Annotated in this window: 60 protein-coding genes and 1 tRNA gene; 29 read left to right on the plus strand and 32 right to left on the minus strand. The window is 62.0% G+C overall.

All coding sequences use genetic code 11. The features are described 5' to 3' along the window. Window positions 1-202: 202 nt before the first annotated feature. On the plus strand, window positions 203-457 hold the full coding sequence (locus GGD57_RS23445) for a hypothetical protein (RefSeq protein ID WP_246713725.1): 255 nt from the start codon (window positions 203-205) through the stop codon (window positions 455-457). A gap of 71 nt (window positions 458-528) precedes the next feature. Here GGD57_RS23445 and GGD57_RS23450 read toward each other — a convergent pair whose 3' ends face one another. Then, window positions 529-1,752, minus strand: coding sequence for an argininosuccinate synthase (locus GGD57_RS23450; RefSeq protein WP_184472642.1), 1,224 nt, complete (start codon window positions 1,750-1,752; stop codon window positions 529-531). Between the two features lie 179 nt (window positions 1,753-1,931). Between GGD57_RS23450 and GGD57_RS23455 the strand changes: the two genes are divergently transcribed. Next, on the plus strand, window positions 1,932-2,783 hold the full coding sequence (locus GGD57_RS23455) for an SDR family NAD(P)-dependent oxidoreductase (RefSeq protein ID WP_184472643.1): 852 nt from the start codon (window positions 1,932-1,934) through the stop codon (window positions 2,781-2,783). A gap of 84 nt (window positions 2,784-2,867) precedes the next feature. Then, a complete protein-coding gene (locus GGD57_RS23460) occupies window positions 2,868-3,509 on the plus strand; it encodes a LysE family translocator (RefSeq protein ID WP_184472644.1) in 642 nt (213 codons plus the stop codon). Between the two features lie 42 nt (window positions 3,510-3,551). Here the strand turns inward: GGD57_RS23460 and GGD57_RS23465 are convergent, their stop codons facing one another. The 5 genes from GGD57_RS23465 to GGD57_RS23485 form a co-directional block, all read right to left on the minus strand. Next, on the minus strand, window positions 3,552-4,346 hold the full coding sequence (locus GGD57_RS23465; RefSeq protein WP_184472645.1) for an ATP-binding cassette domain-containing protein: 795 nt from the start codon (window positions 4,344-4,346) through the stop codon (window positions 3,552-3,554). Continuing rightward, on the minus strand, window positions 4,343-5,221 hold the full coding sequence (locus tag GGD57_RS23470) for an ABC transporter permease (RefSeq protein ID WP_184472646.1): 879 nt from the start codon (window positions 5,219-5,221) through the stop codon (window positions 4,343-4,345). The genes GGD57_RS23465 and GGD57_RS23470 overlap by 4 nt, the downstream gene beginning before the upstream one ends. A 120-nt stretch (window positions 5,222-5,341) precedes the next feature. Next, on the minus strand, window positions 5,342-6,295 hold the full coding sequence (locus GGD57_RS23475) for an ABC transporter substrate-binding protein (RefSeq protein ID WP_184472647.1): 954 nt from the start codon (window positions 6,293-6,295) through the stop codon (window positions 5,342-5,344). 93 nt (window positions 6,296-6,388) lie between these two features. Continuing rightward, window positions 6,389-7,615 (minus strand): 23S rRNA (adenine(2503)-C(2))-methyltransferase RlmN, encoded by a 1,227-nt coding sequence (gene rlmN, locus GGD57_RS23480; protein ID WP_184472648.1) that lies wholly within the window; start codon window positions 7,613-7,615, stop codon window positions 6,389-6,391. A 339-nt stretch (window positions 7,616-7,954) separates the two neighbouring features. Further along, window positions 7,955-8,464: an invasion associated locus B family protein gene (locus GGD57_RS23485; RefSeq protein WP_184472649.1), complete on the minus strand. Its 510-nt coding sequence runs from the start codon at window positions 8,462-8,464 to the stop codon at window positions 7,955-7,957. Window positions 8,465-8,799: 335 nt separating this feature from the next. Between GGD57_RS23485 and GGD57_RS23490 the strand changes: the two genes are divergently transcribed. Further along, a complete protein-coding gene (locus GGD57_RS23490; RefSeq protein WP_184472650.1) occupies window positions 8,800-9,360 on the plus strand; it encodes a sigma-70 family RNA polymerase sigma factor in 561 nt (186 codons plus the stop codon). Between the two features lie 47 nt (window positions 9,361-9,407). Here GGD57_RS23490 and GGD57_RS23495 read toward each other — a convergent pair whose 3' ends face one another. Then, window positions 9,408-9,800 (minus strand): YkvA family protein, encoded by a 393-nt coding sequence (locus GGD57_RS23495; RefSeq protein ID WP_184472651.1) that lies wholly within the window; start codon window positions 9,798-9,800, stop codon window positions 9,408-9,410. Window positions 9,801-9,866: 66 nt separating this feature from the next. Next, complete coding sequence (locus GGD57_RS23500) at window positions 9,867-10,172, minus strand: 4a-hydroxytetrahydrobiopterin dehydratase (protein WP_184472652.1); 306 nt, start codon at window positions 10,170-10,172, stop codon at window positions 9,867-9,869. A 34-nt stretch (window positions 10,173-10,206) separates the two neighbouring features. On the opposite strand from GGD57_RS23500, the gene GGD57_RS23505 reads away from it, so the two are divergent. Then, entirely contained in the window at window positions 10,207-10,707 is a 501-nt protein-coding gene (locus GGD57_RS23505) for a low molecular weight protein-tyrosine-phosphatase (RefSeq protein ID WP_184472653.1), read from the plus strand. On the opposite strand, the gene thpR is transcribed toward GGD57_RS23505, so the two are convergent. Next, window positions 10,614-11,207: an RNA 2',3'-cyclic phosphodiesterase gene (gene thpR / locus GGD57_RS23510; RefSeq protein ID WP_003567377.1), complete on the minus strand. Its 594-nt coding sequence runs from the start codon at window positions 11,205-11,207 to the stop codon at window positions 10,614-10,616. The genes GGD57_RS23505 and thpR overlap by 94 nt on opposite strands. 68 nt (window positions 11,208-11,275) lie before the next feature. After that, a complete protein-coding gene (locus tag GGD57_RS23515) occupies window positions 11,276-11,920 on the minus strand; it encodes an arylesterase (RefSeq protein ID WP_184472654.1) in 645 nt (214 codons plus the stop codon). Window positions 11,921-11,992: 72 nt separating this feature from the next. Between GGD57_RS23515 and GGD57_RS23520 the strand changes: the two genes are divergently transcribed. The 4 genes from GGD57_RS23520 (at window position 11,993) to GGD57_RS23535 (ending at window position 16,817) form a co-directional block, all read left to right on the plus strand. Then, the gene (locus GGD57_RS23520; RefSeq protein ID WP_184472655.1) at window positions 11,993-12,700 is read left to right on the plus strand and encodes an ABC transporter ATP-binding protein; all 708 of its coding nucleotides are present in this window, start codon (window positions 11,993-11,995) and stop codon (window positions 12,698-12,700) included. Further along, a complete protein-coding gene (locus GGD57_RS23525) occupies window positions 12,697-15,240 on the plus strand; it encodes an ABC transporter permease (RefSeq protein WP_184472656.1) in 2,544 nt (847 codons plus the stop codon). Before GGD57_RS23520 ends, GGD57_RS23525 begins: the two co-directional genes overlap by 4 nt. Window positions 15,241-15,420: 180 nt before the next feature. Continuing rightward, window positions 15,421-16,149, plus strand: coding sequence for a Bax inhibitor-1/YccA family protein (locus GGD57_RS23530; RefSeq protein ID WP_184472657.1), 729 nt, complete (start codon window positions 15,421-15,423; stop codon window positions 16,147-16,149). A gap of 110 nt (window positions 16,150-16,259) precedes the next feature. Further along, window positions 16,260-16,817, plus strand: a complete 558-nt coding sequence (locus GGD57_RS23535) for a GNAT family N-acetyltransferase (protein WP_184472658.1) — start codon at window positions 16,260-16,262, stop codon at window positions 16,815-16,817. Between the two features lie 107 nt (window positions 16,818-16,924). Here GGD57_RS23535 and GGD57_RS23540 read toward each other — a convergent pair whose 3' ends face one another. The 3 genes from GGD57_RS23540 to acnA form a co-directional block, all read right to left on the minus strand. Further along, a complete protein-coding gene (locus GGD57_RS23540; protein ID WP_097610327.1) occupies window positions 16,925-17,326 on the minus strand; it encodes a DUF2794 domain-containing protein in 402 nt (133 codons plus the stop codon). Window positions 17,327-17,684: 358 nt separating this feature from the next. Next, complete coding sequence (locus tag GGD57_RS23545; protein ID WP_085738657.1) at window positions 17,685-18,425, minus strand: DUF1223 domain-containing protein; 741 nt, start codon at window positions 18,423-18,425, stop codon at window positions 17,685-17,687. Between the two features lie 234 nt (window positions 18,426-18,659). Next, window positions 18,660-21,350 carry an aconitate hydratase AcnA gene (gene acnA, locus GGD57_RS23550; protein ID WP_184472659.1) on the minus strand — a complete coding sequence of 897 codons (2,691 nt, stop codon included), beginning with the start codon at window positions 21,348-21,350 and terminating at the stop codon, window positions 18,660-18,662. A 262-nt stretch (window positions 21,351-21,612) separates the two neighbouring features. Here acnA and ccmA point away from each other — a divergent pair, with 262 nt between their 5' ends. The 5 genes from ccmA (at window position 21,613) to GGD57_RS23575 (ending at window position 24,731) form a co-directional block, all read left to right on the plus strand. Beyond that, on the plus strand, window positions 21,613-22,248 hold the full coding sequence (gene ccmA, locus GGD57_RS23555; protein ID WP_184472660.1) for a heme ABC exporter ATP-binding protein CcmA: 636 nt from the start codon (window positions 21,613-21,615) through the stop codon (window positions 22,246-22,248). Between the two features lie 238 nt (window positions 22,249-22,486). Further along, window positions 22,487-23,146 carry a heme exporter protein CcmB gene (gene ccmB, locus GGD57_RS23560; RefSeq protein WP_126907310.1) on the plus strand — a complete coding sequence of 220 codons (660 nt, stop codon included), beginning with the start codon at window positions 22,487-22,489 and terminating at the stop codon, window positions 23,144-23,146. 48 nt (window positions 23,147-23,194) lie between these two features. Continuing rightward, complete coding sequence (locus GGD57_RS23565; protein ID WP_184472661.1) at window positions 23,195-23,962, plus strand: heme ABC transporter permease; 768 nt, start codon at window positions 23,195-23,197, stop codon at window positions 23,960-23,962. Then, window positions 23,959-24,126, plus strand: a complete 168-nt coding sequence (ccmD, locus tag GGD57_RS23570) for a heme exporter protein CcmD (protein WP_184472662.1) — start codon at window positions 23,959-23,961, stop codon at window positions 24,124-24,126. The genes GGD57_RS23565 and ccmD overlap by 4 nt, the downstream gene beginning before the upstream one ends. Beyond that, window positions 24,123-24,731 (plus strand): DsbE family thiol:disulfide interchange protein, encoded by a 609-nt coding sequence (locus tag GGD57_RS23575; protein ID WP_184472663.1) that lies wholly within the window; start codon window positions 24,123-24,125, stop codon window positions 24,729-24,731. The genes ccmD and GGD57_RS23575 overlap by 4 nt, the downstream gene beginning before the upstream one ends. An 8-nt stretch (window positions 24,732-24,739) precedes the next feature. On the opposite strand, the gene GGD57_RS23580 is transcribed toward GGD57_RS23575, so the two are convergent. The 6 genes from GGD57_RS23580 to GGD57_RS23605 all read right to left on the minus strand — a co-directional run bounded on the left by GGD57_RS23580 (window position 24,740) and on the right by GGD57_RS23605 (window position 30,130). Beyond that, window positions 24,740-25,327: a DUF2585 family protein gene (locus GGD57_RS23580; protein WP_184472664.1), complete on the minus strand. Its 588-nt coding sequence runs from the start codon at window positions 25,325-25,327 to the stop codon at window positions 24,740-24,742. After that, on the minus strand, window positions 25,324-25,968 hold the full coding sequence (locus GGD57_RS23585) for a septation protein A (RefSeq protein WP_184472665.1): 645 nt from the start codon (window positions 25,966-25,968) through the stop codon (window positions 25,324-25,326). Before GGD57_RS23585 ends, GGD57_RS23580 begins: the two co-directional genes overlap by 4 nt. A 78-nt stretch (window positions 25,969-26,046) precedes the next feature. Further along, on the minus strand, window positions 26,047-27,600 hold the full coding sequence (gene ftsY, locus GGD57_RS23590) for a signal recognition particle-docking protein FtsY (RefSeq protein ID WP_184472666.1): 1,554 nt from the start codon (window positions 27,598-27,600) through the stop codon (window positions 26,047-26,049). Window positions 27,601-27,616: 16 nt separating this feature from the next. Beyond that, window positions 27,617-28,891, minus strand: coding sequence for a tRNA (N(6)-L-threonylcarbamoyladenosine(37)-C(2))-methylthiotransferase MtaB (gene mtaB, locus GGD57_RS23595; RefSeq protein ID WP_184472667.1), 1,275 nt, complete (start codon window positions 28,889-28,891; stop codon window positions 27,617-27,619). Beyond that, window positions 28,888-29,793, minus strand: a complete 906-nt coding sequence (gene dapF / locus GGD57_RS23600) for a diaminopimelate epimerase (protein ID WP_184472668.1) — start codon at window positions 29,791-29,793, stop codon at window positions 28,888-28,890. Before dapF ends, mtaB begins: the two co-directional genes overlap by 4 nt. Before the next feature lie 112 nt (window positions 29,794-29,905). Continuing rightward, complete coding sequence (locus GGD57_RS23605) at window positions 29,906-30,130, minus strand: hypothetical protein (protein ID WP_184472669.1); 225 nt, start codon at window positions 30,128-30,130, stop codon at window positions 29,906-29,908. 404 nt (window positions 30,131-30,534) lie between these two features. Between GGD57_RS23605 and ffh the strand changes: the two genes are divergently transcribed. The 11 genes from ffh (at window position 30,535) to GGD57_RS23660 (ending at window position 39,036) form a co-directional block, all read left to right on the plus strand. Continuing rightward, window positions 30,535-32,109 (plus strand): signal recognition particle protein, encoded by a 1,575-nt coding sequence (gene ffh / locus GGD57_RS23610; protein ID WP_184472670.1) that lies wholly within the window; start codon window positions 30,535-30,537, stop codon window positions 32,107-32,109. Between the two features lie 16 nt (window positions 32,110-32,125). After that, window positions 32,126-32,446 carry a chorismate mutase gene (locus tag GGD57_RS23615; RefSeq protein ID WP_003543666.1) on the plus strand — a complete coding sequence of 107 codons (321 nt, stop codon included), beginning with the start codon at window positions 32,126-32,128 and terminating at the stop codon, window positions 32,444-32,446. A 47-nt stretch (window positions 32,447-32,493) separates the two neighbouring features. After that, window positions 32,494-32,865 carry a 30S ribosomal protein S16 gene (gene rpsP / locus GGD57_RS23620; protein WP_085738669.1) on the plus strand — a complete coding sequence of 124 codons (372 nt, stop codon included), beginning with the start codon at window positions 32,494-32,496 and terminating at the stop codon, window positions 32,863-32,865. Window positions 32,866-32,979: 114 nt separating this feature from the next. Further along, window positions 32,980-33,549 (plus strand): ribosome maturation factor RimM, encoded by a 570-nt coding sequence (rimM, locus tag GGD57_RS23625; RefSeq protein WP_184472671.1) that lies wholly within the window; start codon window positions 32,980-32,982, stop codon window positions 33,547-33,549. Then, a complete protein-coding gene (trmD, locus tag GGD57_RS23630; RefSeq protein WP_184472672.1) occupies window positions 33,549-34,250 on the plus strand; it encodes a tRNA (guanosine(37)-N1)-methyltransferase TrmD in 702 nt (233 codons plus the stop codon). Before rimM ends, trmD begins: the two co-directional genes overlap by 1 nt. A 212-nt stretch (window positions 34,251-34,462) precedes the next feature. After that, window positions 34,463-35,008, plus strand: coding sequence for a 50S ribosomal protein L19 (rplS, locus tag GGD57_RS23635; protein WP_085738670.1), 546 nt, complete (start codon window positions 34,463-34,465; stop codon window positions 35,006-35,008). Window positions 35,009-35,147: 139 nt separating this feature from the next. Beyond that, window positions 35,148-35,945 (plus strand): transporter substrate-binding domain-containing protein, encoded by a 798-nt coding sequence (locus tag GGD57_RS23640; protein ID WP_184472673.1) that lies wholly within the window; start codon window positions 35,148-35,150, stop codon window positions 35,943-35,945. Window positions 35,946-35,961: 16 nt separating this feature from the next. Further along, complete coding sequence (locus tag GGD57_RS23645; RefSeq protein WP_184472674.1) at window positions 35,962-36,765, plus strand: amino acid ABC transporter permease; 804 nt, start codon at window positions 35,962-35,964, stop codon at window positions 36,763-36,765. Further along, a complete protein-coding gene (locus GGD57_RS23650; protein ID WP_184472737.1) occupies window positions 36,766-36,963 on the plus strand; it encodes a hypothetical protein in 198 nt (65 codons plus the stop codon). A 72-nt stretch (window positions 36,964-37,035) separates the two neighbouring features. Next, the gene (leuC, locus tag GGD57_RS23655) at window positions 37,036-38,445 is read left to right on the plus strand and encodes a 3-isopropylmalate dehydratase large subunit (protein ID WP_085738673.1); all 1,410 of its coding nucleotides are present in this window, start codon (window positions 37,036-37,038) and stop codon (window positions 38,443-38,445) included. A gap of 240 nt (window positions 38,446-38,685) precedes the next feature. Then, a complete protein-coding gene (locus GGD57_RS23660) occupies window positions 38,686-39,036 on the plus strand; it encodes a cell surface protein (protein WP_184472675.1) in 351 nt (116 codons plus the stop codon). Window positions 39,037-39,158: 122 nt separating this feature from the next. On the opposite strand, the gene GGD57_RS23665 is transcribed toward GGD57_RS23660, so the two are convergent. Continuing rightward, entirely contained in the window at window positions 39,159-39,989 is an 831-nt protein-coding gene (locus GGD57_RS23665) for an aldo/keto reductase (RefSeq protein ID WP_184472676.1), read from the minus strand. 133 nt (window positions 39,990-40,122) lie between these two features. Further along, the gene (locus GGD57_RS23670; RefSeq protein ID WP_184472677.1) at window positions 40,123-40,644 is read right to left on the minus strand and encodes a L,D-transpeptidase family protein; all 522 of its coding nucleotides are present in this window, start codon (window positions 40,642-40,644) and stop codon (window positions 40,123-40,125) included. Window positions 40,645-40,810: 166 nt separating this feature from the next. On the opposite strand from GGD57_RS23670, the gene GGD57_RS23675 reads away from it, so the two are divergent. After that, a complete protein-coding gene (locus GGD57_RS23675; protein WP_003582964.1) occupies window positions 40,811-41,494 on the plus strand; it encodes a response regulator transcription factor in 684 nt (227 codons plus the stop codon). A 114-nt stretch (window positions 41,495-41,608) separates the two neighbouring features. Further along, window positions 41,609-42,064 (plus strand): cyclic nucleotide-binding domain-containing protein, encoded by a 456-nt coding sequence (locus GGD57_RS23680; protein ID WP_184472678.1) that lies wholly within the window; start codon window positions 41,609-41,611, stop codon window positions 42,062-42,064. 33 nt (window positions 42,065-42,097) lie between these two features. Here GGD57_RS23680 and GGD57_RS23685 read toward each other — a convergent pair whose 3' ends face one another. The 7 genes from GGD57_RS23685 to tesB form a co-directional block, all read right to left on the minus strand. Next, window positions 42,098-42,883 (minus strand): ATP-grasp domain-containing protein, encoded by a 786-nt coding sequence (locus tag GGD57_RS23685; RefSeq protein WP_184472679.1) that lies wholly within the window; start codon window positions 42,881-42,883, stop codon window positions 42,098-42,100. Further along, complete coding sequence (locus GGD57_RS23690; RefSeq protein WP_184472680.1) at window positions 42,883-43,686, minus strand: exodeoxyribonuclease III; 804 nt, start codon at window positions 43,684-43,686, stop codon at window positions 42,883-42,885. The genes GGD57_RS23685 and GGD57_RS23690 overlap by 1 nt, the downstream gene beginning before the upstream one ends. A gap of 92 nt (window positions 43,687-43,778) precedes the next feature. Further along, window positions 43,779-44,447: an outer membrane lipoprotein carrier protein LolA gene (locus tag GGD57_RS23695; RefSeq protein WP_184472681.1), complete on the minus strand. Its 669-nt coding sequence runs from the start codon at window positions 44,445-44,447 to the stop codon at window positions 43,779-43,781. Window positions 44,448-44,587: 140 nt separating this feature from the next. Next, entirely contained in the window at window positions 44,588-47,257 is a 2,670-nt protein-coding gene (locus GGD57_RS23700; protein ID WP_184472682.1) for an FtsK/SpoIIIE family DNA translocase, read from the minus strand. A gap of 281 nt (window positions 47,258-47,538) precedes the next feature. Beyond that, the gene (locus GGD57_RS23705; protein WP_184472683.1) at window positions 47,539-48,975 is read right to left on the minus strand and encodes an ammonium transporter; all 1,437 of its coding nucleotides are present in this window, start codon (window positions 48,973-48,975) and stop codon (window positions 47,539-47,541) included. A gap of 25 nt (window positions 48,976-49,000) precedes the next feature. After that, on the minus strand, window positions 49,001-49,351 hold the full coding sequence (locus tag GGD57_RS23710; protein ID WP_003543684.1) for a P-II family nitrogen regulator: 351 nt from the start codon (window positions 49,349-49,351) through the stop codon (window positions 49,001-49,003). A 210-nt stretch (window positions 49,352-49,561) separates the two neighbouring features. Then, window positions 49,562-50,446 carry an acyl-CoA thioesterase II gene (gene tesB / locus GGD57_RS23715; protein WP_184472684.1) on the minus strand — a complete coding sequence of 295 codons (885 nt, stop codon included), beginning with the start codon at window positions 50,444-50,446 and terminating at the stop codon, window positions 49,562-49,564. Window positions 50,447-50,530: 84 nt separating this feature from the next. Here tesB and GGD57_RS23720 point away from each other — a divergent pair, with 84 nt between their 5' ends. Then, window positions 50,531-51,745 carry a ubiquinone biosynthesis hydroxylase gene (locus GGD57_RS23720; RefSeq protein ID WP_184472685.1) on the plus strand — a complete coding sequence of 405 codons (1,215 nt, stop codon included), beginning with the start codon at window positions 50,531-50,533 and terminating at the stop codon, window positions 51,743-51,745. Window positions 51,746-51,761: 16 nt separating this feature from the next. Here GGD57_RS23720 and GGD57_RS23725 read toward each other — a convergent pair whose 3' ends face one another. The 4 genes from GGD57_RS23725 to GGD57_RS23740 all read right to left on the minus strand — a co-directional run bounded on the left by GGD57_RS23725 (window position 51,762) and on the right by GGD57_RS23740 (window position 54,262). Further along, window positions 51,762-51,950: a Trm112 family protein gene (locus GGD57_RS23725; protein ID WP_003567459.1), complete on the minus strand. Its 189-nt coding sequence runs from the start codon at window positions 51,948-51,950 to the stop codon at window positions 51,762-51,764. Window positions 51,951-51,959: 9 nt separating this feature from the next. Then, window positions 51,960-52,646 carry an LON peptidase substrate-binding domain-containing protein gene (locus GGD57_RS23730; RefSeq protein ID WP_184472686.1) on the minus strand — a complete coding sequence of 229 codons (687 nt, stop codon included), beginning with the start codon at window positions 52,644-52,646 and terminating at the stop codon, window positions 51,960-51,962. 76 nt (window positions 52,647-52,722) lie between these two features. Then, window positions 52,723-53,697: a thioredoxin gene (trxA, locus tag GGD57_RS23735; RefSeq protein ID WP_184472687.1), complete on the minus strand. Its 975-nt coding sequence runs from the start codon at window positions 53,695-53,697 to the stop codon at window positions 52,723-52,725. A gap of 55 nt (window positions 53,698-53,752) precedes the next feature. After that, a complete protein-coding gene (locus GGD57_RS23740) occupies window positions 53,753-54,262 on the minus strand; it encodes a prolyl-tRNA synthetase associated domain-containing protein (RefSeq protein WP_184472688.1) in 510 nt (169 codons plus the stop codon). Window positions 54,263-54,516: 254 nt separating this feature from the next. On the opposite strand from GGD57_RS23740, the gene GGD57_RS23745 reads away from it, so the two are divergent. Continuing rightward, a tRNA-Gly gene (locus GGD57_RS23745) sits at window positions 54,517-54,591 on the plus strand. Window positions 54,592-54,825: the final 234 nt, after the last annotated feature.

Here is a 54,825-nt window from a genome sequence, read left to right on the forward strand (position 1 = left end):
TCCAGATAAGGCCTCTATTCGTCGCAAGATCAAGAAGGCTGGGTGGGATGATCAGTTCCTCATCTCTATCATCGCTCATATGCGATAGCCCTGCCTCAAGGGGGAAGTTCCCGCACTGCCCGGCATCAATGTCGTCGACCCCACCAACGCTCCGAACGAGTGGCAAGGGACTCTGCGTCTCGCCCCGCTCGATCTCGACACGTTGCGCCAGGCCATTGCCCGCGACCTGGCCTTGGACCGCGGCGGCATCACAGTCAGAGCCGGGCTGGCTGTGACCTGTCTCGATCAGGCCGAAGATGCGTTTGCCATCACGGATCACGGCAAGGCAACCCGGCTTGATCCTGCCGAAGCGGCGTCTGAGATCGCCGATCTTGCCGGCCTGCCGCTCTGGGCCGAAAGCTGGGGACCGCGCCGCGGCGATGTCAGGCTGTGTATGGATGTCGCCGCCGCCGCGTGAATCGCTAAGCAATAAAAGAGCCCGCGCGGCAACGCCGGCGGGCTCCCGTTCAATTCGAAAGCGAAGCGTGATTACTTCGCGAGGTTGCGCTTGCCGAGCGTGCGCAGGCGCAGCGCATTGAGCTTGATGAAGCCGGCTGCATCCTTCTGATCATAGGCACCCTGATCGTCCTCGAAGGTGACGAGCTTGTCGGAATAGAGCGACTTTTCGCTTTCACGGCCGATGACCATGACGTTGCCCTTGTAGAGCTTCAGCGTCACTTCGCCTTCGACATGCTCCTGGCTCTTGTCGATCAGCGCCTGCAGCATCTCGCGCTCCGGCGAGAACCAGAAGCCGTAATAGATCAGCTCGGCATAACGCGGCATGATCTCGTCCTTGAGATGGGCCGCGCCACGGTCGAGCGTGATCGATTCGATGGCGCGGTGCGCCGAGAGCAGGATCGTGCCGCCGGGCGTTTCATAGACGCCGCGCGACTTCATGCCGACGAAGCGATTCTCGACGAGGTCGAGACGGCCGATGCCGTTGTCGCGGCCGTAATTGTTGAGCGTCGCGAGCAGCGTGGCCGGCGACATCTCGACGCCATTGATCGAGACGGCATCGCCCTTGCGGAAGCCGACCTTGATGGTGGTCGCCTTGTCGGGCGCAGCCTCGGGCGAGATCGTGCGCATATGCACATATTCCGGCGCTTCCTGAGCGGGATCCTCGAGAACCTTGCCCTCGGAAGAGGAGTGCAGCAGATTGGCGTCGACGGAGAACGGCGCCTCGCCCTTCTTGTCCTTGGCAACCGGGATCTGATGCTGTTCGGCAAAAGCCAGCAGGTCGGTACGGCTCTTGAACGCCCAATCGCGCCACGGTGCGATGATCTTGATGTCGGGATTCAGGGCATAGGCGGACAGCTCGAAACGAACCTGGTCGTTGCCCTTGCCGGTGGCGCCGTGGGCGATCGCATCGGCGCCCGTCTTGCGGGCGATATCGATCAGATGCTTGGAAATCAGCGGACGGGCGATCGAAGTGCCGAGCAGATAAACGCCTTCATAGACGGCGTTGGCGCGGAACATCGGGAAGACGAAATCGCGCACGAATTCCTCGCGCACATCCTCGATATAGATTTCCTTGATGCCGAGCATCTCGGCCTTCTTGCGCGCCGGCTCCAGCTCTTCGCCCTGGCCGAGATCGGCGGTGAAGGTGACGACTTCGGCGCCGAGTTCCGTCTGCAGCCACTTCAGGATGATCGAGGTGTCGAGACCGCCGGAATAGGCGAGAACGACTTTCTTCACGTCTTTATATGATGCCATGATGATGAGGTCCGTTGCATAAAAGGCCGGCGAAAACCCGGTGTCGCGGCACTTTTAGCGAGATTGGCGCGTGACGCAAGGGCAAGTGCAGCGCCACCGGCGCCGATAGGGTTTGACAGTGCGAAAGCGGAGCCCATATTCGCCAACGTCCGAACAATGATCGAGGAGAGGCTCGTCCCGTGACGAATATTCAAGACATTTTCAAGAAATCCAATGTTGCAGTCGTCACCGGCGGTGCTTCCGGCATCGGCTTTGCTGCCGCAAAACACTTTGCCAAGGCCGGCATGAGCGTCGTCATCGCCGATCTCGGCGGCGATCGGCTGGCCAAATCAGCCGAGGAGCTCAAGGCCATTTCAGGCGAGGAAGATGTGATGGCGGTCGAGACCGACGTCGCCAGCCGGGAATCCCTTGAGGCGCTCGAACGCGCCGTTCTGCAGCGTTTCGGCCGCGTGCATGTGCTGATGAACAATGCCGGCATCGGCCCGGAAACCTCGATCTTCAGCCCGCAGGCGAATTGGGACCATATCTTCGCCGTCAACCTGATGGGCGTCATCAACGGCACGCGCACCTTCGGCCCGAAGATGCTCTCGCACGGCGAGCCCGGCCTCATCATCAATACCGGCTCGAAGCAGGGCATCACCACGCCGCCCGGCAATCCCGCCTACAATATCTCCAAATCGGGCGTGAAGGTCTTTACCGAAGCGCTGGAGCACGAGCTTCGCAACGTCGAAGGCGGGAAGATCTCGGCGCATCTTCTGATCCCCGGCTTCGTCTTCACCGGCCTCACCCAGGGCGACCGCGCGGAAAAACCGGCCGCTGCCTGGACGCCGGAACAGACGGTCGACTTCATGGTCGAAAGCCTCGAGCGCGGCGACTTCTATATCCTCTGCCCCGACAACGACGTGGCGCGCCCGGTCGACGAGCGCCGCATGGCCTGGGCGGCCGGCGACATCATCGAAAACCGCCCGCCGCTGTCGCGCTGGCACAAGGACTATGCCGACGCGTTCAAGGCTTTTCTGGAACAGAAGTGATCGGCGATATTAGAAGGTTTGATTGGTAATTTTCTGAAAGCCGGGTAAAGAATCGGCCGATCTTCCCGGCTTTCAGAGCGTGCCATGGATTTCCTGCCGAGCCTCTCGACCCTTTTGGCCTTTGCCGCCGCGACGCTGCTGCTTGCGGCGACGCCCGGTCCCGACATGACGCTGTCGATCAGCCGTGCGCTCGCCCAGGGCAAGAAAGCGGCTCTTTTCGTCGTCATCGGCACCAGTCTCGGCATCGTCGTCCACACCATGCTGGTCGCCTTCGGCATTTCGGCGCTGATCACCGCCTCGCCGACCGCCTTCCTGTTTCTGAAGACCGGCGGTGCCGCCTATCTGCTCTGGCTCGCCGTGCAGGCGATCCGCTTCGGCTCGAAGCTCACCGTCGCCAAGGTCGAGGAGCAGAAGGGGACCGCACTTTCGAACATCTCGTCCGGCTTCTGGGTCAACCTTCTGAACCCGAAGGTCATCATCTTCTTCATGACCTTCCTGCCGCAATTCGTCAGCGCCGGCGATCCCGCCGTCACGCAGAAGCTGCTTTTCCTTGGGCTTTGCTTCATCCTGTTCGCCATGCCGGTCAATGCCGCCGTGGTCCTTGGCGCCGACTGGCTGGCCTCCTGGCTGCAGAACAACAGGAAGGTGCTGCGCGGCATGGATTATACCTTCGCCGGCGTCTTCTCGATCTTCGCCGCCAAGATCCTGCTCACTCAGGCCAGATGATCAGCCCGCTGTTGGCCTAGCCAATCAGCACGCTGTCGGTTTTTATCCGATCAGCAAAGCATCGTCATCGAGCGTCTGGCCGCGCATTTTGCGGAACATGGCGATCAGGTCCTCGACCTGCAGGTTCTTCCTGTTGTCGCCTGCCACGTCGAGAACGATCTCGCCGCCATGCAGCATGATCGTGCGGTGGCCATAATCCAGCGCCTGGCGCATGGAGTGCGTCACCATCATCGTCGTCAGCTTGCGCTCGGCCACGATCTTCTGCGTCAGGTTCATCACGAACTCCGCCATGCCGGGATCGAGCGCCGCCGTATGTTCGTCGAGCAGCAGAACTTCGGAACCGGCAAGCGTGGCCATGACGAGCGACACGGCCTGGCGCTGCCCGCCGGAGAGCAGATCCATGCGGTCCTTCAGCCGGTTTTCCAACCCGAGATTCAGTTCCGCGATCCGCTCCTTGAAATAGTCCCGGCGCTTGCCGCCAAGCGCCGGCGCAAGCCCGCGCCTTTCGCCGCGGCGGGCGGCCAAAGCGAGATTTTCCTCGATCGACAGCGCGCCGCAGCTTCCGGTCAGCGGATCCTGGAACACGCGGGCGACGAGACCGGCGCGCGCCGCCGTCGATTTGCGCGTCACCTCGTTCTTGCCGATCAGCACCTGCCCCTCGCTCGGCAGGACGTCGCCGGCGAGCACGCCAAGCAGCGTCGATTTGCCGGCGCCGTTGGAGCCGATGACGGTGACGAAGGAGCCTTGCTCGATTGTCAGGCTGACGCCGTTCAGCGCCTGTTTCTGCAGCGGCGTGCCGCGCCCGAAAACGACCTTAATGTCTTTGACGCTGATCACGATGCGGCACCTTTGCGAAGACGGGGAAGGATCAGCGCCACGGTCACCAGCACCGCCGTCACGAAATTGAGGTCGGAGGCCTGCAGGCCGATGACGTCGCTCGACAGCGCCAGCTGGATCGCGATGCGATAGAGGATCGAGCCGAGCACGCAGCCGATCAACGCGATCAGCAGACCCCGGCGCCCGAGCAGCGTCTCCCCGATGATGACGGCGGCAAGCCCGACGACGATCGTGCCGACGCCCGAGGTGACGTCGGCAAAGCCGTTCGTCTGGGCAAACAGCGCGCCGCCGAGCGCCACCAGTGCATTTGAGATCGCCATGCCGAGATAGATCTGCCGGCTGGTATCGACGCCCTGGGCGCGGGCCATCCGCGCATTGGCGCCGGTCGCCCGCATCGCCAGTCCCGCATCGCTTTCGAGGAAACGCCAGACCAGGATCAGCGCGACGATCACGAGCACGCCGATAAAGAGCGGCCGCACATAGAAATCCCGAAGGCCGTGGCCGAAGAACGGGCTGATCATCGTATCGGCATTGATGAGGGCGACATTGGGTTTGCCCATCACCCTGAGATTGACGGAAAAGAGCGCGATCATCGTCAGGATCGAGGCGAGCAGGTTGAGGATCTTGAAGCGCACGTTGAGCAGCGCCGTCACCATGCCGGCCGCCGCACCCGCCGCCATCGCGATCAAAGCCGCAAGCCAGGCGTTGACGCCTGATATGATCAGCACTGCGGTCACCGCCGCGCCGAGCGGAAAGGAGCCGTCGACCGTCAGGTCGGGAAAATCAAGAACGCGGAAGGCGAGATAGACGCCGAGAGCGACGAAGGAATAGACCAGGCCGAGCTCGACGGCCCCCCAGAATGCGATTTGGCTCAAGGCTTTCAGCCCCTTTTGTTTCCGTTCCGCCCGTCGCGAAACCGCAGCCTTGTAATACTTCAGCCGCCCCCGTGCAAACGGGAGCGGCTGAATGTGAATGGTCGATGCAGCAACGAGGGCTTATTCGATGACCTTGTTGGCGCGCGAAAGCACGCTCTCCGGCAGGGTGACGCCCATCTTGGCAGCCGCCGCCTTGTTGACGACCAGATCGCTGCCGGCAGCAGTCTTGACGGCGATGTCACCCGGGTTCTCGCCCTTCAGCACGCGAACGACGATTTCGCCGGTCTGCTTGCCGACATCGTAATAGTTGAAGCCGAGGGCGGCGATCGAACCGCGCGAAACCGAATCGGTATCGGCGGTGAAGAGCGGCAGCTTGCTCTCTTCGGCAACCGCGACGGCGCCCTCGAGCGCCGAGATGATCGTGTTGTCGGTCGGAACGTAGATCACATCGGCGCGGCCGACGAGGGCGCGCGCTGCACCCTGAACCTCGGCCGATTTGGTGGCGGCCGATTCAACCACCGTCAGGCCGGCCTTCTCGGCTTCGGTCTTCAAGACGGCGAGCAGCGAAACCGAATTCGCCTCACCTGAATTGTAGAGGTAACCGATGGTCTTGACCTTCGGCACGATTTCCTTGATCAGCGCCAGGTGTTCGGCGACCGGCGACATGTCGGAAAGGCCGGTGACATTGCCGCCGGGCTTGTCCATGTTCTTGACGAGCTGGGCGCCGAGCGGGTCGGAAACGGCGGTGAAGACGACGGGAATGTCGCGCGTCGCCGACACGACGGCCTGGGCCGAGGGCGTCGAGATCGGCACGATGACATTGGGCTCGTCGCCGGCGAACTGGCGAGCGATCTGGGCTGCCGTCGCCGGATTGCCCTGCGCCGATTCGAACACGAATTTCAGGTTCTCGCCTTCCTTGTAGCCGGCAGCCGTCAACACGTCGAGAACGCCCTTGCGCGCTGCATCCAGCGCCGGATGTTCGACGATCGCCGTCACGGCAACGGTCACGTTGTCAGCCTTTGCAGGCAGGGAAAGAGCCAAAGTGGCGGCGAGAGCGAGCAGAATCGGGCGCATTTATTTCCTCCTGATTGATTTTGCCGGCACTATTAGAAAAAGCGCATGCTGAAATCAATGCAGGAGAATTGTAGCGAGGATCAAACTTGCTGATCAGTCGTCGGCGCCGTGATTGGCGATCATCATCGCCTCGAAGGCCAGGCGCTCGGTCTTGCGCATGCGTTCGGATTCCGATTTCAGCTGGCCGCAGGCGGCCAGAATGTCGCGGCCGCGGGGCGTTCGGATCGGCGAGGCGTAGCCTGCCGAATTGATGAAATCGGCGAACTTCTCGATCTGCTCCCAGTCGGAACACTGGTAATTGGTGCCCGGCCAGGGATTGAACGGAATGAGGTTGATCTTCGCCGGCACGCCCTTCAGGAGCTTGATCAGCCCCTCGGCGTCTTCAAGGCTGTCGTTGACATCCTTCAGCATCACATATTCGAAGGTGATGCGCCGCGCGTTGGAAAGGCCGGGATAGGCCTTGCACGCGTCGATCAGCTCCTTCAGCGGATACTTCTTGTTGATCGGCACCAGAATGTCGCGCAGATCGTCGCGCACCGCATGCAGCGAAATCGCCAGCATGACGCCGATCTCCTCGCCGGTGCGAAAGATCTCCGGCACGACGCCCGAGGTCGAAAGCGTCACCCGGCGCTTGGAGAGCGACAGGCCGTCGCCATCCGTGGCGATCAGCAAGGCCTGCTTGACGGCATCGAAATTATAGAGCGGTTCGCCCATGCCCATCATCACGATGTTGCTGACCTTGCGGCCCTCGGCCGGCATGATCGTGCCCTGCGGCGCTTCGCGATCCGGGAAGTCGCCGAGCCGGTCGCGGGCAAGCAACAGCTGCGAGAGGATTTCTTCCGCGGTCAGGTTGCGCACCAGCCGCTGCGTGCCGGTATGACAGAAGGAACAGGTCAGCGTGCAGCCGACCTGGCTTGAGATGCAGAGCGTGCCGCGGCCCTCTTCCGGAATATAGACGGCCTCGATCTCCACCGGGCGGCCGGCGCCGCGCGGCGGAAAACGCAGCAGCCATTTGCGGGTGCCGTCATTGGAGACCTGCTCCTCGACGATCTCAGGACGTTCGATGGTGAAATGCTGCTTGAGCATCTCACGCATGTCCTTGGCGACATTGGTCATATGGTCGAAGTTGGAAACCCCGCGCACATAGATCCAGTTCCAGAGCTGCGCGACGCGCATCTTGATCTGCTTCTCGGCCACGCCCTTTTCCCGCAGCGCCGCTCCCATCTCCTCGCGCGAAAGCCCGATCAACGACGGCTTTTCGAGGCTGGCGGACGTGCGCGCCTGCGGCTGGGTGACAGTGATAGCATCCATGACGGACATAGGCATTCATCCCGAATTCGAACACGTAACCGCTCCCCAAGCCCGCGGCTTCAGGGGCAAACCGGAAGACTTGCGAGCGCATGGCGGCACATGGGCAGAAATTGAATGGCGGAGCGGCGATTGATATCGCGATCTGTCCGCTGTTGGCGCGGGCTTTAGCATCATTTTGGCCGCGCGTCACTAATGCATGTCGCCCAAAAGTGTGCAGCGGTTTTGGGACAACGACATGCATGAAGTCAAAGATCCAAGCGTATTGCGTGATGCGATACGCTTGGAGATAGAATCGGCAAGGGCCGGCGCAAGGCCGGCCCCGTCGAAACTCTGCGGTTGGGAGACCGCTTACTTACAGCTTTCGATCTGCTTCAGCGCAGCCGAGATGCCCGAGAGCGAATAGCTGTAGGATGTGCCGGTGCCCTTGCGCGAGACGGCGTTCACCGTCATCGAATGCCCCGTTTTCATGGCGGCGACGAGGGCGGGCTCCTGCGCCGCATTCTCGACCCAGCCGGCCTTGTCCTTGGTGAACATCACGAAGGTCTTGTTGTCGATGACGACATTGATCTTCGAATTTTCCTTCACCGTGTAGCCCATCATCGCCTGCGGCTCATAGGAGATGTTCTGGCCCGGGCGCTGCGAGACGATGAAGAAGTTGTCGCCGTGGTCGACGCTGGCCGGCTGCTTGGCCGTCGGAACCGACAGCACATAGCAGACGGTGCTGTTGCCCGACTTGTAGGAGTAGGCGCCCCATGCCTGGAACTGCTGGATGCGGTTCGGCGCGGCCTGCTGCGCTGCCGCAACTCCGGCCATGGCAAGGGTGAGTGCGAGAGCGGATACGATACTTTTTACAAACATGGATTCCTGCCGGTTCTTGCGATTCAAGGCCCGAAGCGATCATAGCGGGCGCCGCATAATCACGATCTGCTTTATTTTGACTTAATTCAGGTTACCAAATGGTCAACAATAGCTGCAATTTGTATTGGCCTGTGTCATTTCAGCTCGAGTGTCATTTTCGACCCTTTGACGGTATCGGCCGCGACATGGTGCCCCGATGGCACTGGCCGTCCGTTCGGCTGAATTTAAGACACAAAGATTCAGGCAAGAGTTTGACCTTGCAGAATTCCGTTGTACCTCATTAAGACTTGGAAATCCGGGACGAAATTTTCGCCGCAGGGGGCTCGTGAGAGGACATGGATGCCTGGGAAAGACAGCGTTTCGCTGCCCTCGCAGAGGCCGTCGCCAGGGATCGCGACCAGCAGGCCTTTTCCATCCTGTTCGACTATTTCGCACCCCGCCTGAAGGCCTGGCTGATGCGCCAGAAAATGACGTCGGGCGAGGCCGAGGAACTGGTTCAGGAGATCATGATCGTGCTCTGGCACAAGGCGGATCTCTACGATTCGACGCGATCTTCGCTTTCGACCTGGCTTTTCCGCATTGCCCGCAATCGCCGTATCGACCTGCAGCGCCGCATCAATACCCGCATCTTCGACGAGACCGACCCGACCCTGCAGCCGCCGGCCGAGATCGGCGCGGAAGACATCATCGCCAATGACGATCGCGACGCCCGGATACGCGCCGCCGTCGGCCAATTGCCGGAAGAGCAGCGCGACATGCTGCGCGCCGCCTTCTTCCTCGGCCAATCGCATTCGGAGATTGCCGAGGCGACCGGCCTGCCGCTCGGGACGGTCAAATCGCGCATCCGCCTTGCCTTCGGCAAATTGAGAAAGGTACTCGAACGCGAAATCGCCTGATGCATATCACCCAAAACTGTGCAGCGGTTCTGGGCGGATAGCTTTAGTTAGATCGTTTTCATCGCCTCTTCCGGCCGGTCGGCGAGAACGCGGTCGGCGGCTTCGTAGTGGCCGGGCCGGATATGACCGCGCACCATGGCGAAGGCGGCCGAGAGCACGGCGACGTCGTCGGAAAAACCGATGACGGCGAAGACATCCGGGATCATGTCGATCGGCATGACGAAATAGGCAAGGGCTGCCAGCAGCACGCCTCGTACCTTGGTCGGCGTCTGTGGGTCGAGCGCGCAGTAGAAACCGGCGACGACGTCGCGCGAAAACGGAATCTGCCGCACAGCCCGCCGGAAGGTCGGCCAGAATTTCTGCCTTACGGTCTTTTCCCGCCGGCTCTGGGTGTCCTCATCGCCCGGCAACAGGATTTCCCCGAATTTGACCTCATCCATCCCTGCATCCCTTTCGTGCAAGCGAACATATGGTGATGGAGGCGCGCCTTTCAAATGGCCCCGCTTTCAAACGATACGCCGCGCCGCCGCCTTCTCCATTGCCCTGGCGAGCTTGAAATCCAGCTCCGTCAGCCCGCCGGCATCATGCGTGTTCAGCGTCACCTCCACTTTGGAGTAGACGTTGAACCACTCCGGGTGGTGGTTGAGCTTTTCGGCCGTAATCGCCGCCTCCGTCATGAAGCCGAACGCCTCGATGAAATTCGAAAACTTGAATGTCTTCGATATCGAGGAGGCCGCGTCGTTGAGCGTCCAGCCTGCAAGCTTGGTCAGCTCAGCATCGACTGCCGCCCGTTCCAGTTTTTCCATTTTCATGCGATCATCCTCTCATCTGCCGACAGGTCTACCGATGAAACGCATCAGCATCCTCTTCGTTTGCATGGGCAATATATGCCGTTCTCCGCTCGCCGAAGGAATTTTTCGCCATCTCGTCGCCGAGGCAGGTTTGACTGGCCAGTTTACGGTCAAGTCCGCCGGTACCGGCGGCTGGCATGAGGGCGATCCGCCCGACCGGCGTTCGATCGCCACCGCGCAAAGCCACGGCATCGATATATCGGCACAATGTGCCCGCCGCATCCGGAGGCAGGATTTCAGGGATTTCGATCTCATCCTCGCCATGGACCGAGAGAACGTGGCAGCACTCGTCACGATCGCGCCGCCGGAAGCCGACATCCACCTCTTCGGTGATATCGCGCTGGGAACCGGAGAGGATATCCCCGATCCCTATTATGGCGGCCCGGACGGTTTCGAGCTGGTCTATACCAGGCTCTTGACCGGCTGCAGCAGCTTGCTCGAAACGCTGGGCGTCGAGCGCGCCTCATGCAGCGGGAACACTTCCTCGGTGAGGTAAGGGCCGCCGCCGACCGATTCGCGCGACGAAAGCAGCACGAAGCGCGGCGCGGTGAAGGTTGAGGTGTGGAAGTTGCCGCGCCCGGCCAGATATTGCACGACATCGTCGAGCCGCGAGGATTTGAGCCGTGCCAGCGTCACATGCGGCATGAATTTGCGCGGATCCGGCGGCAGGCCGATACGCTGGCAGATGCGCTCGATCTCGCCCTGCAGCGCGTACATTTCGGGCGATTGCGAGACGCCGGCCCAGACCGAATGCGGTTTCTTCGAGCCGAAGGAACCGATGCCTTCGAGCCGGAACTGGAATTCCGGCCGGTCGATCCGGTCGAGGCGTTCTACGATTTCATCGGCCGTACGGCCGTCGACATCACCGATGAAGCGCAGGGTGATGTGGTAATTCTCCACATCGATCCATCGTGCTCCGGGGAGGCCACCGCGCAGCAATGAAAGGCTCATCGCCGCATTGCGCGGAATTTCGAGGGCGGTAAACAGTCTCGGCATAACGAGCACTCCCCGAATCTTTTGCAGGTGCTTACACGGAATCATGCAATCAATGACCGCGCAAGTCCCTATTTCTTCACAGTAGAAATCGTCCCGACGAAATTTGTGACATCGGCTTCCATCTTCCCGACCATGACGTCGACGCCTCTAGCGTTCGGATGCATTCCGTCCTCAAGCTTCAGCCCCGCATCCAGCGCCACACCGTCGAGGAAGAAGGCATAGAGCGGAACCTCGTGTTTTTCCGAAAGTTCCCGGTAGATCGGATTGAAACGTGCGGCATAATCCGCTCCCATATTGGGCGGCGCCATCATGCCGACGAGCAGCACGGCAATGCCACGCTCCTTTAGCCGGGCAATCATCTGGTCGAGGTTCTTCTCGCTCTCTTCGGGAGGAATGCCGCGCAACGCATCGTTGGCGCCGAGTTCCAGAATGACGCCGTCGGTGCCGTCGGGCACCGACCAGTCGATCCGGGCGAGGCCGCCTGTTGTGGTGTCGCCGGAAACCCCGGCATTGGCGACAGCGACGTCGAGCCCCTTCGCCTTCAGGGCCGCCTGCAGCTTTTCCGGAAAGCCGTCGCCGGGCGGCAGCTGATAGCCCGCCATCAAACTGTCCCCAAAACCGACGAGATTGATCGTCCGGGCATTCGCTCCACCGGCAAAGATCAGCGAGATGGCGATGACGGTGAATTGAAGCGCGGCAACTTTAAATCTCATTCTGGCTTCCCTAGATTGGCGAAGTGCTGTTATGCGGCCATTCGATTACGGACTTATATAGGGCGATTTCTGTTGGCAAAAACCATCATCGAGTTGAAGGGCGCCGATCTGACCCTTGGCAGTGCGGCCGCCTCTGTCCATGTGCTGAAGGGCATCGATCTCGATATCGCCGCGGGAGAATCCGTCGGCATTGTCGGCCCGTCCGGTTCCGGCAAATCCACCCTGCTGATGGTGCTTGCCGGCCTGGAAAAGCTCGACAGCGGCGAGATCAACATCAACGACACGCCGCTCCACGCACTGAGCGAGGATCAGGTGGCCGATTTCCGCGGCCGCAACATCGGCATCGTCTTCCAGTCCTTCCATCTGATCGCCAATATGACGGCGCTGGAAAACGTCGCCGTGCCGCTGGAACTCGCCAATGTTCCCAACGCCTTCGAGATCGCCCATCGCGAACTGAAATCGGTCGGCCTCGGCGAACGGCTGAACCACTATCCCGGCCAGCTCTCCGGCGGCGAACAGCAGCGCGTGGCGATCGCAAGGGCGCTCGCCCCCTCGCCCGCCCTGCTGATTGCCGATGAGCCCACCGGCAATCTCGACACCGAGACCGGCCGACAGATCGCCGACCTCTTGTTTTCCAAGCAGGCCGAACGCGGCATGACCCTGCTTCTCGTCACCCATGACGTCTCGCTTGCCAATCGCTGCTCGCGCCAGATCCGCGTCCGTTCCGGCCGGATCGAAGGCGACAGCGCTGCCCGCCGCAGCGAGGCGGCGATCGCATGAGGATCATCACGCCGCGTGTCTCGCTCGCTTTTCGCCTGGCGCTGCGTGAGCTGCGCGGCGGCATCCGCGGCTTCTACATTTTCCTCGCCTGCATCGCGCTTGGCACCGGCGCCATCGCCGCCGTCAATTCCGTTTCGCAATCGATCACCGATACGATCGCCTCGCAGGGGCAGGAACTGCTGGCCGGCGACGTCCGCTTCGAACTCAACAATCGTGAAGCCACGCCCGAGGAAATGGCTTTCCTCGAAGGCCTCGGCACCGTCTCTGTCTCGACCGGCCTGCGTTCGATGGCCCGCAAGCCTGACGGTTCCGATCAGGCGCTGGTCGAGGTCAAGGCGGTCGACGATGCCTACCCGCTCTACGGCAGCTTCGTGGCCGAGCCGGACTATCCGCTCGCAGCCCTGCTTTCGGGCCAAGGCGGCACCTATGGTGCGGTCGGGGCACCCCTGCTTCTCGATCGGCTCGGGCTTGCGGTCGGCGACGAATTGCTGCTCGGCAATGTCAAGCTCAGCATTACCGGCACTGTCAAAACCGAGCCGGATGCCCTGTCGGAAGGTTTCGGCTTTGCACCGCGTCTGCTCGTCAGCCGCCGGGCGCTCGAAGCCTCCGGGCTGATCCAGACGGGAAGCCTGGTCGAACACGCCTATAAGATCCGGCTGGAAAACAAGGACGCGATGTCGGGCATCCAGGCGCGCGCATCAAAGGAATTTCCGTCGGCCGGCTGGGCGGTCCGCACCAGCGACCGCGCGGCACCCTCGCTCACCGAAAACATCACGCGTTTCTCGCAGTTCCTGACGCTGGTTGGCCTGACCGCGCTGATTGTCGGCGGCGTCGGCGTCGCCAATGCGGTGCGCGCCTTCCTCGATGCCAAACGCACCACCATCGCCACCTTCAAATGTCTCGGTGCCCCGGCGCAGGTCGTCGTCCTGATCTATCTCTTCCAGATCGCCATCATCGCCCTTGGCGGCATTCTGATCGGTCTCGTCATCGGCGCCCTGTCGCCGATCTTCGCCGCGCAGTTCCTGGCGCAATTCCTGCCGGTCTCCACGACACCGACCCTCTATCCAGGCGCTCTGCTGCTTGCGACGCTCTTCGGCATCCTGACGACGCTTGCCTTCGCCATCCTGCCGCTCGGCCATGCCCGCGAAGTGCCGGCAACCGCGCTCTTCCGCGAGCAGGGCTTCGAAGCCCGCCGCCTGCCCTCATGGCCCTATATCCTGCTGGCCGTCCTGTTCATGGCCGCTCTCGCGGGCCTTGCCATCCTCACTGCGTATGACCGCTTCATCGCCGTCGTTTTCGTCGGCGCGATCGTCTTCGCCTTCGTCGTGCTGCGCCTCGTCGCCGCAGCGATCGCCTGGCTTGCGCGCCGCAGCCCGCGTGTCAACTCGCCGGCATTGCGGCTGGCGATCGGCAACATCCACCGCCCCGGCGCGCTGACGCCCTCGGTCGTGCTCTCGCTCGGCCTCGGCCTGGCATTGCTGGTGACGCTGACCCTGATCGACGGCAACCTGCGCAAGCAACTGACCGGCCGCATGAACGAGGGGGCGCCGAACTTCTTCTTCGTCGATATCCAGAGCGCCGAGGTCGACGCCTTCCGCAATCTCGTTGAGGCGCAGGCGCCGAAAGGCAAGCTCGTCGAAGTGCCGATGCTGCGCGGCCGCATCGTCGCCTTCAACGGCGAGGACGTCACCAAGATGAACGTGCCGGCGGCCGGCCGCTGGGTGCTGAACGGCGATCGCGGCATCACCTATGCCGACACCCTTCCGGAAAATGCAGCTCTCACCGAAGGCAGCTGGTGGGACAAGGATTACAGCGGCGAGCCCCTCGTCTCCTTCTCCTCGGAAGAGGCGCATGAACTCGGCCTCAAGATCGGCGACAAGGTCACCGTCAACGTGCTCGGCCGCAATATCACCGCGAAGATCGCCAATCTGCGCCGCGTCCAATGGGAATCGCTGTCGATCAATTTCGTCATGGTCTTCTCGCCGAACACCTTCCGCGGCGCCCCGCATGCGTGGCTGGCGACGCTGACCGATCCCTCATCGACAGCGGCCGAAGATGCGGCGATCCTGAAATCCGTCACCAACACCTATCCGACGATCACCAGCGTCCGCGTCAAGGATGCGATCGACATCGTCAACCAGCTGGTGGCGCAGCTGGCGACCGCGATCCGCGCTGCAGCCTCCGTCGCCCTCATCGCCTCGGTCCTCGTCCTTGCCGGCGCGCTTGCTGCCGGGAACCGGGCGCGAACCCATGATGCAGTGGTGCTGAAGACGCTGGGGGCCACGCGCGCCATGCTGATTCGCGCCTTCAGCTACGAATATCTGATCCTGGGGCTGGCGACCGCGATCTTCGCGCTGATCGCCGGCGGCGTCGCCGCCTGGTTCATCGTCGCCCGCATCATGCGCCTGCCCTCGGCCTTTCTGCCCGATGTAGCGGGACTGACGCTGGTGACCGCCCTGGTGCTGACCGTCGGCATCGGCCTGATCGGCACCTGGCGCATCCTCGGGCAGAAAGCGGCACCTGTCTTGCGCGAGCTGTGACCCGGCCGCGCCAGCCAAACCCTTCACCTTACGGCGATTTAACCGGCCGAGCCTTTGCAACCCTCTTGTTTGCAATCGGCGAAAGCCTCATATTGTCTGCAGGCATGCTGGAGCTCCGCAGCGGCGCCCGGGTCGAAAACCCCGACACCGTATCTCCATCGGAGCTTGTAAGAGGAAACTATGGCTGATCTTCGTAACTATCAAAGCCGCGCTCAGACCGGCGAGATGATTGATCAAGGCCTGCGCGCATATATGCTCAAGGTCTACAACCTGATGGCGCTGGGTCTGGCGATCACCGGTGTGGCCGCATATCTGTCATTCCAATTCGCCTTCTCCAACGGTGAGCTGACCGCTTTTGGTCAGGCGATCTATCTGAGCCCGCTGAAGTGGGTCGTCATTCTGGCGCCGCTGGCTCTGGTGTTCTACCTGAGCTTCCGGATCAATAGCATGACTGTGAGCGCCGCCCAGACGACATTCGCGATCTATGCCGCGCTTGTCGGCCTGTCGCTCTCGTCGATCTTCCTGATCTACACGGGCCAGAGCGTCGTTCAGACCTTCTTCGTCACCGCCGCCTCCTTCGGCGCGCTGTCGCTTTACGGCTACACGACCAAGCGTGACCTGTCGGCCATCGGCTCGTTCCTGATCATGGGTCTCTTCGGCCTGATCATCGCTTCAATGGTCAACATCTTCCTGGCTTCGTCGGCCATGCAGTTCGCGATCTCGGTGCTTGGCGTTCTGATCTTCGCAGGCCTCACCGCCTACGACACGCAGCGGATCAAGGAACTGTACCTGGAAGCTGATGACGTCGCTGTAGCCGGCCGCAAGGCGATCATGGGTGCGCTGACGCTCTATCTCGACTTCATCAACCTCTTCATGTTCCTGCTGCAGTTCATGGGCAACCGTAAATAAGCAGGACGGATTGAGATCGAAAAGGCGGCTTCGGCCGCCTTTTTTGTTGCGCCGTTTTCCGCGGAGTGGTTTTAGGAAAGCCCTCTTATCCCGATGGACCAGCCGCCGACATGTCCTTCCTCCTGCGTGACGCCTCGCAAGCAGACATTCCCGCCATCACCGATATCTACCGGGAATCCGTCCTGAACGGCACGTCAAGCTATGAGATCGTGCCGCCCTCGCAAGCCGAGATGACGCAGCGTTTTGCAGCGATCGTCGGCCAGCATTATCCCTATATATCAGCCGTCGATGCGGCCGGAGGCCTGCTCGGCTATGCCTACGCCTCGGCCTTTCGCACGCGCCCCGCCTATCGCTGGATGGTCGAGGATTCGATCTATCTGGCGCCTGAAGCGCGCGGACGCGGCATCGGCAAAGCGCTGATGAGCGAGCTGATCGACCGCTGCACCGGTCTCGGTTTCCGTCAGATGGTAGCCGTCATCGGCGGCGCCAGTCCCGCCTCGATCGCGCTTCATCTCAAGGCAGGTTTCGTGGAAGTCGGCCTGATGAGGGGCGCCGGCTACAAGCACGGCCGCTGGCTGGATACGATGCTCATGCAGCGCACCCTCGGCGAGGGCATGGCGACCGACCCGGATCCGTCTGCCTATCCCGGCACGCTTTTTAGCGCATAACCCCGAAAATCGGAATCGATTTCGGAAAGGATTATGCGCAAATTCAAAGTGTTAGAGCGTCCTCAGCGCGTCTGTCAGACGCGGAACGCTCTAACGGCTGATTTAGCCTATTTGTCGACGAGCTTTAGAGCCTTGTCGAACACCTTCAGCACCTGATTCAGCTCGTGTCCGCGCTTCAGGATCATGCCGTTGACGTTGATGACGGAGTAAGCGCCCTGCTTGGCGGCAAGTTTCGGATTCTTCTCGATGCGGAAAAGCGGCATTTCGCCGGAGCGCTTGAAGACGGAGAAGACCGCCTTGTCCTTCAGGTGATCGATGGCGTAGTCGCGCCATTCGCCGTCGCCGACCATGCGGCCGTAGATCCAGAGGATCGCGTCCAGTTCGCGCCGGTGAAACGTCACCGGAAGCGGGTCCTTGCTTTGCTTGTATTCCCTGAGATCGACGACGACTGAGGAACTATGGTCGACGGAACGGCTTTCGCCGTGTCGTAAATCCGGCTGATCTGTCATCAGTCTCCCGAGGCCTCCGCTTGTGACAGGAGAGTGACAGTGTGCCCGAGCCGCCGCAAATTGCAAGAGTCCCGCCCGTCACATTCGGCCGCACCTGACAGCGCCGCGCGTCTGCCGAGGCGTGCAAAGGACGCTACGGGACTTTGAATCTGCACATCGTACAATGCCCAGAGGAGCGCCGACGCTTTCTCGGCAGCGCCGCATTTCAGTCAAAACAGCGCCTCATTTGCAGGGGATTTATGAATCCCGGTTTGGCGCCAGCGCGCCAAAGGGCCCGGCGGAGCGTATCGACCTTAACCCCAGCCCCGAATACGCTCAGCCGGGCCGCCCGGCACTTCATCCGCAAGCGGATGAAATCTCAGATGTTTTTTCCAGCCATCACCACGGTCGCGCCAAGGATCGCAGCCGGATCGCCATCTGCCGTCGCCGATTGCAGCAGAATCGCGCAGCCCTCGAGTTGCGGCCGCTGCAACACGCTCGCCGGCAGCGTCAGATTGGTCGCCTTGCCGTCCCACATGCCGACGGTCTCGACATTGGTGACGCTGTGCAGATAGGAGATCTTCTTGCCGCTGTTTTCGCCCTTTTCGACGTCGATCGTCTTTTCCTTATCGAAATAGACCATCACGACATTGGCTTTGCCCTGCCCCGCGCCGATCTTGATCTCCAGCTCGTCGCCGCGCATCGACGCGCTGATCGGAACGGTCAGTCCGTTTCCTTCGCCGTTGTAGGTGTCGATCTTGCTGTTGATGCCGGTGAGATCGGCGCCGGCCAGATGCCCGCGCCCGTTGACGATCGCCTGCGGCGTATAGACGTTGCTGCGGCCCATCGTTCTGGCATAGCCGTATTGCCGTTCGGTGTTTTCCTTGGAGCTCAGCGTATCGGCCCAGCCGAGATAATTCCAGTAATCGACGTGATAGGCGAGCGCGATCACATCGCCCTGGCTCACCAGCTTGCGGAACGCCGCATCAGCGGGAGGACAGGAGGAGCAGCCCTGCGCCGTAAAGAGTTCGACGACGCCTTTCGGCGTGCCGTCTTCGGCCTGCAACGAGCCTGCGAAAACAACACCGGCGATCAGCGGAATCAAGAAACGGGGGGACATTCACCTGCACCTCTTTTTCAGCGCCGCCAGCGTGTTCGAACCGGAAGCCCTGACATATGAACGTACGAATAATCCTTCCGGGTCCAAACGAAAAGTCACGAACGGGTGAGACGCCGCGCCACCGGAAGCTGCGGAAAACAAATCCTCGTGAGCCTGCCCGAATACTACCGCCGCAAAAGAAAAGCCGCCGGGAATTGCTCTCCGGCGGCCATTATCAGTCAAGTCTCTTAAAAATCAGGCAGCGAGATCGCGCAGAACCGTCTGCAGGATGCCGCCATTGTTGAGGTAGACCACCTCGTCGAGCGTATCGACGCGCGACAGCAGCGGAACTTCCTTCACGGTGCCGTCGCCATAGGTGATCTTGGCGATCTTCTTTTCGCGCGGCTTGATCTTTTCCAGACCTTCGATGGTGACGAGTTCATCGCCCTTGAGGCCGAGGCTCTGCCAGGTCGTACCCTCTTCGAAGACGAAGGGAATGATGCCCATGCCGACCAGGTTCGAGCGATGGATACGCTCGAAGGACTGGGCGACCACGGCCTTGACGCCGAGCAGGTTGGTCCCCTTGGCAGCCCAGTCGCGGGACGAGCCGTTGCCATATTCGACACCGGCGAAGATGACGAGCGGCACGCCTTCGGCCTTGTACTGCATCGCAGCGTCGTAGATCGAGGTCTCTTCCTTCGATGGGTAGTGGATGGTGTAGCCACCTTCCTTGCCGTTCGGGCCGAGCATGTGATTGCGGATGCGGATATTGGCGAAAGTACCGCGCATCATCACTTCATGGTTGCCGCGACGCGTGCCGTACTGGTTGAAGTCGGCAACGGCGACGTCGTGACCGAGCAGATAGGCGCCAGCAGGCGATGCAGCCTTGATCGAACCGGCCGGGGAAATGTGGTCGGTGGTGATCTTGTCGCCGAACAGGCCGAGGACGCGCGCGCCCTTGATGTCGGAAACGCCGGTGCCCTTCTTGCCCATGCCGACGAAGTAGGGCGGGTTCTGCACATAGGTGGAATTGTCGTCCCAGGCATAGGTCTGGCCCGGCGGGACCTGAACGGCCTGCCAGTTGACGTCGCCCTTGAAGACGTCGGCATACTTGCTCTCGTACAGTTCGCGGGTGACGTATTTCTGGATGAACTCCTGCACCTCGTGCGAGGTCGGCCAGATATCCTTGAGATAGACCGGGTTGCCGTTCTGGTCTTCACCGATCGGTTCCTTGGTCAGGTCCTTCTGCACCGTGCCGGCGAGCGCATAGGCGACGACGAGCGGCGGCGAAGCGAGATAGTTCGCCTGGACGTCCGGAGAAATACGGCCTTCGAAGTTACGGTTGCCCGAGAGCACGCCCGATACGATCAGGCCCTTGTCGTTGATCGTCTTCGAGATCGGCGCCGGCAGCGGGCCGGAATTGCCGATGCAGGTGGTGCAGCCGAAGCCGACGAGGTTGAAGCCAAGCTTGTCAAGGTCAGCCTGCAGGCCCGACTTGGCGAGATATTCGCCGACGACCTGCGATCCCGGAGCCAGCGAGGTCTTGACCCACGGCTTGGTCTTCAGGCCCTTGGCAACAGCGTTGCGGGCGAGAAGGCCGGCAGCGATCAGCACCGACGGGTTGGAGGTGTTGGTGCAGGAGGTGATGGCGGCAATCGCCACGTCGCCATGGCCGAGATCGAAATCCGTGCCTTCGACCGCATAGCGGTTGTTAAGCTGGCCGGGCTTCTTGTAGTCGGCATCCATCGAGCCGGCGAAGCCGGAAGCGATGTTTTCGAGCGCGATGCGGCCTTCCGGACGCTTCGGGCCTGCCATCGACGGCACGACGTCGCCGAGATCGAGTTCCAGCGTGTCGGTGAAGACAAGATCGGAACCGTCGCCGTCGCGCCACATGCCCTGGGCCTTCGAATAGGCTTCGACGAGCGCGATCCGGTCATGCGTGCGGCCGGACATGGTGAGGTAGTTGATGGTTTCGCCGTCGACCGGGAAGAAGCCGCAGGTGGCGCCGTATTCCGGACCCATATTGCCGATCGTCGCGCGGTCAGCGAGCGGCATATTGTCCATACCGGGGCCAAAGAATTCGACGAACTTGGAAACGACGCCCTTCTTGCGCAGCATCTGCACGACTGTCAGAACGAGGTCGGTCGCGGTGACGCCTTCCTTGAGCTTGCCGGTCAGCTTGAAGCCGATGACCTCAGGCAGAAGCATCGAGACAGGCTGGCCGAGCATCGCCGCTTCCGCTTCGATACCGCCCACGCCCCAGCCGAGAACGCCGAGACCGTTGATCATCGTCGTGTGGCTGTCGGTGCCGACGCAGGTATCCGGATAGGCGATCGTCTCGCCGTCCTCTTCCTTGGTCCAGACGGTCTGGCCGAGATATTCGAGATTGACCTGGTGACAGATGCCGGTGCCGGGGGGAACGACGCGGAAATTCTTGAATGCCTGCTGGCCCCACTTCAGGAAGCGGTAGCGTTCGCCGTTGCGCTGATATTCCAGCTCGACGTTCTTGGCAAAGGCCTGCGGCGTCCCGAATTCGTCAACGATGACGGAGTGGTCGATGACGAGGTCGACGGGAACGAGCGGGTTGATCTTTTCCGGATCGCCGCCGAGCGACACCATCGCGTCGCGCATTGCGGCCAGATCGACGACGGCGGGAACGCCGGTGAAGTCCTGCATCAGCACGCGCGCCGGGCGATAGGCGATCTCGTTTTCGACCGCACCCTTATTGTTCAGCCATTCGGCAACGGCCAGGATGTGCTCCTTGGTGACCGACTGGCCGTCTTCGAAGCGCAGCAGGTTTTCCAGCAGCACCTTCATCGAATAGGGAAGCTTCGAGACGCCGGGCAGACCGTTTGCCTCAGCCTTGGGCAGGCTGTAATAGACATAGTCTTTCCCGTTCACGGAAAGCGTGGAACGACAATTGAAACTGTCAAGAGATTTAGACACGAGAGACCCCGTTTCTGATAGCCAACACAGTCGTGCGAACGCCTATGCACTTAATGCACATCAGGATGCGGGTACGGCCATTTCCGCTGTCCGCACGTGGAACGGATGCTCCAAGTTCGGCGCAAGGATGAAATTCACGCCGACCGCTGGCGTGGTTGCGGGTCTTATAGATAATTTCCTAAAAACTTGCCATACCCGAGCACGGTCAAAATCGGAGATTTTTTGACCCTCCAGCGAGCCGAAACGAAGAAAGAGCCGACGCATGCATCTCACCGCCGAAAATCTGGCTGCAAGGCGCGGTGAGGATTTAATTTTCGCTAATATTTCCTTTCACTTGGCAGCCGGCGAGGCGCTTGTGCTGACGGGAAGAAATGGATCGGGAAAGTCCACTTTGCTGCGCGTCGTCGCCGGCCTCCTGAGGCCGGAAAAAGGCACCGTCATCTTCCATGACGGAGAGAGCCGGGAAGGCCGCCGTCCTGGCGAGGTCAGCCACTACCTCGGCCATCGGAACGCAATGAAGAATGAACTTACGGTTGTAGAGAATCTGGATTTCTGGCGATCCTTCCTTGGCAATGCCGGCCTCTCCGTCGAGGACGCCGCCGACGCTGTCGGCCTTTCGGAAATCACCCACCTTCCCTTCGCCTATCTCTCCGCCGGCCAGCAACGCCGGATAGCCTTCGCCAAGCTGCTCGTCGCCCACCGGCCGGTCTGGATTCTCGACGAACCCACAGCGGCGCTGGATGCGAGCGCCGACCGGCTGTTCGCAGGACTGATCGAGGCGCATCTGGCCCAAGGCGGCATCGTGCTGGCGGCGACGCATCAGCCGCTGGGACTAAGGAATGTGCAGGAATTGAAGATGACGGGCTTTGCGGGCGTGGATCAGGGGGTGTGGGGTTGATGTTTTTCGGTGTGGCCACCCCCCTCTGCCCTGCCGGGCATCTCCCCCACAAGGGGGGAGATCGGCAAGATGCAGCTGCTTTGCAAAATCTTGATGGTGCGCCAGCCGGCGGTGGCCATCTGTGGCACCTGATTAGGACAAGCGCGCGCACCCAGCCAATCTCCCCCCTTGTGGGGGAGATGCCCGGCAGGGCAGAGGGGGGTATCTCGTCCACAGCGCATGCAGAAAGCAACCCGGCATGACCGCCCTCTTCCTCCGCGACCTGAAACTCTCGATCCGCGCCGGCGGCGGCGCGTTGATCGGGGTGCTGTTCTTCCTCACGATCGTCGCCGTCATCCCCTTCGGCGTCGGTCCCGATCTCAAGCTGCTGTCGCGCATCGGCCCCGCCATCGTCTGGATCGGGGCGCTGCTCGCCGCTCTTCTCGGCCTCGACCGCCTGTTCCAGGCCGAGCGCGACGATGGATCGCTCGACCTGATGCTGATGCAGGAAACGCCGCTCGTCCTCACCGTGCTGGTCAAATGTCTCGCCCACTGGACGGCCACCAGCCTGCCGTTGGTCATTGCCTCGCCGCTGCTCGGCTTGTTCATGAATATGGACGAGGCGGCGATCGGCGCGACCGCGCTGACGCTGCTTGTCGGATCGCCCGCCATCACCTTCATCGGCGCCGTCGGCGCCGCCGTTGCCGTGGCGCTACCCCGCGGCGGTCTGCTGGTCTCGATCCTGGTGCTGCCGCTGACCATTCCGGTGCTGATCTTCGGCGTCAGCGCCACCTATGCCGCGGTCGAGGATCCAGCCCCCTTCCTGCCGCCTTTTCTCATCCTGACCGCGCTGACATTGTTCTTTACCGTCATCGGCCCGGCCGCCGCAGCGCTCGCGCTGCGAAACACGGCGGATTGATGGGCCATTCGATTGCGGGAAAAGCCGGATCAAGGTAAGGAAGCGGTCATGAGCCAAACGAGCCTTGCCATCAGCAAATTCAGCGATCTCGCCAACCCGACGCGGTTTCTGGCGCTGGCAGCGCGCATCATTCCCTGGCTGTCCGGCATCACCGCCCTCTGTTTCGCCGCCGGCCTCTATCTGAGCTTCGCCACCGAAGGCGATTATCAGCAGGGCGAGACCGTGCGCATCATGTATATCCACGTGCCCGCGGCCTGGCTTTCGATGATGTGCTACACGATCATGAGCGTTTCGGCGATCGGCACGCTGGTCTGGCGCCATCCGCTGGCCGATGTCTCCGCCAAGGCGGCAGCCCCGCTCGGCGCCGCCTTCACGCTGCTGGCGCTCGTCACCGGCTCGCTCTGGGGCAAACCGATGTGGGGCACCTGGTGGGTCTGGGATGCCAGGCTGACCTCCGTCTTCATTCTCTTCCTGATGTATCTCGGGCTGATTGCGCTCAGCCGCGCCATCGACGATCCTTCAAGAGCGGCGCGCGTCTCCGCCGTGCTCATCCTGGTCGGCTTCGTGAACATCCCGATCATCAAGTTTTCCGTCGACTGGTGGAACACGCTGCATCAGTCGGCAAGCGTAATGCGCCTCGACGGCCCGGCGATCGATCCGGAATTCCTGCGCCCGCTCTTCGCCATGGCGATCGCCTTCACCCTGCTCTTCTTCACACTGCATATCATGGCAATGAGGAACGAGATCTGGCGCCGCCGCATCGCCGCCCAGCGCCGCCTCGCCGCCCGCATGGCCAGCCGCGAGGAACAGACGTGACGCACGCCTTCTACGTCTACGCCTCTTATGGTTTTGCAGCCCTCGTGACGGTCACCGTCACGCTCTGGACCTGGGCCGACGGCCGGGCGCGCCGCCGGGAACTTGCGAGCCTGGAAGCCGCGGGCATCCGCCGCCGCTCGGCGCGTGCGAAGGGGGACGAATGAGCGAGGCACCGGAAACCACGACCGCCAAGCCGCACGGGCGCGGCAGCTACGTGCTGGCGCTTCTGCCGCTGATCGTTTTCGGGGGCATTGCGGCAACCGCCGCAAAGATGCTCTACGACCAGGATTTTCACGGCAAGGACATCACCGAAATCCCTTCCGCCCTGATCGGCACCAAGGCGCCGGCACTGAACCTTCCGCCGCTCGAAGGCGCCAACCTGCCGGCGCTGACCGATGCCGCGATCAAGGGCAAGCTGACCCTCGTCAACGTCTTCGCCTCCTGGTGCGTCCCCTGCCGGGACGAACATCCTGTTTTGAAAGAACTGGCAAAAGACGGACGGCTGAACATCGTCGCCATCAATTACAAGGACAAGAACGACAACGCCCTGCGTTTCCTCGGCGAACTCGGCAACCCCTACAAGGCGATCGGCATCGATCCGAACGGCAAGGCGGCGATCGACTGGGGCGTCTACGGCATTCCGGAAAGCTACCTCGTCGGCCCCGACGGCACCATCCTCTACAAGCGCGTCGGCCCCTTCGACGATGTCAGCCTGAAGGAAGGCCTGTTTCCGGCGATGGAAAAGGCGCTGGGGAAGCCGGCTTCTTAAGGTAGACTCTAAAGCCCGCTCTGCCAGACCTTGATCGCCTCCACCGGCCAGATCAGCATCACCACGTTGAGCGTCAGGTTGTCGCGGATCACGTAGCCGGTGAAAATCTCGAAGAAGATGGCGATCGCCACCGTCAGCGCCACCGGGGCGCGTGATGCGAAGAAGAAGCCGACGCACATGAAGACGGTATCCATCGCCGAATTCAGGATGCTGTCGCCGTAATAGTCGAGCGCGATCGTCGCCGTGCGGTAACGGTCGATGATAAGAGGCGAATTCTCCAGCAGCTCCCAGCCGGATTCGATGAACAGTGCCAGAAGCAGCCTCGCCACCAACGGCTTGCGGCGCAGGATGAGATGGCCGAGCCCGTAGAACAGGAAGCCGTGGATGATGTGCGACGGCGTGTACCAGTCCGACAGATGCTGCGAATTGCCGCTGGTATTGACCCCGCCCTCCCACAGCTTGACATAACCGCAGGCGCAGATCGGCACGCGGCCCATCAGATATTCGGCGACGATTTGGGTAAGCAGCACCGCAAGGCAGGCGACAAACCAGTAGGTCTGGTGTTTCACACGATATTCGACGTCTGCAGCACTCACTTCTCACCGTCCGTTTCGGGATTGACGCTATGCTTGAGCACCAGCGGCATCTGCGCCAGCGTGAAGATGACGGTGATCGGCATCGTGCCCCAGACCTTGAAAGCAACCCAGGTATCGTCCGAAAAATTGCGCCAGACGACTTCGTTCAGCACCGCAAGGAAGAGGAAGAAGATGCCCCAGCGGATGGTAAGCTTGCGCCAGCCCTCGGCATCGAGCTGGAAGGCGGCGTTGAAGACATAGCCGAGCAATGACCGGCCAAAGGCGAGCCCGCCGAGCAGCGTCACCCCGAAGAGCGCGTTGACGATGGTCGGCTTCATCTTGATGAAGGTCTCGTTCTGCAGGTAGATCGACAGCGAGCCGAAGATCAGAACGACGATGCCGGAGACGAAGGGCATGATCGGCAGATGGCCGAGCACGATCTTCGAAACGACAAGCGAAAGAACGGTCGCTGCCATGAACAGCCCGGTCGCGACGAACAGCGGCCCGCCCAGCTCGGAAAGAGCCGGAAATTTTTCCACCAGCCACTGGCCGCGCAGATTGGCGAAGAAGAAGATCAGCAGCGGCCCGAGTTCCAGCGCCAGTTTCAGCAGCGGGTGATGCCGGTCGGCCGCGGATTGGGTGATGTCGCTTTCGGTGCTCATGCCTTCTTCAAACCTGTTCTTCCTGGAAACCTGCGTGCCGGCCGTGCCTTGCAGGCTTTCGGCGGCATATCTGTGGCATCATTGCCCAAGCCCGGCAATGGCATGCGCGAAATCCTCCGCCTCGAACGGCTCCAGATCGTCGACCCCCTCGCCGACGCCGATGAAATAGACCGGCAGCTTGTGCTTGGCGGAAATGGCGACGAGGATGCCGCCGCGTGCCGTGCCGTCGAGCTTGGTCATGATCAGGCCGTTGACGCCGGCGACGTTGCGGAAAATCTCGACCTGGCTCAGCGCATTCTGTCCCGTCGTGGCGTCGAGCGTCTGCAGCACGGTATGCGGCGCATCGGGATCGAGCTTGCCGAGCACGCGCACGATCTTCTCGAGCTCGGCCATCAGCTCGGCCTTGTTCTGCAGGCGGCCGGCGGTATCGACGATCAGCACGTCGCATTTCCGGGCTTTTGCCTGTTCGAAGGCGTCGTAGGCAAGGCCGGCGGCATCGGCGCCGAGCTTGGTGCCGATGAATTCGGAATTGGTCCGCTCGGCCCAGATTTTCAGCTGCTCGATCGCCGCCGCGCGGAACGTATCGCCGGCGGCCAGCATCACCTTCAGTCCGGCGCCGGAAAGTTTGGCCGCGAGCTTGCCGATCGTCGTCGTCTTGCCGGTGCCGTTGACGCCGACGACGAGGATGACATGCGGCTTGTGCGAGAGGTCGAGCTGCAGCGGCTTGGCGACCGGCTTCAAAACCTTGGCAATTTCGGAGGCCATGATCCGGCTGACATCTTCGCCGGTGACATCCTTGCCGTAGCGCTCGGAAGCGAGCGTATCGGTGACGCGCAGTGCGGTCTCGACGCCGAGATCGGCCTGGATCAGCAGATCTTCGAGATCCTGCAGCGTCTCGTCGTCGAGCTTGCGCTTGGTGAAGAGCGCGGCGATCTGGCCGGTCAGCTGCGAGGAGGTGCGCGCGAGACCGTTGCGCAGGCGCTGGAACCAACTGAGTTTGAGTTGCGGGGCAACGGGTTCGGGTTCGGCAACCTTCGGGCCGGTGGCGAAGCCTTTGGGGAGGATGGGCTCAACAGCCGGCGCCGATTCTGTCGACTCCGGTGATGGCAGGGGTGTTTCGACCGAAAGCTCGCGATCCGCGGCCTCCCCCCCTACCCTGCCGGGCATCCCCCCCACAGGTGGGGGGAAACTCGCGGCGATGTTTTCCGCCACCTTGAGTGCATCATCCGAAGCGGCGGACCCACTCTCCATATCCATTGCCTGGCGATCGGCATCCGCGTGCCCAGTCCCCCCACCTGTGGGGGGGACGCCCGGCAGGGTAGGGGGGGTATCTTCCTCCGCTTCCGCCTCGGCTTCCAGCAGCGACAGCGGCACGACACCCATATCGCTGAGCTGGTCCGGAGCCGGCAGGATCGCGGGCTCGGCATCGTCTCGCTCTTCCTCAGCGTCCTGCACGATATCGGCAGCAGGGCCGCCGGCCGTTTCCATTTCCTCGGCAAGAACGGGATCATCCGCAATCGGCAGATCTTCGTCGCGCGAGCGTGGCTCCAGCTCCCTTTCCACGGCCTCGGGCACAGGCTCTTCAGCCGGCTTGCCGAAGGTGAAGACCTTTTTGATGAAACTGAGCGCCATGGGGATTCCGTGAAAGTCAGGCCGCGGCAGCGGCCGTCAATTGCATGTCGAGATGTTTGCCATTGTGGCCGGTGATCGTGACCGGCACAAGTTCGCCGGGACGAAGGCCGGGGGCTGCGACCAGCGTGAAGTTTTCCGTATGCGCCAGGCCGTTGTTTTCGACAAGCAGCCATTGCCGAGTTCCAACCATGCCGTCGAGATGGGATTGATGCAGCCTATGTCCAGTGGCGCGCAGCCTTGCGGCGCGATCCTTGACCAGCGACCGGTCGAGCTGCGGCATGCGGGCGGCCGGCGTGCCGGGCCGCGGGCTGTAGGGAAAGACATGCAGATGCGCAATACCGGCCTCTTCGGCGAGCCGCACTGTATTGTCGAACATCTCTTCGGTTTCCGTGGGAAAGCCGGCAATCATATCGGCGCCGAAGCTCATCTCCGGGCGAAGCCGGCGCGCATCCTCGATGAAACGCAGCGCATCGGCGCGCGAATGCCGGCGCTTCATCCGCTTCAGGATCAGGTCGTCGCCATGCTGCAGCGACAGGTGCAGATGCGGCATGAAGCGCGGCTCGTCGGCAATCAGGTCCATCAGATGGGCATCCGCCTCGATGCTGTCGATCGAGGAAAGCCGGAGGCGCCGGATTTCAGGGAGCTGTTTCAGTAGCGTCTTCGCCAGGAGGCCGAGCGTCGGCGCGCCCGGCAGATCGGCGCCATAGCTGGTGGCGTCGACGCCGGTCAGCACGATTTCGCGATAACCGCTGTCGGCGAGCCTGCGGGCCTGGTCGACGACCGCCCCCATCGGCACGGAGCGGGAATTGCCGCGGCCATAGGGGATGATGCAGAAGGTGCAGCGGTGGTCGCAGCCGTTCTGCACCTGGATGAAGGCGCGCACATGGCCATCGATATGCCTGACCATCTGCGGCGCCGTCGCCTTGACGCTCATGATATCGTTGACGCGCAGCTTCTCTTCGGCCGAAACGCCAAAATCCGGCAGGCTGCGATAGGAGGCGCTCGAAAGCTTTTCCTCGTTGCCGAGCACCGCATCGACCTCCGCCATCTCGGCAAAGGTCTGTTTTTCCGTCTGTGCGGCGCAGCCGGTGACGATGATACGGGCATGCGGATTGTCGCGCCGTGCGCGGCGGATCGCCTGGCGGGCCTGGCGCACGGCTTCGCCGGTCACCGCACAGGTGTTGACCAGGATGGCATTGTTCAGCCCGGCCTTTTCAGCCTGCGCCTTCATCACTTCGGATTCATATGTGTTGAGGCGGCAGCCGAAGGTAATGACCTCGACGCCGCTCACTGCGCCCCCGCCTCTTGGGTACCATCGCGCGACCAGAGACCTGTCGACGGATCGAGCCTGCCCGACCATTCCCATTCGGCCGGGCCGGTCATGATGACATGGTCATCGCGCTCGCGCCATTCGATCGAAAGTGTCGCCGGCGGCTTGGCGCTCGCCACATTGATCGTCACCTTGCGGCCGGTGCGGCCGGTGCGCGCCGCGCTGACGGCAGCCGAACAGGCGGCCGAACCGCAGGCAAGCGTCAGTCCCGCGCCGCGCTCCCAGGTGCGCGTCGTCATCGATGTCGGCGAGGTCACCTGCGCCAGCGTGATATTGGCGCGCTCGGGAAACATCGGATGGTTTTCGAGCAGTGGTCCAAAACGGGCGAGATCGTAGGACATGACGTCCCGATCCACCCAGAAGATCGCATGCGGGTTGCCCATCGACATTACCGACGGCGAATGCAGCACCGGATTGTCGATCGGGCCGATCTGCAGTTCGATGCGGCTGGTGTCGTGGAATTCTTCCGCCAGCGGAATCCTGTTCCAATCGAAGACCGGCCGGCCCATATCGACGGAGATCGTCCCGTCTTCATGCTCGACGGCGTTGAGGATGCCGGCGACGGTCTGGAAGGTAAAAGCCTTTCGGCCGGTCTCGGCGGCAAGCGCCTGCACGACGCAGCGCGTGCCGTTGCCGCAGGCCTGCGCCTTCGAGCCGTCGGAATTCAGGATATCGATGAAAGCATCGGTGCCATCGGCCTTCGGATCATGGATCGCCATGATCTGGTCGAACTCCGTCTGCGGATCGGCATTGAGCGCGACCGCCGCGACAGGCGTCACCTTATCAGGCCGTCCGCGCATGTCGACAACCAGGATCTTGTTGCCAAGCCCGTTCATCCTCGCGAATTCGACCGTTGCGCTCATGATATCATTCCGTCCGTCTTTCCGCTGTATATGGCGGAAATGCGAAGGAATTACCAGTGGGTGAGTGCCGGGCAAACATTGCCGCCGGCCGCTCTTTCGAAGCGGTCCGGCTTTACCGCTTGGCGCCGTCGATGTCGAAAGACGCCGCATGCGCTTCGACGATCGCGGCGGTGATGACCTTTCTCAGCTCGTAGACCAGCGAGCGGGACCGCTTGCGATCCAGATCCTGCGCCGCCTTGGCAAGGCTAAGGCCTTCGTTCAGGACAATATGGTGAGCCCGTGCCAGCGCCCAGCTCTCAATATCAGGATTTATCATTCGATATCTCCGCCGGATCATCCGGCATCAAGGATATTTACGAATCATTTTACAGGATACACTTAAGTAGAAAGTAGAATCACAAGTGGAATATTTTGCAACTGGCCTCTATGGCGAATTTGGCCTGCCCGCGGCGATTTTTGGCCGCTCGCAGCCACATTATGTCGCTTCCGAAAAGCCCGCCACGCGGTCATCTGTCCGCATTCGCCTTGACTTTACCGGCACTTTCCTGTTTATCGCGCCCAATCCGCGACGAGCCGCATGACTCCGAGCCGCCGACCGGGACTTCGAGATCCCGGAGGTCAACACCCGACAGCGCGATGCGCCCTCGGGTGCTTTTTGGCTTTGCGTCTTGTTTTCGTCAAGGAAAAGCACGACGTTTCCGGGCATATCGAACCCGCCCGAAACGTATCAAGGAAGAGCCGATGTTTGAAAACCTCCAGGACCGTCTTGGATCCATTCTGAATGGACTGACAGGCCGTGGCTCGCTTTCGGAAGCCGATGTTTCCGCAGCGCTGCGCGAGGTTCGCCGTGCGCTGCTGGAGGCCGACGTCGCGCTCGACGTCGTGCGTTCCTTCACCGACCGCGTGCGTGAAAAGGCCGTCGGCGCCGAGATCCTGAAGTCGATCAAGCCCGGCCAGATGGTCGTCAAGATCGTCCATGACGAACTGATCGAGATGCTGGGCGGCGAAGGTGTGGGCATCGACCTGCATGCGGCCGCCCCCGTCGTCGTCATGATGGTCGGCCTGCAGGGCTCCGGCAAGACGACGACGACGGCCAAGATCGCCCATCGCCTGTCGACGCGCGACAAGAAGAAGGTGCTGATGGCGTCGCTGGATACGCGCCGCCCGGCAGCCCAGGAGCAGCTTCGCCAGCTCGGCGCCCAGGCCAGCATCGACACGCTGCCTGTTATCGCAGGCCAGTCGCCGACCGATATCGCCGCCCGCGCCGTGCAGGCGGCGAGACTCGGCGGCCATGACGTCGTCATTCTCGATACCGCCGGCCGCACCCATATCGACGAGCCCTTGATGGTCGAAATGGCCGACATCAAGAAAAAGTCGAACCCGCATGAAATCCTGCTGGTCGCCGACAGCCTCACCGGCCAGGACGCCGTCAATCTCGCCCGCAACTTCGACGAACGCGTCGGCATCACCGGCCTTGTCCTCACCCGCATGGACGGCGACGGTCGCGGCGGTGCCGCCCTTTCGATGCGCGCCGTCACCGGCAAGCCGATCAAGCTGATCGGCGTCGGCGAGAAGATGAGCGAGCTCGAAGAGTTCCATCCCCGCCGGATCGCCGACCGCATTCTCGGCATGGGCGATATCGTTTCGCTCGTCGAACGCGCCGCGGAGAATATCGACGCCGAGAAGGCGGCGGCCATGGCCGCCAAGATGGCCAAGGGCAAGTTCGACCTGAACGACCTCGCCGACCAGCTGCGCCAGATGCAGAAGATGGGCGGCATGGGCGGCATCATGGGCATGATGCCGGGCATGGCCGGCATGAAGGACAAGATGGCCGCAGCCGGCCTCGACGACAGGCTTTTCGGCCGCCAGATCGCCATCATCCAGTCGATGACCAAGGCCGAGCGCGCCAATCCCGACCTGCTCAAGCATTCGCGCAAGAAGCGCATCGCCGCCGGCTCCGGCACCGACGCCGCCGCCATCAACAAGCTTCTGAAAATGCACCGCCAGATGGCCGACATGATGAAGATGATGGGCGGCAAGGGCAAAGGCGGCCTGATGAAGCAGATGATGGGCGGCCTTGCCGGCAAGATGGGGCTTGGCGGTGGCATGGGCGGCATGCCCGATCTCTCGAATATCGATCCCCGCCAGCTCGAAGCCCTGCAGAAGCAGGCGGAAGCTGCGGGGCTTGGAAAACCGGGTGGGGGTATGCCCGGTCTCGGCGGTCTGCCGGGTGGTTTGCCGGGCCTCGGCGGCGCCAAGCTGCCGGGCCTTGGCGGTGGTTTCCCGGGATTGCCCGGATTGCCGAAGAAGAAGTGAAAGGATCGCTTGCCCCATGATTGATCCAAACGTCAAAGCCCAGCTCGCGAGCTACCGTCAGTCGATCGACAATATCGATGCCGCTCTCGTGCACATGCTGGCCGAACGCTTCCGCTGCACCAAAGAGGTCGGCGTGCTGAAGGCCAAATACAATCTGCCGCCGGCCGACCCGGCGCGCGAGGAATACCAGATCGAACGCCTTCGCCAGCTGGCAAAGGCCGCCAATCTGGACCCGGATTTCGCCGAGAAGTTCCTGAACTTCGTCATCAAGGAAGTCATCCGGCATCATGAGCAGATCGCTGCGGACCACGCTGAACAGAGCGCCGCAGCCCGATAACCACACCGCCCACGAAGCGGTCAAGAAAAGCCTAAGGAGTAAAGAACATGGCACTGAAAATTCGTCTCGCCCGCGGTGGCTCCAAGAAGCGCCCGTACTACCACGTCGTTCTCGCCGATGCGCGCAGCCCGCGTGACGGCCGCTTCCTCGAAAACCTCGGTTCCTGGAACCCGATGCTCGCCAAGGACGACGAGAAGCGCGTTCAGCTGAATGCCGAGCGCATCAAGCACTGGATCGAAAACGGCGCCCAGCCGACCGACCGCGTTCTGCGTTTCCTCGATGAAGCCGGCGTTGCCAAGCGCGAAGCCAAGAACAACCCCGAGAAGGCAAAGCCCGGCAAGCGCGCCCAGGAACGCGCCGCAGAAAAGGCTCAGAAGATCGCTGACGCCGCTGCTGCTGCTGCCGACGCCGCGGAATAATCGGGATAGTCCCTATCGAACGGGCGGCATGGCGACATGCCGCCCGTTTTCGTTTCCAATCCTGCGCACTTCGTTTATGAGAGGCCTGTCTTTCGGCTTCACATGAAGGAACCCATGACAAAGCTTGAAAACCCCGTTCTGATGGCGACGATCGGTGGCGCACAGGGCCTCCGGGGAGAGGTGCGCGCCAAGGCCTATACGGCCGACCCGAGCGCCCTTGGTGACTACGGCCACCTGCACAGCATGGACGGCCGCAGCTTCGAAGTGCTCGAAATTCGCGAGACGAAGAATATGGTCGTCGTCCGTTTCCGGGGCATCAACGACCGCAATGCCGCCGAGGCGCTGAACGGCCTGGAACTCTATATCGAGCGTGACAACCTGCCCGACGAGGAGCTGGAGCACGACGAGTTCTACTACGCCGATCTCGAGGGGCTCGAGGCACGCGACGACCAGGGCGTGAGCTACGGCACGGTCACCGGCGTCTTCGATTTCGGCGCCGGCGATCTCCTGGAGCTCAAGGGTCCGGGCAAGCGCCCGGTGCTGATCCCCTTCTCCGAAGCCTCGGTGCTGGAGATCGACCTCGAAGCCGGCACGCTGCTGATCGATCCGCTGGCGGCAGGACTGGTCGACGATCCCGAAGAGCTTTCGAAATTCACCGCGGACAAGCCGAAAAAGAATAAGTGATGTCCTTCCGGGCGAGCGTGCTGACACTCTATCCGGAAATGTTTCCGGGACATCTGGGCTTCTCGCTCGCCGGTAAGGCGATGGAACGAGGGCAATGGTCGCTTGACGCCGTGCAGATCCGCGATTTCGCGACCGACAAACACCGCACCGTCGACGACACCCCGGCCGGCGGCGGCGCCGGCATGGTGCTGAAACCGGACGTTCTCGCCCGGGCGATCGACAGCACCGCGCAAAACGACACCCGCCCGCGCCTGCTGATGAGCCCGCGCGGCCGGCCGCTGACACAGGAGCGTGTTCGCGAGCTTGCCGCCGGCGACGGCGTCATCATCGTCTGCGGCCGCTTCGAGGGCGTCGACCAGCGGGTGATTGAGGCGCGCGAACTGGAAGAGGTCTCGATCGGCGACTATGTGCTGTCAGGCGGCGAGCCGGCGGCGCTGATCCTGCTCGACGCCATCATCCGCATCCTGCCGGGTGTCATGGGCAACGATCTCTCCGGCCTGCACGAGAGCTTCGAAGGCGGGCTGCTGGAACATCCCCATTATACCAGGCCGCAGGCATGGGAAGGCCGGGAAATCCCGTCGATCCTGACCTCGGGCAATCACGGCGCCATCGAAAAATGGCGGCACGAGGAGGCGGTGCGGCTGACGCGGGAGCGGCGGCCGGACCTCTTCGAAAGGGCGAAAACCGAGAAAAGCGGCTGAATCAGCCCTCCCCTTCACAAAAATGTCGTGCGAGGGATGACAAGCCCCGGCCTTTCGTGTATTGGCGCACGCGGAAATGGGGTTAGCCCCGTCTGCCAGCAAACAAAGAATGGCGAACCCGCTCCCGCCCGCAAGGGCAAAGTCCCGAGGCCAGTTCCGAAGGATCAGTGTCGAGCGCTCTGGCTGTTTCAGAAGAACCAAAGGTTAAGACGATGAACATCATTCAGCAGCTTGAGGCCGAACAGGCCGCCAAGATCGAAGCCAAGCGCACCCTTCCTGAATTCTCCCCGGGCGACACCGTCCGCGTCAACGTGAAGGTCACGGAAGGCAACCGTACCCGCGTTCAGGCCTATGAAGGCGTCTGCATCGCCCGCTCCGGCGGCGGCCTGCAGGAAAACTTCACGGTCCGCAAGATCTCCTACGGCGAAGGCGTCGAGCGCGTATTCCCGGTTTACTCGCCGATGATCGAAAGCGTCGACGTCGTTCGCCGCGGTAAGGTCCGTCGCGCCAAGCTTTATTACCTCCGCGACCGTCGCGGCAAGTCTGCCCGTATCGTTGAAGACACCGGCGTCCGCGCCCGCAAGCTCAACGACGCCGAGCGCGCCGCCGTTGCCGAGGAAAAGGCACGCATCGAAGCTGAAAAGGTTGCAGCCGCCCAGGCGCTCGCCGCCGAGAAGGCAGCAGCAGAAGCAGCCGAAGCCAAGGCCGCTGCTGAAGCAGCCGCCGCTGCCGCCGCAGCGGAACCGGCAGCAGAATAAGATCTGCGCAAAATTCTATTCCTGGAAAGGCGGCCTTCGGGTCGCCTTTTCTATTTTTTGCTTCGCCACGCAGCCCGCGGCCTTGCCTCGGGCCTATCTTCCGTGACAGTTTTCGCCGTTCAATTGAGGGAACCGTTCAATGTTGTTTCGCCGCACCGTTCTTGCTGGCTTTGCCGCCCTTGCTCTTCTGCCGCTTGCCGCATCGGCCGCCGAACTGCCGGATCTCGGCGGCAAGAGCGTCGTCGTCGTCACCGAGAATGCCTATCCGCCGCTGCAGTTCATCGATCCGAAATCGGGCAAGGCGATCGGCTGGGAATATGATGCGATGAACGAGATCGCCAAGCGGCTGAACGTCAAGATCGAATATCAGAACACCAGCTGGGACGCGATGATCCAGGCGGTGTCCGACGGCCAGTACAATATCGGCATGACCGGCATCACCATCAAGGAAGACCGCAAGCAGAAGGTGGATTTCTCCGATCCCTACATGCGCTCGCAGCAGTTCATGCTGGTGCGCGGCGACGAGAAGCGCTTCACCGACGCCAAGTCCTTCGCCGAAATCAAGGATGGCCTGGTCGGCGCCCAGCCCGGCACCACGCCTTTCTATACGGCTGTCTATGAAGTGCTCGACGGCAACGAACAGAACCCGCGCATCAAGCTCTTCGAAACCTTCGGCGCCACCGTCCAGGCGCTGAAGGCCGGCGACGTCGACGTCGTGCTGACCGACGGCACTGCCGGCAAAGGCTACGTCGACGCCTCGGGGGGCGCCCTGAAGCTGATCGGCGGGCCGCTCGGCACCGAGGATTTCGGTTTCATCTTCCCGAAAGGCTCCGATCTCGTCGCCCCGGTCAACGCCGCCATTTCGGCACTCAAGGCCGACGGTACGCTGGATGCGCTGAACAAGAAGTGGTTCCTCGACTACAAGATGGGCGAATGACGCCGGGCAACTGCTGATGGCCGTACGCCCGTCTCACGTCAAGGACGACTATCCCTGGTGGCTGGTCGCGCTCGTCGCGATCGGCATCGTCCTTGCCGCCGTCATCGTCACCAACGATATCTACGCCCAGGTTTTCCGCACCGTGGTCAACGGCGTCGGCATCACCGTCTTCGTCACGCTGGTCGCCTTCGTGCTCGCCACGGTGCTCGGCCTCGGCATCTGCCTGCTCGGCATGGCCGACAGCCAGGTCGCGCGGCAGATCGCGCGATTCTACATCGAGACCATCCGCGGCATCCCGATCCTCGTGCTCTTATTCTACGTCGCCTTCGTCGGTGCCCCGGCTCTGGTCGCCGCCTATAATTTTCTGATTTCGCCGCTGGTGACCTCAGGCATGGCCGAGCCCATCCTGGTGCGCGACCTCTCGCTGATGTGGCGGGCGATCATCGCGCTGACGATCGGTTATTCCTCCTTCATCGCCGAAATCTTCCGGGCCGGTTTCCAGTCGGTCGATCTGGGCCAGATCGAAGCGGCCAAGGCACTCGGCCTTTCCCGCTACCGGCGCTTCCGCTCCGTCGTCTTCCCGCAGGCGGTCCGGGTGATCTTCCCGCCGCTGTCCAACGATTTCGTCTCCATGGTCAAGGACAGCTCGCTCGTCTCCGTGCTCGGCGTCGCCGACATCACCCAGATGGGCAAGGTCTATGCCGCCGGCTCCTTTCGCTTCTTCGAGACCTATTCGATCGTCACCTATATCTACCTGATCCTGACGATCGGCCTGTCGCTGGCGCTGCGGCGCACGGAGAAGTGGCTGAAATCGCGGTGAATGATCAACAGCCGCGCCATCGCGGCCGGCCCTCTGATGATTCAAATTGAAGCCGCCGCGAAAAATCGTTATATGCAGGCGATGGAATCCAAGTTCAGATGCACTGGCGCGCATATTTTCGTGCTGCAGGACCATTATCGCCTGCCGGCGCGGTTTTTTGCCTGCGTGTCCGGTGCGCTCAACAGCCGACTTCGTTGATCGAATGACGGCCGCGGAGCCTGATCCGCATTCTCGATTTTCCAAAGCTTCCAAAAAAACGGACTTAACGCCATGAGCGCACCGCGTACCCTCTACGACAAGATCTGGGACGATCATCTGGTCGACGAACAGGCAGACGGCACCTGTCTTCTCTACATCGACCGCCATCTGGTCCACGAAGTCACCTCGCCGCAGGCATTCGAAGGCCTGCGTATGACCGGCCGCAAGGTTCGCGCCCCGGAAAAGACGCTCGCCGTCGTCGACCATAACGTTCCGACGTCACCCGATCGCCATCTCGGCATCAAGAACGAGGAAAGCCGCATCCAGGTTGAGGCGCTCGCCACCAACGCCGCCGAATTCGGCGTCGAATATTATTCGGCAAGCGACAAGCGCCAGGGCATCGTCCACATCGTCGGCCCGGAACAGGGCTTCACCCTGCCCGGCATGACCATCGTCTGCGGTGACAGCCACACCTCGACACACGGCGCCTTCGGCGCGCTGGCGCACGGCATCGGCACCTCCGAGGTCGAGCATGTTCTGGCGACCCAGACGCTGATCCAGAAGAAGGCGAAGAACATGCTGGTGCGTGTCGACGGCCTGCTGCCGCCGCACGTCACCGCCAAGGACATCATCCTCGCCATCATCGGCGAAATCGGCACCGCCGGCGGCACCGGCCACGTCATCGAATTTGCCGGCGAAGCGATCCGTTCGCTGTCGATGGAAGGCCGCATGACCATCTGCAACATGACGATTGAAGGCGGCGCCCGCGCCGGCCTGATCGCGCCCGATGAAAAGACCTTCGAATATATCAAGGGCAAGCCGCGCGCGCCGAAGGGCGAAGCGCTGGAACAGGCGATCGCCTATTGGAAGACGCTGCAGACCGACGAAGGCGCTCACTATGACCGCGTCGTCGTGCTCGACGCCGCCAGCCTGCCGCCGATCGTCTCCTGGGGCTCCTCGCCCGAGGACGTCATCTCCGTCCAGGGCATCGTGCCGAACCCCGACGATATCCAGGACGAGACCAAGCGCACCTCCAAGTGGCGCGCGCTCGATTATATGGGTCTGAAGCCGGGCACGAAGATGACCGACATCACCCTCGATCGCGTCTTCATCGGCTCCTGCACCAACGGCCGCATCGAGGATCTGCGCGAAGTCGCCAAGGTCGTCGAAGGCAAGACGGTCGCCGCCACCGTCGATGCGATGATCGTTCCGGGCTCCGGCCTCGTCAAGGAACAGGCGGAAGCCGAAGGCCTCGACAAGATCTTCAAGGCCGCCGGCTTCGACTGGCGCGAGCCGGGCTGCTCCATGTGTCTTGCGATGAACGACGACCGCCTGAAGCCGGGCGAGCGTTGCGCCTCGACCTCGAACCGCAATTTCGAAGGCCGTCAGGGCTTCAAGGGCCGCACACACCTCGTCTCGCCGGCCATGGCGGCCGCGGCCGCGATCGCCGGCCACTTCGTCGATATCCGCGAGTGGAACTGATCTGTCATCCGACAATAAGAGAATGAAAACCGCCCGATGCGCCCAGCGCATCGGGCGGTTTCGTATTTCATGGCGCCGCTGCCTCGGTTGACGACCGTTATGACAGAGCGGGCAAGCCCGTTTGTGCAGGGCCGCGCCTGTCCATTTTCATCCTTTCGGGCAATCGACATCGGAAAACGCGTATGGCCTCATTGAGATAGGCGCAATATCGGCGAACACCGCGCCATCGGGGGAATGGCCATGAGGCGGAAAAGGGTACGGAGTTTACTGCAAGCCGGCTTGATCGTATTTGCATCGCAGGCATCGATCGACGTCGCCGAGGCCGCTCCGATCCGTCCGGCGATAGGACCAGTCACGGCCGCTTCCGATCTGCTGCACCAGATCACCCAAAGCAAGATACCCTATCTCAACGGATATCGGGGCTATGGCAGCGCCCGGTCCGGCTATATCAAGAGCGCGAACGGCTATTGGTATCCGGCGGGCGCCTTCGACGACTATTATACCGGCTCGATCAGACGGCCGCAGCGCCTGAACGACAGCTGCGACCACGGCTTTGCGCCGACCAACGGATCCTCGAACTGCAATTATTGACGGGAAGGCGGTACCCCCGACAACGCCGCCCCGGATGAGCTCTCCTCCGGGGCGGTCGCCGATGGACCTGCTTAGGGGCATGTCGCACAAAGATGTGTGACGGCTCTGATGATCCCAGGCGGTCAGAAGGTTGCCGTCATCGGGTCCGGTCCCATGCGGGTGCCGGCGCTGTCGAGCCTGGCGATCGCCGCCATGTCGTCGGCATCGAGCTTGAAGTCGAACACCTGGAAATTCTCCGCGATGCGCGACGGCGTCACCGACTTCGGAATGACGACGAGGCCGCTATCGATGTGCCAGCGGATGATGACCTGAGCCGGCGTCTTTTGATGTTTGCGTGCGATCTCGCCGATAGCGGCATTCGAGATGAACTTGCCCTGGCCGAGCGGGCTCCAGGATTCGGTGGCAATGTTCAGTTTCTTGTGCGCCTCCTGCGCCGGCTTCTGCTGGAAGTCGGGGTGCAGCTCGATCTGGTTGATGACGGGAACGACGCCTGTCTCGCCGATGATGCGCTCCAGATGCTCCGGCGTGAAATTCGACACGCCGATCGAGCGGGCCCGGCCCTCTTCGCGGATACGCACGAAGGCCTTCCATGTCTCGGTATAAAGGCCGCGATGCGGTGACGGCCAGTGAACGAGATAGAGGTCGACATAGTCGGAACCGAGCTTCTTCAGGCTGCTGTCGAAGGCGCTGAGCGTATTGTCGTAGCCCTGGTCGGTGTTCCTGAGCTTGGTGGTGACGAAGATATCCTTGCGGTCGAGGCCGGACGAGCGGATGCCTTCGCCGACGCCCTCTTCGTTGTCGTAACCGGACGCCGTGTCGATATGGCGATAGCCGGCGGCAATTGCGGTGCGCACCGTCGGGGCGGCAATATCCTGCGGCGTCTGCCAGACACCGAGCCCGACCTGGGGAATGGAATGTCCGTCATGGAAAGTGATGATGGGTTGAGCGGTCACAATATATCTCCGGGAGTTTGAAGAATTGGACGAGGCGTGGATTGCGTCAGCACAGATGCAAACGTCCCGGAACGCATTTCAGCCGCAGCGTTCGGTCACCGGAAACATATAGGCAGCCGCATCCGGAAGACAATCAGAGGACGCGGACAATCGTTCCCTTTCGGACGTGCGGCAGAAGGCGGCGCATGTCGCTGGGGCTCACCGCCACGCAACCGGCCGTCGGCTCGTAGCCCGGCCTAATCAAATGGAAGAAGATTGCCGAGCCGCGATAACGCGCCCGCGAGGAAATGTTCCAGTCCATCACCAGGCAGATATCGTAGAGCCCGTCGCCGCGCCGCATCTCCTCATGGCTTGCGCCGAACGGCGCCCTGACGAGGCGGTTGTAGCTGGCATTCCCAGGCTGATCGCACCAGAGCATGTCGGCGCGGATGCGGCGGATGGGAAGAGACGTGACGAGCCGGCCGTTCCGATCGCCACGCCGGAAGCCGGATATCAACCTCATCGAGGCGATCGGCGTGGCGCCGTCGCCCTCGCGTTTGATTACGGTGCGGCCGGACCGGCCGATCGCCGCGAGCACGGTGATCGCGCCGAGCCGGACGATTGCCCGGCTCTTCTTCCCCGGCACCGGCCGAACCACGATCGTCGGCGGCTTCATCCCCGGCTCCCGCCTTGTTTTTTCCATTTTTCTCGCATGTCTTGGATTGTCTGGGACTCCAATTGAAATCATATGAAAACCTGCGCGGCAACAGTCCGCCGCCCGATCCTTGCCAAACCAGGAATTTGGCGTAGGACTAGGGAACTTAACATGAGGACGCAACGGCATGACCGCACGCACCATTCTTCTGGTGGATGACGACGACGACCTTCGTCAGACGCTGACGGAGCAATTGTCGCTGTATGAGGAATTTTCGGTTCTGCAGGAAGCCAATGCCGGCAAGGGTGTTGCGACTGCCCGCTCGACACCCGTCGACCTGCTGATCATGGATGTCGGCCTGCCCGATATGGACGGCCGCGAGGCGGTAAAGCTGCTGCGCAAAGGCGGCTTCAAGGCGCCGATCATCATGCTGACCGGCCACGATACCGATTCGGATACGATCCTCGGCCTCGAAGCCGGCGCCAACGACTATGTCACCAAGCCCTTCCGCTTCGCCGTACTGCTCGCGCGCATTCGCGTGCAGCTGCGTCAGCACGAACAGAGCGAGGATGCGACCTTCACCGTCGGCCCCTACCTGTTCAAGCCGAGCCAGAAGCTGCTGACGACAGATAACGGCCAGAAGATCCGGCTGACGGAAAAGGAGGCGGCGATCATCCGCTACCTCTACCGTGCCGAACAGAAAGTGGTCACCCGTGACGTGCTGCTCGAAGAGGTTTGGGGCTATAACTCGGGCGTGACGACGCATACGCTGGAAACCCACGTCTACCGCCTGCGCCAGAAGATCGAACGCGATCCCTCCAATGCCGAAATCCTCGTGACGGAAAACGGCGGCTACAAGATCATTCCCTAAAACATTTCCGTTTTCTCCGAATCATGGAAATGCTCTATCTCTTGGTTTTCACGCAATTCCCGGCAAAAGCGTTTCACGCCTTGCCTGGCAATTGCTCTAAGGCGAAAAGCCCGTATGGCGCTGACTGACGACATCCGCATGCTCGCGCAGCTTCCTTTGTTCAAGGACATGAACGAGGATCAGCTGCGCCTGATCGCCTTCGGCGCCGACCGGCGCCTGATCGCAGCCGGCCAGATGCTGTTTCGCCAGGGCTCACCCGCCGAGAGCGCCTATGTCGTCCTCAGCGGCAGCCTGGAGCTGAGCGTAACAGGCAGCGACGGCATTCAGAGGGCAGAAGGGGTCGCCGGTCCCGGAACGCTGATCTCCGAGCTGGCGCTGGTCACGCTGGTGGAGCGTAAATTCACCGCGGTCGCCCGCGAGGACACCAGCATCATCCGCATCACCCGCGCCCTCTTCCATCGGCTGATCGAAGAATATCCGGACGCCGCCCGGCTGATCGAGAACCGCATCCGCGACAATATAGCCGAACTTGCGGCAAAGGCCGCAAGCCAGTTCTATCGCTTCAGCTGAGCCCTGTGGCCCGCAGCCATACAGCGCAAACCGTCAGCTGTGCGCCAAGCTGTCGATTGCTGCGGCAAGCTTGACCAGGTCTGCGGCGTAGAATCCTGCAGCGTTGAGGCAGTTCGTCTCAAGCAGCTTCAATCCCTCTTCGGTACGGCAGACATCGATGACATAGGCCGGCGAGTAGCCGGGATTGATGTCTACCATCCGCTGCCCGAACTCCAGCACATCGGCATCGATCTCGTGGCGATGAATGACACGTGATCCATCCTTGTACAGCGAGTAGGTGACGATCCGATCGTTGACAGCCCAGAGACGCCATTCGCGCAGGATGCGGACAGGCTTGGTGAACATCAGCAGTGTGTCGTGGCGAAGCGATCCTGCCGGAATTTCATCTTCGTCGAGCGCGAGGACCCGTTCCGCCATGCGGATGATCTCATCCGTCGATTTGACATTGCCGGGTTCCTCCTTGCTGTCGTCAACGGGACGCAGGAACCATTCCCTTCCATCGTCTGCCAAATGGGCAGGGACATCTCGGAGGACAAGGAACAGCGCGTCGGCTCCATTGAGAAGATAGGGATGCCACGCCTGTTCCTGGACGAAAGGGCGCAGCTTGAACATACCCGGCCGGTAACCGTTCGCCTCGGCATTCCTCCACAGCGAATACGAGCCGAACATAACCACGGAGCCTGGATCGGTGACGACCGGCTTGGGAATGAGTTCGCCGACGAACGGAACGACCTTGTGCCATGTGTACGAGATGCCGAGCCGGTCGAGCGCCTCGGCCAGCTTATGAGTGTCCTCGAACTCCTGGAGAAGCCACTGCATCAGAAATCGAAATGCGCCGTCACCGGCACGTGGTCAGAGGGTCGATCCCAGCCGCGCGCCTCCTTGAGGATCTCGATGCGCTTGAGATGCGGCCCGAGATCCGATGACGACCAAATGTGGTCGAGACGGCGGCCGCGATCGGCAGCCTCCCAATCCTTGGCGCGGTAGCTCCACCAAGTATAGAGCTTTTCGCTTTCCGGCACATGCTGGCGCATCAGATCGTGCCAGCCGCCGCGCTTCATCACCTCGAGCAGCCCGTCGGTCTCGACGGGCGTATGGCTGACGATCTTCAGGAGCTGCTTGTGCGACCAGACATCGTGCTCCAGCGGCGCGATGTTCAAGTCGCCGACGAGAATCGACGACGTATTCGCCTCGCCATTGGCTTTCAGCTGCTTCATCTCCTCGATGAAATCGAGCTTGTGGCCGAATTTCGGATTGATCGTCCGATCGGGCTCGTCGCCGCCGGCCGGAACGTAGAAATTATGCAGCCGGATGCGGCGATTGCCGCGCTCGACGATCGCCGAGATGTGGCGGGCATCGCCGACACCGCAATAATCCTGCCGGTGATCCTCCGTCAGCGGAATGCGCGAGGCGATCGCGACGCCGTGATAGCCCTTCTGGCCATGGATGATGATGTGATCGTAGCCCATCGCCCGCAGCGGTGCGGCCGGAAAGAGCTCGTTCGGCACCTTGGTTTCCTGCAGGCAGAGAATATCCGGCCTGTGCTTGAGAACGAGCTGCTCGACGATCGGCATGCGCAGCCGCACCGAGTTGATGTTCCAGGTGGTGATCGAAAAGCTCATGCCCCATGCCCTCTCACGCTTTCATGAAAGGGCTTTAGAACAAAGGCGGACCGGAGGGAACTGCCCGCATACGGCGATCAACCGAAAACGCCTCAATCACGAGACTGCGGTGTGCCCGGAATGGTCTCATAGGGCACGCGGAAAACGCGATCGTCGAACTGCACGCCTGTCTTGACGTTGAAGATCATCACCGACGTGTCCTTGCCCTGATTGTCGGTGATCGTCCACTGACGCAGGTCGTAGGTCTTCGGATCGAACATCATGGTGATGGTCGAGTTGCCGAACACCGTATTGTTGCCGAGCGCGATCGTCGTCAGATCCGACTCTTCCTTGACGCCCTTCACCATGCCGGCCGACAAGTCGATATGCTGCGCGAGCAGCAGGCTGAGCGGCGTCTTGGAGAGCGGATAGAGATCCCAGGTTTTCAGCTTGGTATTGCCGATGGCGACGTTCTTGCCGTCGGCGATCACCCGCATCGGCGACGGGTCGTCATAGTTGAAGCGCAATTTGCCGGGGCGCTGGATGAAGAATTTGCCGCCGGTCTGTTCGCCGCGCGGGCCGAACTGCACGAATTCGCCCTGCATCGTCGTGACGCCGGAGAAATGATCGGCAATCGCCTGCGCAGTGCCGGAGGCGGGAGCTGCCGCCTGTGCGTGGGCGCCGAGGGGAATGGCGCTCGCCGCCGCGGCGATCGCAAAGGCACCGAGGAGATCGCGCCGCGTTACCGTCAGGCCGGAGAGGAAGGCGTCGGAATTACTCATCTAAATCTCCTTTATGCGATCTGCATGCTGCCGAAAGGCGGCGTCTTCAAGGCGTTGCCACCGGCCCGCGAGAGGTAACGGCTTGACTGCCGTCAGGTTTCCGCAAAAGCGGCCCTGATAGGAAATATATGCCGATTATTTCAGCGGTCGAGGATGTCGCCTTCGGTGGGAACGAGAATTTCGCGTTTGCCCGCATGGTTGGCCGGCCCGATGATGCCTTCCTTCTCCATCCGCTCGATGAGCGAGGCGGCCCGGTTGTAACCGATGCCGAGCCGGCGCTGGACGTAGGAGGTCGAAGCCTTGCCGTCACGCAGCACGATGGCGACGGCCTGATCGTAGGGATCTTCTGAATCCGAAAGGTTCGACGTGCCGGCCGGGCCACCGCCGCCGTAGTCGCCGTCCTCGTCGTCATCGGCGGTGATCGCATCGAGATATTGCGGCGAGCCCTGGCTTTTCAGGTAGGAGACGATCTCTTCCACCTCGACATCCGAGACGAACGGACCGTGCACGCGCTGGATGCGCCCGCCGCCCGCCATGTAGAGCATGTCGCCCATGCCGAGCAGCTGTTCGGCGCCCTGTTCGCCGAGGATCGTGCGGCTGTCGATCTTCGAGGTCACCTGGAAGGAGATGCGGGTCGGGAAGTTCGCCTTGATCGTGCCGGTGATGACGTCGACCGAGGGGCGCTGTGTCGCCATGATCACGTGGATGCCGGCGGCGCGCGCCATCTGGGCGAGACGCTGGACGGCGCCTTCGATATCCTTGCCGGCGACCATCATCAGGTCGGCCATTTCGTCGATGATGACGACGATATAGGGCATCGGCCTGAGATCGAATTCTTCCGTCTCGTACATCGCCTCGCCGGTGTGGCGGTCGAAGCCGGTCTGCACCGTGCGCGAGATCGCCTCGCCCTTCGACAGGGCCTGCTCGACGCGGCTGTTGAAGCCGTCGATGTTGCGCACACCGATCTTCGACATCTTCTTGTAGCGCTCTTCCATCTCGCGCACGGTCCATTTGAGCGCGACGACGGCCTTCTTCGGATCGGTGACGACAGGCGAGAGCAGATGCGGGATGCCGTCATAGACGGAGAGTTCGAGCATCTTCGGGTCGATCATGATCAGCCGGCACTGTTCCGGCGTCATCCGATAGAGCAGCGACAGGATCATCGTATTGATGGCGACCGACTTGCCGGAGCCGGTGGTGCCGGCGACGAGCAGATGCGGCATCTTGGCAAGATCGGCGATGACGGCTTCGCCGCCGATCGTCTTGCCGAGCGCCATGGCGAGCTTGGCCTTGCTGCCTTCGAAATCCCGAGAGGCGATGAGTTCGCGCAGATAGACGGTCTCGCGCGTCTGGTTCGGCAATTCGATGCCGATCGCATTGCGGCCGGGAACGACGGCGACGCGGGCGGCAATGGCGCTCATCGAGCGGGCGATATCGTCGGCAAGGCCGATGACGCGCGACGACTTGATGCCGGGCGCCGGTTCGAGTTCGTAGAGCGTGACGACAGGGCCCGGACGGACATGGATGATCTCGCCCTTGACGCCGAAATCCTCGAGCACACCTTCGAGCATGCGGGCGTTCTGCTCCAGCGCATCGGCTGAAAGCGTGGAGTCGCGCACGACATTCTTCGGCTCGGCAAGCAGATGCATCGAGGGAAGCTGGAAACCCTCGGGACGGATGAACGAGCCCTGCGCTTCCCGCTCGATGCGGGTGCTGGGCTTCGGCCGCGCCACCGCGGGCACGACGCGCGGTTCCGGCTTACCGACGGGTTTTGCCGGTGCGCGGATCATCCAGTCGTCGTCATCATCGTCGGGCAGGATATCGGCCGGGCGCGGCGGCATGTCGTTATCGAAAGGCCGATCGTCGTCGTCATCATCGTCATCGATGGAAAGCGACGGTGCAGAAACGATACGGCGCGGCGAAGCCGGCCGCGCCTCCATCGACGGCTCCATGCGCTCGCCGCGAACGGCGGGCGTCTTGGCGCGGACCGGTTCGTTCAGCGTGCCGAACTCGTCATCGTTGAAATCATAGGGCGATTCGAAATCACCCTGGCGGCGCTTGCGCGGCCCCATGCCGAAGAGCCGGCGCAGCCGGCCCTGGCTCATATACCACGCATGCGTCATGGCACCGCTGAAAGCGACCCAGCGCGACTCCTCGTCCTCGTCCTCGTCTCCGACGACGCGGGCCTTGCTTGTTGTCCCGGCGTAATCGTCCTCGATCTCTTCCTCGGCTTCGCTGCGGCCGACGAGGCCCGATGCGAAGAGCATCATCCAGGCGGTGGGTGCTGCAAAGATGCAGCCGACGACCATGGCGAAGGTGCCGGTGGGATAGGCGCCGACGAAGAGTGCGGGAAACCGCAGGATCATATCGCCGACGACGCCGCCGATGCCGTTCGGGATCGGCCAGGTCAGCGGCGGCGGAAAGCAGCCGATGACGGCGCAGGACAGCACCGTGCCGGCAAGCCAGGCGCCGGCGCGGGCGGGGATACGGCTGAAGCGGCGGCCCGAGATCAGCGTCAGCGCCCAGGCGACGATCGGCAGCATCGAAACGACGCTGGCAAGGCCGAGGAACTGCATGACGATATCGGCAAAGGCAGCCCCGCTGTAACCGAGGATATTCGTCGGCAGGTTGGCGGTGGCATAGGAATAGCTCGGATCAGCGACGTTCCATGTCGCCAGCGCCGCCACGCAGAGTGCCAGCAGCAGAAAGATCGCAAAGCCGATGAGCGCCTGGATCTGCCGCAGCATGAATGCCGAGAAGGAGAACCGATCCGGACGGCCATCCATCGCCGGCGACGTGCTTCTTGCCATGTGTCTAACCCGTCCAATGCCTGAGGGCATGCGAATCACCGAAGCTTCGCCATGCCAAAATGCGTCCGCTCTACCTAATCAGAGCCGGGTTAAAGCGATGTTAACCATGCAAGTACCGAAACACATTCCGGCCGATAAAAGAAAAAAGCCCGAACCTTTGGAAGGTCCGGGCCAAATGCGGTCTATGGCTAGAGCTTTTCCGGGTCTAACCGGGACAAGCTCTGGATAGGCCGCGACGGGCCGTGTGGGGCGCCCCTCATGCGGGGCGCCCGAAGCCGATGTTACGAGTGGTAGGCAGCTTCGCCGTGGGTCGAAAGGTCGAGACCTTCGCGCTCGGCTTCGACGCTGACGCGCAGGCCGACGACGACGTCGACGATCTTGTAGAGGATCGCCGAGCCGATGCCCGACCACAGGAGCGTCGTCAGCACGCCCTTGGCCTGGGCCAGTACCTGGGTTGCCGTACCGGCGTAGGAAGCAGCGAAATCGGCCGTCGAGTAATCGACGATGCCTGCACCGCCGAGTGCCGGATTGACGAGGATACCGGTGCCGAGGGCGCCGAGGATGCCGCCGACGCAATGCACGCCGAAGACGTCGAGGCTGTCGTCGTAGTTGAACTTGTTCTTCACGACGTCGACGAAGAAGTAGCAGACCGGCGAGACGATGAGGCCGAGGACGATCGAGCCCATCGGGCCGGCAAAGCCGGCTGCCGGGGTGATGGCGACGAGACCGGCAACCGCACCGGAAGCGCCACCGAGCATGGAAGCCTTGCCGCGGGCGAGGCTTTCAACGATGCACCAGGATACGGCGGCAGCGGCCGTCGCAACGAAGGTGTTGATGAAGGCAAGCGAGGCGTAGGAATTGGCTTCGAGGTTGGAGCCGGCATTGAAGCCGAACCAGCCGACCCACAGCAGCGAGGCGCCGACCATGGTCAGCGTCATCGAGTGCGGAGCCATGATTTCCTTCTTATAGCCCGTGCGCTTGCCGAGCATGATGGCGCCGACGAGGCCGGCGATACCGGCATTGATGTGAACGACCGTGCCGCCGGCGAAGTCGATTGCGCCGTAGGAGAAGATCAGGCCGGCCGGTGCGGTGTAGGAGCTCGGGCCGCCCCAGAACCAGACCATGTGCGCCATCGGGAAGTAGATGAAGGTGACCCAGAGCACGACGAAGAGCATGACGGCCGAGAACTTCACGCGTTCGGCGAATGCGCCGACGATCAGGCCGGGCGTAATGCAGGCGAAGGTCATCTGGAAGACGATAAAGGTGTATTCCGGAATGGCGACGCCCTTCGAGAAGGTTTCGGCGAGCGACGTGGTGTTGACGCCGGCCAGGAACGCCTTGGAGAAGCCGCCGACGAAGCTGTTCAGCGATCCGCCGTCCGTGAAGGCGAGCGAATAGCCATAGGTCACCCAGAGCAGCGCCACGACGGCGGTGATCATGAAGACCTGCATCAGCACCGAGAGCATGTTCTTGGCGCGCACGAGGCCGCCGTAGAAAAGTGCAAGACCGGGGATGGTCATCAGCAGCACGAGCGCAGAGGAGATGAGCATCCAGGTATTGTCACCCTTGTCCATGGTGAAGGCCGGAGCAGCGGCTGCGGTAGCGGTAGCGGCGGCAGCCGGCGCGGTCTCCTGCGCGAAAGCGACAGCCGGCGCCAGAAGCGCGGCCGTTGCCGCGCCAATCAGCGCAAAGCGGGAAGAAAACTTCGAAATTGACATTGGGAAAAGCTCCTTGATCTGCCGCTTACAGCGCTTCTGAATCGGTTTCGCCCGTACGGATGCGCACGGCATGGTCGATCGAGTAGACGAAAATCTTGCCGTCGCCGATCTGACCGGTCTTGGCCGATGCCGCGATGGCTTCGACCGCCCTGTCGACGAGTTCCGATGCAACGGCGATTTCGATCTTGAGCTTCGGCAGGAAGCTGACCGCATATTCGGTGCCGCGATAGATTTCGGTATGACCCTTCTGGCGGCCGTAGCCCTTCACTTCGGTCACGGTCAGCCCCTGAATGCCGATCGCCGTAAGAGCTTCGCGGACCTCATCGAGCTTGAACGGCTTGATAATAGCCATCACAATTTTCATCTGGTTTCCCATCCTTCGTTATCCTCGGCACGGAGCCGACTCTCCTTGCCGCTGACGTTCCTGAACAGCGACCGGCGATATACATTCAAAGGGCGTGCCAGATTCGTGACGAGATATAACTTATTGAAAAGTAACACTTATATGAAAGCGCACCAATAAACAGGCAAATGACCGGCCAATAAGCGCATAAATAATGCGCAAATTTTCAATTATGCACATTATTTATTCATTTGCCTTTTTACGAATCAAACCCTCCTGCGCAACCGACGCGATCAGTTCGCCCGATCGGGTGAAGAGGGATCCGCGCGTCAGCCCTCTGGCGCCCGAGGCCGACGGGCTGTCCTGCGTATAGAGCAGCCAGTCGTCGAGCTTACAGGGCCGGTGGAACCACATGGAATGATCGAGGCTCGCCACCTGCAGGCTCTGGTCGAAGATCGACGTGCCGTGTGCATAGAGCGAGGTATCGAGCAGCGTCATGTCCGAGAGATAGGCAAGGACGGCCGCCTGATAGTGCCGGTCGTCGGGAACCGGGCCGGTGGCGCGCACCCAGACGTCCTGTTTGGGATCGAGCTTGCTGTCGGAAAAATAATGCGTCAGCGAGACCGGACGAATCTCGATCGGCCGCTCGCGCTGCCAGTATTTTCGGATCGCCTCCGGCGCATGCGTCAGGTACTGCTCCTTGATCTGCTGTTCGCCGAGCAGCGCCTCCGGCATCCGGACGTCGGGTATTGCGATCTGGTGGTCGAAGCCCGGCTCCTCGACCTGGAAGGAGGCCGACAGCGTGAAGATCGCCCGGCCGTGCTGGATGGCGACGATACGTCGCGTATTGAAGCTCGATCCGTCGCGGATGCGCTCCGCTTGATAGATGATCGGCACCGAGGGGTCGCCGGGGCGCATGAAATAGGCATGCAGCGAATGGACGAAGCGCGCGCCCTCGATGGTGCGCTGCGCCGCCATCAGCGCCTGGCCGATGACTTGGCCGCCGAACACCCGCTGCCAGCCGGCCTGCGGGCTGCGCCCACGGAAGATATCCACCTCGATCGGCTCCAGGTCGAGCGTCGAAAGCAGCGTCTCCATTGCCGAAGGCCCTGATGTCTCGCGCGTCATTTTGTATGCCTCCCGGCGGTAGGAAGTGAAGTTGCGATGATCTATATAGATCACATCTGAGACTGAAAGTACGGGAGCGGCGCGATGCTTGATATGCTGGTTGTGGGCGGGGGTTATGTCGGCCTTTCCGCCGCTGTCGCGGTCAAACAGGCAGCACCGCATCTGAATGTCGCCGTCGTCGAGGCGGCTCCCGAGCATGTCTGGAAAAACGATACGCGCGCTTCGGCCGTCATCGCCGCCGCGGCGAAGATGCTCGAGGTCTTCGGCATCTGGGACGAGATCGAGCCGGAAGCCCAGCCGATCACCAAGATGATCGTCACCGATTCCAGGACCTCCGATCCGGTTCGCCCGGTGTTTCTGACCTTCGACGGCGAAGTGGCCGAAGGCCGGCCCTTCGCCCACATGATCCCGAACGTGGCAATGGTGGCGGCACTGCGCGGCCTCTGCGCGCGGCTCGGCATCGACATCCGCCACGGGCTCGGCGCCACCGAACTGCAGACCCACGACAGCCATGTCACGGTCACGCTGTCGGACGGCAGCCCATTGGAGAGCCGGCTGCTGGTTGCCTGCGACGGCGTGCGCTCGAAGCTGCGCGATCTTGCCGGCATCAAGACCGTCACCTGGGACTACGGCCAGTCCGGCATCGTTGCCACGGTCGAACATGAGCGGCCGCATGAAGGCTGCGCCGAGGAGCATTTTCTGCCGGCCGGCCCTTTCGCCATCCTGCCGCTCAAGAATAATCGTTCATCGCTGGTCTGGACGGAACGGACGCATGATGCCGACCGGCTGGTCGCCGCCGACGATCTGGTGTTCGAGGAGGAATTGGAACGCCGCTTCGGCCATAAGCTCGGAGCGCTGAAGGTTATCGGCGACAAGCGCGCCTTCCCGCTTGGCCTGACGCTCGCCCGCGCCTTCGTCGCGCCGCGTTTTGCATTGGCCGGCGACGCCGCCCACGGCATTCACCCGATTTCCGGCCAGGGCCTCAATCTCGGCTTCAAGGATGTGGCGGCACTCGCCGAAACGATTGTCGAGGCCGATCGCCTCGGCCTCGATATCGGCTCGATCAACATTCTCGAGCGTTACCAGACCTGGCGGCGCTTCGACACCTTCCGCATGGGCATGACGACCGATGTGCTGAACCGGCTCTTCTCCAACGACGCAACGCCGATCCGCATCGCCCGCGACGTCGGCCTCGGCATCGTCGACCGGCTGCCGCGCCTCAAATCCTTCTTCATCGGCCAGGCCGCCGGAACGACGGCGAAGGACAATCCGCGGCTGCTCGCCGGCCAGACGATTTAAAGGCGGTCTAAAAGCGTTATTCGTCGAGGCGGCGGGCTTCGGACACCAGCATGATCGGAATGCCGTCGCGGATCGGATAGGCGAGCTGCGCCTTTTCCGAAACGAGTTCATTGTGTTCGCGATCATAGGAAAGCCGCCCCTTGGAGAGCGGGCAGACCAGGAGTTCGAGCAGTTTCGGATCGACGCGGCTGAGTTTTTCGTCCATGGCCGAAACCTACTGCAGAACCGTGTCGGAGTCACCGAAGACCCGCGCCAGCACGATCTCGGTAATGGCGATCAGCGTTTCGGCCCGCGTCTTCAGGTCGGGCGCCTCCAGCAGCGCCTGCTTTTCAGCCGGTCCGAACGGCGACATCATCGCCAGTGAATTGACGAGCGTCAGATTGCTCGCCCGCTCGACGCTCTCCCAGTCGGCTTCCAGCTTATTGGCGTCGAGATAGGCCTTGAAGGCGGTCAGAAGAGCGGCGCGATCGACCGCCTCCTCCTCGTTCGCGGACGAGAGATCGGCGATAAAAGGGGCGATACGGAAGGTGCGGAAGGGATCGCTGGTCGCCTTCTCCTCCAGCAGCCGAAAGCGGCAAACGCCGGTCAGTGAGACGATATAGCGCCCGTCGCCCGTCTCGGCGAAGGAGGTGATGCGGCCAAGGCAGCCGACGGCGGCAAGGTGAGGATCGCCGCCCTTGTCCTCATGTTCGCCGAGCGCCGGCTGCACCATGCCGATCAGCCGGTTTCCCGTCAGCGCCGCATCCAGCATCGCCAGATAACGCGGCTCGAAAATATTGAGTGGAAGCTGCCCGGCCGGCAGAAGCAGAGCACCGGTCAGCGGAAAGACGGCGATCGTATCAGGCAAATCGCCCGGCTTCAGGTATCTGGCATTACCGACTTGCATGAAATCGTCCCGCATTCTTGTAAACGGGCATGCCCGTTCTGACGAGAATGTGGTGCCCCCGCCCAAAAACGCAAGGGCATATCTGCTAAACTTAGGAGAACAGCATCGCCGAAAGCTTGCGCCGGGCCGCAACCGTCGCCGGATCCTTGAAGCCCCAGACCTCGAAGAACTGCAGCAGCTGGCGGCGGGCGCCGTCATCGTCGAAGGTTCGGTCCTTGCGCATGATCGACAGCAGGTGCTCGGCCGCTTCGTCGCGCCGGCCTTCGACATTGAGGATCTTGGCGAGTTTCAGCCGCGCCTCGTGGTCGTCGGGATTGGCAGCCAGCTCGCGTTCGAGCGCGATGGGATCGCCGAGCTTGCGCGCTTCCTCGATCTGCTCGAGCTTTTTCAGCACCGCCTGGATGCCGGCGTCTTTCGCCAGCGCCTCCGGCAGATCGGCCAGCGTTTCGCGCGCCCGCGCGTGCTGGTTTGCGGCAATCATGCATTCCGCCATGCCGGCAATCGCCTTGGCATTTTCGGGATCGGCCTGCATTACGGCGGCGTAGAGCTGCGCAGCCTCATTGATATTGCCGGCGGCCAGCAATTCCGTCGCTTCGCCGAGCACGGCCTCGATTTCGGCCGCCTCGTCGGCGCCGGCCGGGCCGGCGATCCGATCGATGAACTGATTGATCTGGCTTTCCGGCACCGCGCCCATGAAGCCGTCGGCGGGGCGGCCGTTGACGAAGGCGATGACGGCGGGGATGGACTGGATGCCGAGCTGGCCGGCGATCGAGGGATGGTCGTCGATGTTCATCTTGACCAGCTTGACGCGGCCCTTGGCGTCGTTGACCACTTTTTCCAAGACCGGCGTCAGCTGCTTGCACGGGCCGCACCAGGGCGCCCAGAAATCAACCAGCACCGGCTGCCTGCGCGATTCCTCGATGACGTCCTTGCCGAAATTCGCGGTCGTCGTGTCGGTGATGTAGCTGCCGGCCGCAGGTGCCGATTCCGGCTGGGCGCCGAAGCTTGCCGTTGCCGACATCTGATTTCCGAAGGAACCGTTATAGGGGTTGTCGCTGCCGCTCATAGGTATCTCCCGCCCGCCGATCCAGCCGGCATCATTGTAGCGCTAAAATCGTATGTCAGGACGTCACTTTCAAGACAAGCGGCTTGTGTCCGGTCGCTTCCATGAAACGGATGAGATCGCCGCTCGCGATCGAGGTCGTCGCATCGTTGGAGAGCGGATGGCAGTTGACGATCTCTTCGCGCATCAGATCGGCATCGATCACGAAGGTGACGCTCCCTGCCGTATCGTTGATCGCGCCGAAGGCGGTGACCGCGCCCGGAATGACACCGAGATAGTCCATCAGCTTTTCTGCCCTGCCGAAGGAGACCCGGCCGGTCCCGCCGATCAAATTATGCACCTGCTTGAGGTCGACCTCGGCATGTTCCTCCACGGTCAGCAGAAAGTACCTGTCCTTCTTATCCTTGATGAAGAGGTTCTTGGTGTGGCCGCCGGGGATCTCGTCGCGCAGCGCAACCGATTCGGCCACGGTGAAGACAGGCGCATGATCGACCGTCTTATGGGCGATGCCGAGCCCGTCGAGGAAGGCGAACAGTTCTTCTTTTGTCTTGGGGGTGTTTTCAGGCATCGGGCAATCCATTGGTAGTGAGGAAAAGTCGAGATGCCCTGATTAAGTCCACCCACATCATTTGGCAATCTTCGCCACCGACGCTCAACCCCTGCATTTGCGGCCTTTCCGCCTGCCTCATGCGAGCTTGCGAATTTTTCTTCGCCTCTTCGTCATTTCCCTGTTGCATTTGAAAATCCGTTAGGCCATATAGCGCCCGTCGCCGCAAGGTGGCGCCCACGGTCCAACGACTACCCCGGACCGATGCGGATTGAGCGGGTGTAGCTCAGGGGTAGAGCACAACCTTGCCAAGGTTGGGGTCGAGGGTTCGAATCCCTTCGCCCGCTCCAGTTTTTCCATCAATACCGAGTAGCGGAACGTTACCAGACATGGGTAACAACCCAGTGCCGAACGGGTTGTTGATCGATGCAGCGCCGGTCTCCGTCCAGACGACGTTCCTTCGGCCGTCTCGGGCTCATGTGACGCCCTCAATCGCTCCTTGTCGCGCCATCAGTCACCGTTTTCCCAACAATTTTGCCGCGTCCGATTGATTCTGCTCAATGCAAAGCGTGGTGGTATCCGAC

It is taken from the genome of Rhizobium esperanzae, assembly GCF_014197615.1.
GTDB classification, from domain to species: Bacteria; Pseudomonadota; Alphaproteobacteria; order Rhizobiales; family Rhizobiaceae; genus Rhizobium; species Rhizobium esperanzae_A.

What these genes read in the sequence shown, in the direction of transcription:
- GGD57_RS23450 (WP_184472642.1), bottom strand. Translation starts at nt 1,752, where the DNA reads ATGGCATCATATAAAGACGTGAAGAAAGTCGTTCTCGCCTATTCCGGC.
- GGD57_RS23460 (WP_184472644.1), top strand. Translation starts at nt 2,868, where the DNA reads ATGGATTTCCTGCCGAGCCTCTCGACCCTTTTGGCCTTTGCCGCCGCG.
- GGD57_RS23475 (WP_184472647.1), bottom strand. Translation starts at nt 6,295, where the DNA reads ATGCGCCCGATTCTGCTCGCTCTCGCCGCCACTTTGGCTCTTTCCCTG.
- rlmN (WP_184472648.1), bottom strand. Translation starts at nt 7,615, where the DNA reads ATGTCCGTCATGGATGCTATCACTGTCACCCAGCCGCAGGCGCGCACG.
- GGD57_RS23485 (WP_184472649.1), bottom strand. Translation starts at nt 8,464, where the DNA reads ATGTTTGTAAAAAGTATCGTATCCGCTCTCGCACTCACCCTTGCCATG.
- GGD57_RS23490 (WP_184472650.1), top strand. Translation starts at nt 8,800, where the DNA reads ATGGATGCCTGGGAAAGACAGCGTTTCGCTGCCCTCGCAGAGGCCGTC.
- GGD57_RS23495 (WP_184472651.1), bottom strand. Translation starts at nt 9,800, where the DNA reads ATGGATGAGGTCAAATTCGGGGAAATCCTGTTGCCGGGCGATGAGGAC.
- GGD57_RS23500 (WP_184472652.1), bottom strand. Translation starts at nt 10,172, where the DNA reads ATGAAAATGGAAAAACTGGAACGGGCGGCAGTCGATGCTGAGCTGACC.
- GGD57_RS23505 (WP_184472653.1), top strand. Translation starts at nt 10,207, where the DNA reads ATGAAACGCATCAGCATCCTCTTCGTTTGCATGGGCAATATATGCCGT.
- thpR (WP_003567377.1), bottom strand. Translation starts at nt 11,207, where the DNA reads ATGCCGAGACTGTTTACCGCCCTCGAAATTCCGCGCAATGCGGCGATG.
- GGD57_RS23515 (WP_184472654.1), bottom strand. Translation starts at nt 11,920, where the DNA reads ATGAGATTTAAAGTTGCCGCGCTTCAATTCACCGTCATCGCCATCTCG.
- GGD57_RS23525 (WP_184472656.1), top strand. Translation starts at nt 12,697, where the DNA reads ATGAGGATCATCACGCCGCGTGTCTCGCTCGCTTTTCGCCTGGCGCTG.
- GGD57_RS23530 (WP_184472657.1), top strand. Translation starts at nt 15,421, where the DNA reads ATGGCTGATCTTCGTAACTATCAAAGCCGCGCTCAGACCGGCGAGATG.
- GGD57_RS23535 (WP_184472658.1), top strand. Translation starts at nt 16,260, where the DNA reads ATGTCCTTCCTCCTGCGTGACGCCTCGCAAGCAGACATTCCCGCCATC.
- GGD57_RS23540 (WP_097610327.1), bottom strand. Translation starts at nt 17,326, where the DNA reads ATGACAGATCAGCCGGATTTACGACACGGCGAAAGCCGTTCCGTCGAC.
- GGD57_RS23545 (WP_085738657.1), bottom strand. Translation starts at nt 18,425, where the DNA reads ATGTCCCCCCGTTTCTTGATTCCGCTGATCGCCGGTGTTGTTTTCGCA.
- ccmA (WP_184472660.1), top strand. Translation starts at nt 21,613, where the DNA reads ATGCATCTCACCGCCGAAAATCTGGCTGCAAGGCGCGGTGAGGATTTA.
- ccmB (WP_126907310.1), top strand. Translation starts at nt 22,487, where the DNA reads ATGACCGCCCTCTTCCTCCGCGACCTGAAACTCTCGATCCGCGCCGGC.
- GGD57_RS23565 (WP_184472661.1), top strand. Translation starts at nt 23,195, where the DNA reads ATGAGCCAAACGAGCCTTGCCATCAGCAAATTCAGCGATCTCGCCAAC.
- GGD57_RS23575 (WP_184472663.1), top strand. Translation starts at nt 24,123, where the DNA reads ATGAGCGAGGCACCGGAAACCACGACCGCCAAGCCGCACGGGCGCGGC.
- GGD57_RS23585 (WP_184472665.1), bottom strand. Translation starts at nt 25,968, where the DNA reads ATGAGCACCGAAAGCGACATCACCCAATCCGCGGCCGACCGGCATCAC.
- ftsY (WP_184472666.1), bottom strand. Translation starts at nt 27,600, where the DNA reads ATGGCGCTCAGTTTCATCAAAAAGGTCTTCACCTTCGGCAAGCCGGCT.
- dapF (WP_184472668.1), bottom strand. Translation starts at nt 29,793, where the DNA reads ATGAGCGCAACGGTCGAATTCGCGAGGATGAACGGGCTTGGCAACAAG.
- GGD57_RS23605 (WP_184472669.1), bottom strand. Translation starts at nt 30,130, where the DNA reads ATGATCCGGCGGAGATATCGAATGATAAATCCTGATATTGAGAGCTGG.
- ffh (WP_184472670.1), top strand. Translation starts at nt 30,535, where the DNA reads ATGTTTGAAAACCTCCAGGACCGTCTTGGATCCATTCTGAATGGACTG.
- GGD57_RS23615 (WP_003543666.1), top strand. Translation starts at nt 32,126, where the DNA reads ATGATTGATCCAAACGTCAAAGCCCAGCTCGCGAGCTACCGTCAGTCG.
- rpsP (WP_085738669.1), top strand. Translation starts at nt 32,494, where the DNA reads ATGGCACTGAAAATTCGTCTCGCCCGCGGTGGCTCCAAGAAGCGCCCG.
- rimM (WP_184472671.1), top strand. Translation starts at nt 32,980, where the DNA reads ATGACAAAGCTTGAAAACCCCGTTCTGATGGCGACGATCGGTGGCGCA.
- trmD (WP_184472672.1), top strand. Translation starts at nt 33,549, where the DNA reads ATGTCCTTCCGGGCGAGCGTGCTGACACTCTATCCGGAAATGTTTCCG.
- rplS (WP_085738670.1), top strand. Translation starts at nt 34,463, where the DNA reads ATGAACATCATTCAGCAGCTTGAGGCCGAACAGGCCGCCAAGATCGAA.
- GGD57_RS23640 (WP_184472673.1), top strand. Translation starts at nt 35,148, where the DNA reads ATGTTGTTTCGCCGCACCGTTCTTGCTGGCTTTGCCGCCCTTGCTCTT.
- GGD57_RS23645 (WP_184472674.1), top strand. Translation starts at nt 35,962, where the DNA reads ATGGCCGTACGCCCGTCTCACGTCAAGGACGACTATCCCTGGTGGCTG.
- GGD57_RS23650 (WP_184472737.1), top strand. Translation starts at nt 36,766, where the DNA reads ATGATCAACAGCCGCGCCATCGCGGCCGGCCCTCTGATGATTCAAATT.
- leuC (WP_085738673.1), top strand. Translation starts at nt 37,036, where the DNA reads ATGAGCGCACCGCGTACCCTCTACGACAAGATCTGGGACGATCATCTG.
- GGD57_RS23660 (WP_184472675.1), top strand. Translation starts at nt 38,686, where the DNA reads ATGAGGCGGAAAAGGGTACGGAGTTTACTGCAAGCCGGCTTGATCGTA.
- GGD57_RS23670 (WP_184472677.1), bottom strand. Translation starts at nt 40,644, where the DNA reads ATGAAGCCGCCGACGATCGTGGTTCGGCCGGTGCCGGGGAAGAAGAGC.
- GGD57_RS23675 (WP_003582964.1), top strand. Translation starts at nt 40,811, where the DNA reads ATGACCGCACGCACCATTCTTCTGGTGGATGACGACGACGACCTTCGT.
- GGD57_RS23680 (WP_184472678.1), top strand. Translation starts at nt 41,609, where the DNA reads ATGGCGCTGACTGACGACATCCGCATGCTCGCGCAGCTTCCTTTGTTC.
- GGD57_RS23685 (WP_184472679.1), bottom strand. Translation starts at nt 42,883, where the DNA reads ATGCAGTGGCTTCTCCAGGAGTTCGAGGACACTCATAAGCTGGCCGAG.
- GGD57_RS23690 (WP_184472680.1), bottom strand. Translation starts at nt 43,686, where the DNA reads ATGAGCTTTTCGATCACCACCTGGAACATCAACTCGGTGCGGCTGCGC.
- GGD57_RS23695 (WP_184472681.1), bottom strand. Translation starts at nt 44,447, where the DNA reads ATGAGTAATTCCGACGCCTTCCTCTCCGGCCTGACGGTAACGCGGCGC.
- GGD57_RS23700 (WP_184472682.1), bottom strand. Translation starts at nt 47,257, where the DNA reads ATGGCAAGAAGCACGTCGCCGGCGATGGATGGCCGTCCGGATCGGTTC.
- GGD57_RS23705 (WP_184472683.1), bottom strand. Translation starts at nt 48,975, where the DNA reads ATGTCAATTTCGAAGTTTTCTTCCCGCTTTGCGCTGATTGGCGCGGCA.
- GGD57_RS23710 (WP_003543684.1), bottom strand. Translation starts at nt 49,351, where the DNA reads ATGGGAAACCAGATGAAAATTGTGATGGCTATTATCAAGCCGTTCAAG.
- tesB (WP_184472684.1), bottom strand. Translation starts at nt 50,446, where the DNA reads ATGACGCGCGAGACATCAGGGCCTTCGGCAATGGAGACGCTGCTTTCG.
- GGD57_RS23720 (WP_184472685.1), top strand. Translation starts at nt 50,531, where the DNA reads ATGCTTGATATGCTGGTTGTGGGCGGGGGTTATGTCGGCCTTTCCGCC.
- GGD57_RS23725 (WP_003567459.1), bottom strand. Translation starts at nt 51,950, where the DNA reads ATGGACGAAAAACTCAGCCGCGTCGATCCGAAACTGCTCGAACTCCTG.
- GGD57_RS23730 (WP_184472686.1), bottom strand. Translation starts at nt 52,646, where the DNA reads ATGCGGGACGATTTCATGCAAGTCGGTAATGCCAGATACCTGAAGCCG.
- trxA (WP_184472687.1), bottom strand. Translation starts at nt 53,697, where the DNA reads ATGAGCGGCAGCGACAACCCCTATAACGGTTCCTTCGGAAATCAGATG.
- GGD57_RS23740 (WP_184472688.1), bottom strand. Translation starts at nt 54,262, where the DNA reads ATGCCTGAAAACACCCCCAAGACAAAAGAAGAACTGTTCGCCTTCCTC.